The 56,393-nt window shown below is 72.0% G+C and carries 50 protein-coding genes and 1 pseudogene; 17 read left to right on the forward strand and 34 right to left on the reverse strand.

The features are described 5' to 3' along the window. Positions 1-100: 100 nt before the first annotated feature. Complete coding sequence (locus tag ABEA43_RS57910) at positions 101-1,771, reverse strand: purple acid phosphatase family protein (protein ID WP_345576307.1); 1,671 nt, start codon at positions 1,769-1,771, stop codon at positions 101-103. Positions 1,772-1,988: 217 nt separating this feature from the next. Here ABEA43_RS57910 and ABEA43_RS57915 point away from each other — a divergent pair, with 217 nt between their 5' ends. Beyond that, the gene (locus ABEA43_RS57915; protein ID WP_345576309.1) at positions 1,989-2,450 is read left to right on the forward strand and encodes a hypothetical protein; all 462 of its coding nucleotides are present in this window, start codon (positions 1,989-1,991) and stop codon (positions 2,448-2,450) included. A gap of 1 nt (position 2,451) precedes the next feature. Here the strand turns inward: ABEA43_RS57915 and ABEA43_RS57920 are convergent, their stop codons facing one another. The 4 genes from ABEA43_RS57920 to ABEA43_RS57935 form a co-directional block, all read right to left on the reverse strand. Beyond that, positions 2,452-3,279 (reverse strand): TIGR02452 family protein, encoded by an 828-nt coding sequence (locus ABEA43_RS57920; RefSeq protein WP_345576311.1) that lies wholly within the window; start codon positions 3,277-3,279, stop codon positions 2,452-2,454. Between the two features lie 45 nt (positions 3,280-3,324). After that, complete coding sequence (locus ABEA43_RS57925; RefSeq protein WP_345576313.1) at positions 3,325-3,567, reverse strand: hypothetical protein; 243 nt, start codon at positions 3,565-3,567, stop codon at positions 3,325-3,327. A gap of 200 nt (positions 3,568-3,767) precedes the next feature. After that, positions 3,768-4,493, reverse strand: coding sequence for a response regulator (locus ABEA43_RS57930; RefSeq protein ID WP_345576315.1), 726 nt, complete (start codon positions 4,491-4,493; stop codon positions 3,768-3,770). Continuing rightward, positions 4,490-5,596 carry a sensor histidine kinase gene (locus tag ABEA43_RS57935; RefSeq protein WP_345576317.1) on the reverse strand — a complete coding sequence of 369 codons (1,107 nt, stop codon included), beginning with the start codon at positions 5,594-5,596 and terminating at the stop codon, positions 4,490-4,492. The genes ABEA43_RS57930 and ABEA43_RS57935 overlap by 4 nt, the downstream gene beginning before the upstream one ends. A gap of 122 nt (positions 5,597-5,718) precedes the next feature. Here ABEA43_RS57935 and ABEA43_RS57940 point away from each other — a divergent pair, with 122 nt between their 5' ends. The 3 genes from ABEA43_RS57940 (at position 5,719) to ABEA43_RS57950 (ending at position 8,159) form a co-directional block, all read left to right on the forward strand. Further along, on the forward strand, positions 5,719-6,405 hold the full coding sequence (locus tag ABEA43_RS57940; RefSeq protein ID WP_345576319.1) for an ABC transporter ATP-binding protein: 687 nt from the start codon (positions 5,719-5,721) through the stop codon (positions 6,403-6,405). Beyond that, positions 6,402-7,127, forward strand: coding sequence for an ABC transporter permease (locus ABEA43_RS57945; protein ID WP_345576321.1), 726 nt, complete (start codon positions 6,402-6,404; stop codon positions 7,125-7,127). Before ABEA43_RS57940 ends, ABEA43_RS57945 begins: the two co-directional genes overlap by 4 nt. Positions 7,128-7,352: 225 nt before the next feature. Continuing rightward, positions 7,353-8,159 (forward strand): peptidoglycan recognition protein family protein, encoded by an 807-nt coding sequence (locus tag ABEA43_RS57950; protein WP_345576323.1) that lies wholly within the window; start codon positions 7,353-7,355, stop codon positions 8,157-8,159. A gap of 29 nt (positions 8,160-8,188) precedes the next feature. Here ABEA43_RS57950 and ABEA43_RS57955 read toward each other — a convergent pair whose 3' ends face one another. The 6 genes from ABEA43_RS57955 to ABEA43_RS57980 all read right to left on the reverse strand — a co-directional run bounded on the left by ABEA43_RS57955 (position 8,189) and on the right by ABEA43_RS57980 (position 15,743). Next, positions 8,189-10,111, reverse strand: a complete 1,923-nt coding sequence (locus tag ABEA43_RS57955; protein ID WP_345576325.1) for a S41 family peptidase — start codon at positions 10,109-10,111, stop codon at positions 8,189-8,191. Positions 10,112-10,224: 113 nt separating this feature from the next. Further along, entirely contained in the window at positions 10,225-11,136 is a 912-nt protein-coding gene (locus ABEA43_RS57960) for a CHRD domain-containing protein (protein ID WP_345576327.1), read from the reverse strand. Positions 11,137-11,264: 128 nt separating this feature from the next. Beyond that, positions 11,265-12,113: an LLM class flavin-dependent oxidoreductase gene (locus ABEA43_RS57965; RefSeq protein WP_345576330.1), complete on the reverse strand. Its 849-nt coding sequence runs from the start codon at positions 12,111-12,113 to the stop codon at positions 11,265-11,267. A 468-nt stretch (positions 12,114-12,581) separates the two neighbouring features. Beyond that, positions 12,582-12,809, reverse strand: coding sequence for a hypothetical protein (locus ABEA43_RS57970; protein WP_345576332.1), 228 nt, complete (start codon positions 12,807-12,809; stop codon positions 12,582-12,584). 714 nt (positions 12,810-13,523) lie between these two features. Next, on the reverse strand, positions 13,524-14,420 hold the full coding sequence (locus ABEA43_RS57975) for an RNA polymerase sigma-70 factor (protein ID WP_345576334.1): 897 nt from the start codon (positions 14,418-14,420) through the stop codon (positions 13,524-13,526). 129 nt (positions 14,421-14,549) lie between these two features. After that, positions 14,550-15,743 carry an NAD(P)/FAD-dependent oxidoreductase gene (locus tag ABEA43_RS57980; RefSeq protein WP_345576336.1) on the reverse strand — a complete coding sequence of 398 codons (1,194 nt, stop codon included), beginning with the start codon at positions 15,741-15,743 and terminating at the stop codon, positions 14,550-14,552. A 253-nt stretch (positions 15,744-15,996) separates the two neighbouring features. Here ABEA43_RS57980 and ABEA43_RS57985 point away from each other — a divergent pair, with 253 nt between their 5' ends. After that, positions 15,997-16,332, forward strand: a complete 336-nt coding sequence (locus tag ABEA43_RS57985) for an SAM-dependent methyltransferase (protein WP_345576338.1) — start codon at positions 15,997-15,999, stop codon at positions 16,330-16,332. 3 nt (positions 16,333-16,335) lie between these two features. Here ABEA43_RS57985 and ABEA43_RS57990 read toward each other — a convergent pair whose 3' ends face one another. After that, positions 16,336-17,241, reverse strand: coding sequence for a helix-turn-helix domain-containing protein (locus ABEA43_RS57990; RefSeq protein WP_345576340.1), 906 nt, complete (start codon positions 17,239-17,241; stop codon positions 16,336-16,338). 406 nt (positions 17,242-17,647) lie between these two features. Between ABEA43_RS57990 and ABEA43_RS57995 the strand changes: the two genes are divergently transcribed. Further along, positions 17,648-20,095, forward strand: a complete 2,448-nt coding sequence (locus ABEA43_RS57995) for a WD40 repeat domain-containing protein (protein WP_345576342.1) — start codon at positions 17,648-17,650, stop codon at positions 20,093-20,095. Positions 20,096-20,411: 316 nt separating this feature from the next. Here the strand turns inward: ABEA43_RS57995 and ABEA43_RS58000 are convergent, their stop codons facing one another. After that, the gene (locus ABEA43_RS58000) at positions 20,412-20,945 is read right to left on the reverse strand and encodes a MarR family winged helix-turn-helix transcriptional regulator (protein WP_345576344.1); all 534 of its coding nucleotides are present in this window, start codon (positions 20,943-20,945) and stop codon (positions 20,412-20,414) included. Then, positions 20,938-22,200 carry an FAD-dependent oxidoreductase gene (locus ABEA43_RS58005; protein ID WP_345576345.1) on the reverse strand — a complete coding sequence of 421 codons (1,263 nt, stop codon included), beginning with the start codon at positions 22,198-22,200 and terminating at the stop codon, positions 20,938-20,940. Before ABEA43_RS58005 ends, ABEA43_RS58000 begins: the two co-directional genes overlap by 8 nt. Before the next feature lie 158 nt (positions 22,201-22,358). Here ABEA43_RS58005 and ABEA43_RS58010 point away from each other — a divergent pair, with 158 nt between their 5' ends. Next, positions 22,359-22,709, forward strand: a complete 351-nt coding sequence (locus tag ABEA43_RS58010) for a chorismate mutase (protein WP_345576347.1) — start codon at positions 22,359-22,361, stop codon at positions 22,707-22,709. Here the strand turns inward: ABEA43_RS58010 and ABEA43_RS58015 are convergent. The 4 genes from ABEA43_RS58015 to ABEA43_RS58030 all read right to left on the reverse strand — a co-directional run bounded on the left by ABEA43_RS58015 (position 22,706) and on the right by ABEA43_RS58030 (position 27,394). Then, the gene (locus tag ABEA43_RS58015; protein ID WP_345576349.1) at positions 22,706-23,911 is read right to left on the reverse strand and encodes a cytochrome P450 family protein; all 1,206 of its coding nucleotides are present in this window, start codon (positions 23,909-23,911) and stop codon (positions 22,706-22,708) included. The genes ABEA43_RS58010 and ABEA43_RS58015 overlap by 4 nt on opposite strands. A 435-nt stretch (positions 23,912-24,346) precedes the next feature. Then, positions 24,347-25,030: a hypothetical protein gene (locus tag ABEA43_RS58020; protein WP_345576351.1), complete on the reverse strand. Its 684-nt coding sequence runs from the start codon at positions 25,028-25,030 to the stop codon at positions 24,347-24,349. Positions 25,031-25,270: 240 nt separating this feature from the next. Then, positions 25,271-26,752, reverse strand: a complete 1,482-nt coding sequence (locus tag ABEA43_RS58025; RefSeq protein WP_345576353.1) for a DUF2339 domain-containing protein — start codon at positions 26,750-26,752, stop codon at positions 25,271-25,273. A 102-nt stretch (positions 26,753-26,854) separates the two neighbouring features. Then, on the reverse strand, positions 26,855-27,394 hold the full coding sequence (locus ABEA43_RS58030) for a TetR/AcrR family transcriptional regulator (protein WP_345576355.1): 540 nt from the start codon (positions 27,392-27,394) through the stop codon (positions 26,855-26,857). On the opposite strand from ABEA43_RS58030, the gene ABEA43_RS58035 reads away from it, so the two are divergent. Next, positions 27,395-27,955, forward strand: coding sequence for an LLM class flavin-dependent oxidoreductase (locus ABEA43_RS58035; RefSeq protein WP_345576357.1), 561 nt, complete (start codon positions 27,395-27,397; stop codon positions 27,953-27,955). It begins immediately after the preceding gene. A 15-nt stretch (positions 27,956-27,970) separates the two neighbouring features. Here ABEA43_RS58035 and ABEA43_RS58040 read toward each other — a convergent pair whose 3' ends face one another. The 3 genes and pseudogenes from ABEA43_RS58040 to ABEA43_RS58050 form a co-directional block, all read right to left on the reverse strand. Beyond that, positions 27,971-28,444: a YflT domain-containing protein gene (locus tag ABEA43_RS58040; protein WP_345576359.1), complete on the reverse strand. Its 474-nt coding sequence runs from the start codon at positions 28,442-28,444 to the stop codon at positions 27,971-27,973. Positions 28,445-28,563: 119 nt separating this feature from the next. Then, a complete protein-coding gene (locus ABEA43_RS58045; RefSeq protein ID WP_345576494.1) occupies positions 28,564-29,259 on the reverse strand; it encodes a helix-turn-helix transcriptional regulator in 696 nt (231 codons plus the stop codon). A 1,784-nt stretch (positions 29,260-31,043) separates the two neighbouring features. Beyond that, a pseudogene (locus tag ABEA43_RS58050) lies at positions 31,044-31,493 on the reverse strand (ATP-binding protein); the annotation flags it as partial. A gap of 107 nt (positions 31,494-31,600) precedes the next feature. Between ABEA43_RS58050 and ABEA43_RS58055 the strand changes: the two are divergent. Continuing rightward, a complete protein-coding gene (locus ABEA43_RS58055) occupies positions 31,601-32,029 on the forward strand; it encodes a DUF2267 domain-containing protein (protein ID WP_345576361.1) in 429 nt (142 codons plus the stop codon). A gap of 21 nt (positions 32,030-32,050) precedes the next feature. On the opposite strand, the gene ABEA43_RS58060 is transcribed toward ABEA43_RS58055, so the two are convergent. Both ABEA43_RS58060 and ABEA43_RS58065 read right to left on the reverse strand, forming a co-directional pair. Next, entirely contained in the window at positions 32,051-34,828 is a 2,778-nt protein-coding gene (locus ABEA43_RS58060; protein ID WP_345576364.1) for a hypothetical protein, read from the reverse strand. A 91-nt stretch (positions 34,829-34,919) separates the two neighbouring features. Next, on the reverse strand, positions 34,920-35,135 hold the full coding sequence (locus tag ABEA43_RS58065; protein WP_345576366.1) for a hypothetical protein: 216 nt from the start codon (positions 35,133-35,135) through the stop codon (positions 34,920-34,922). A 74-nt stretch (positions 35,136-35,209) separates the two neighbouring features. Between ABEA43_RS58065 and ABEA43_RS58070 the strand changes: the two genes are divergently transcribed. Then, on the forward strand, positions 35,210-36,616 hold the full coding sequence (locus tag ABEA43_RS58070) for a pyridoxal phosphate-dependent decarboxylase family protein (protein WP_345576369.1): 1,407 nt from the start codon (positions 35,210-35,212) through the stop codon (positions 36,614-36,616). Between the two features lie 51 nt (positions 36,617-36,667). On the opposite strand, the gene ABEA43_RS58075 is transcribed toward ABEA43_RS58070, so the two are convergent. Together ABEA43_RS58075 and ABEA43_RS58080 are read right to left on the reverse strand one after the other, a co-directional pair. Next, a complete protein-coding gene (locus ABEA43_RS58075; RefSeq protein ID WP_345576371.1) occupies positions 36,668-37,537 on the reverse strand; it encodes an AraC family ligand binding domain-containing protein in 870 nt (289 codons plus the stop codon). Positions 37,538-37,585: 48 nt separating this feature from the next. Further along, entirely contained in the window at positions 37,586-38,452 is an 867-nt protein-coding gene (locus tag ABEA43_RS58080; protein ID WP_345576373.1) for an alpha/beta fold hydrolase, read from the reverse strand. Positions 38,453-38,602: 150 nt separating this feature from the next. Here ABEA43_RS58080 and ABEA43_RS58085 point away from each other — a divergent pair, with 150 nt between their 5' ends. Beyond that, positions 38,603-39,820, forward strand: coding sequence for a cytochrome P450 (locus ABEA43_RS58085; protein WP_345576375.1), 1,218 nt, complete (start codon positions 38,603-38,605; stop codon positions 39,818-39,820). Between the two features lie 53 nt (positions 39,821-39,873). Continuing rightward, entirely contained in the window at positions 39,874-40,497 is a 624-nt protein-coding gene (locus ABEA43_RS58090; RefSeq protein WP_345576377.1) for a TetR/AcrR family transcriptional regulator, read from the forward strand. Positions 40,498-40,611: 114 nt separating this feature from the next. Here the strand turns inward: ABEA43_RS58090 and ABEA43_RS58095 are convergent, their stop codons facing one another. Further along, entirely contained in the window at positions 40,612-41,166 is a 555-nt protein-coding gene (locus tag ABEA43_RS58095; RefSeq protein WP_345576379.1) for a TetR family transcriptional regulator, read from the reverse strand. 159 nt (positions 41,167-41,325) lie between these two features. Here ABEA43_RS58095 and ABEA43_RS58100 point away from each other — a divergent pair, with 159 nt between their 5' ends. Then, positions 41,326-42,075 carry an SDR family NAD(P)-dependent oxidoreductase gene (locus tag ABEA43_RS58100; protein ID WP_345576381.1) on the forward strand — a complete coding sequence of 250 codons (750 nt, stop codon included), beginning with the start codon at positions 41,326-41,328 and terminating at the stop codon, positions 42,073-42,075. A gap of 205 nt (positions 42,076-42,280) precedes the next feature. Here ABEA43_RS58100 and ABEA43_RS58105 read toward each other — a convergent pair whose 3' ends face one another. After that, a complete protein-coding gene (locus ABEA43_RS58105) occupies positions 42,281-43,732 on the reverse strand; it encodes an MFS transporter (protein ID WP_345576384.1) in 1,452 nt (483 codons plus the stop codon). 101 nt (positions 43,733-43,833) lie between these two features. Here ABEA43_RS58105 and ABEA43_RS58110 point away from each other — a divergent pair, with 101 nt between their 5' ends. After that, on the forward strand, positions 43,834-44,265 hold the full coding sequence (locus ABEA43_RS58110; RefSeq protein WP_345576386.1) for a MarR family winged helix-turn-helix transcriptional regulator: 432 nt from the start codon (positions 43,834-43,836) through the stop codon (positions 44,263-44,265). Between the two features lie 103 nt (positions 44,266-44,368). On the opposite strand, the gene ABEA43_RS58115 is transcribed toward ABEA43_RS58110, so the two are convergent. Further along, the gene (locus tag ABEA43_RS58115; protein WP_345576388.1) at positions 44,369-46,426 is read right to left on the reverse strand and encodes a cellulose binding domain-containing protein; all 2,058 of its coding nucleotides are present in this window, start codon (positions 46,424-46,426) and stop codon (positions 44,369-44,371) included. 218 nt (positions 46,427-46,644) lie between these two features. Here ABEA43_RS58115 and ABEA43_RS58120 point away from each other — a divergent pair, with 218 nt between their 5' ends. Further along, positions 46,645-47,442, forward strand: a complete 798-nt coding sequence (locus ABEA43_RS58120; protein WP_345576390.1) for a S1 family peptidase — start codon at positions 46,645-46,647, stop codon at positions 47,440-47,442. On the opposite strand, the gene ABEA43_RS58125 is transcribed toward ABEA43_RS58120, so the two are convergent. Further along, on the reverse strand, positions 47,429-47,626 hold the full coding sequence (locus tag ABEA43_RS58125) for a hypothetical protein (RefSeq protein ID WP_345576392.1): 198 nt from the start codon (positions 47,624-47,626) through the stop codon (positions 47,429-47,431). The two genes, ABEA43_RS58120 and ABEA43_RS58125, sit on opposite strands and share 14 nt — an antisense overlap. Before the next feature lie 48 nt (positions 47,627-47,674). Continuing rightward, the gene (gene aceE, locus ABEA43_RS58130) at positions 47,675-50,122 is read right to left on the reverse strand and encodes a pyruvate dehydrogenase (acetyl-transferring), homodimeric type (RefSeq protein WP_345576394.1); all 2,448 of its coding nucleotides are present in this window, start codon (positions 50,120-50,122) and stop codon (positions 47,675-47,677) included. Between the two features lie 51 nt (positions 50,123-50,173). On the opposite strand from aceE, the gene ABEA43_RS58135 reads away from it, so the two are divergent. Further along, positions 50,174-50,779, forward strand: coding sequence for a GntR family transcriptional regulator (locus ABEA43_RS58135; RefSeq protein ID WP_345576396.1), 606 nt, complete (start codon positions 50,174-50,176; stop codon positions 50,777-50,779). Positions 50,780-50,982: 203 nt separating this feature from the next. On the opposite strand, the gene ABEA43_RS58140 is transcribed toward ABEA43_RS58135, so the two are convergent. The 4 genes from ABEA43_RS58140 to ABEA43_RS58155 form a co-directional block, all read right to left on the reverse strand. Beyond that, complete coding sequence (locus tag ABEA43_RS58140) at positions 50,983-51,759, reverse strand: hypothetical protein (protein ID WP_345576398.1); 777 nt, start codon at positions 51,757-51,759, stop codon at positions 50,983-50,985. Positions 51,760-52,442: 683 nt separating this feature from the next. Further along, positions 52,443-53,198: a DinB family protein gene (locus tag ABEA43_RS58145; RefSeq protein ID WP_345576400.1), complete on the reverse strand. Its 756-nt coding sequence runs from the start codon at positions 53,196-53,198 to the stop codon at positions 52,443-52,445. Between the two features lie 1,037 nt (positions 53,199-54,235). Further along, positions 54,236-54,430, reverse strand: coding sequence for a hypothetical protein (locus ABEA43_RS58150; RefSeq protein ID WP_345576402.1), 195 nt, complete (start codon positions 54,428-54,430; stop codon positions 54,236-54,238). A gap of 66 nt (positions 54,431-54,496) precedes the next feature. Continuing rightward, positions 54,497-55,195, reverse strand: coding sequence for an SDR family oxidoreductase (locus ABEA43_RS58155; RefSeq protein WP_345576404.1), 699 nt, complete (start codon positions 55,193-55,195; stop codon positions 54,497-54,499). 238 nt (positions 55,196-55,433) lie between these two features. Between ABEA43_RS58155 and ABEA43_RS58160 the strand changes: the two genes are divergently transcribed. Further along, complete coding sequence (locus tag ABEA43_RS58160; RefSeq protein ID WP_345576406.1) at positions 55,434-56,324, forward strand: helix-turn-helix transcriptional regulator; 891 nt, start codon at positions 55,434-55,436, stop codon at positions 56,322-56,324. Positions 56,325-56,393: the final 69 nt, after the last annotated feature.

Here is a 56,393-nt window from a genome sequence, read left to right on the forward strand (position 1 = left end):
GTGGTCGGGGGGCGGGCGGGGAGGGGGAAGGTCACGAGGTGGCTCCTGGACGCGGCCCGGATGAGGCCGCGCGCACAGGCACGACCCCATCCGGGGTAGATCACTTGGTCACGGTGATGGCAGGGCTGGTGATCTTCTGGTGCTGGCTGTCCAGATGGACCACGTAGACGCCGCCCTTCTTCGCGAGGACCGGCACACGGACGGTCTCCTCGACCCGGCCCAGCTCATCGGCCTTCTCGTAGCCGATCAACGTGCCGTTCCCGCCGCCGCCACGCGCCGCGTCGTCCTGCTCGCGCCACCAGACGGCCACCCGCTCGCCCGGATCGTAGCCGTACGCCGAGACCTTGACCTGCTCCAGCCGCCGCACCGACGTCTTGTCGACGGTGACCTGCTCCCCGACCGTGTTCTCGGCGGTGCGGAGCTCGTTCACGGTCCGCTCGCCCTTGTCGTTCTTGCGGATGGTGAACCCGTCGTGGTGCTCGCCGTTGGCGTAGCGGGCCTCGAACGTGACGGTGTCCTTCGCCACGTCGATGAGCTGGTAGAGCTGCGTGTTCTCGCTGGTGCTGCGCACCTCGGCGCCGTTGCCCGTCCAGTTCTCGCCGCCGTTGAGCGCGTACATCTTGCCGCCGGAGACCGACACGACGTACGCGACGCCGTTGTGCACGGTCGCCGACTTGCGGGCCGCGACCTGGTTGCCGCGCCCGTACGAGTGGTCGTGTCCCTGGAGGACCAGGTCCACGCCGTACTTCTCGAAGAGCGGCGCCCACTGGGCCCGGACGTTCGGGTTGTTGCGGGTGCCGGTGGTGGAGTAGACGGGGTGGTGGAAGGTCACCACGGTCCACTTGTTCGGGTTGTCCTTCAGCAGACCTTCCAGCCAGGTGGTCTGCGCGGCCATCAGCGTGGCGTTGCTCTGGTGGTTGGTGTCCAGGCCGATGAACCGTACGCCCTGGTAGTCAAGGGTGTACGCGGTCTGCTTGAGCTCGGCGTTGCCGGGCCCGTTGTCCGGGTACGGGAACTGCGGCCGCCAGAAGGCGGACAGCCCGCCGCTGTACTCGTGGTTGCCCGGGATCGAGACGTTGTTGACCTGGCCGTCGATGAAGCCGCCGGCCTTGAACCACTGACCCCACTGCTCCTCACTGTTGGCGGAGTCGATGAGGTCGCCCGCGTTGACGATCGCCTTGGCCTGGGGCCGGTCGGCGAACGCCTGGCGGAACACGCGCGGCACCGCGGAGTCGAGGTAGTTCTGGGCGTCGCCGTAGTAGACGAACGAGAACGGCTCGAAGCCGGAGGCGGCCGTGGTGAAGTCGGTCCACGCGCTCCAGTTGGTGCCGTCGCCGACACGGTAGGTGTAGCGCGTGTTCGGCTTCAACCCGGTGAACTCGGCGGTGTGGTACGTCGAGGCGTACCCGAGCGTGGTGTTCACGGGGGTGCTCGCGATGGCCTTGACGCCGGTCACCGCGCCCGCGGCCGGGGCGACCTGGCCGAGCGCGCGCGGCGCCTCCAGGATCTCGGCCTGAGCGGTGTCCGCGGTCGCCTCGGCCCGCCACGACACCCGTTGGCTGGTGGCCGGCGTCGTGGTGGGGACGAGGATCACGCGGTCCGGGATGGGAGAGGGCTTGTGCACCTCAGCGGCGGGGTACACGGGCGGCGCCGCCGCGCCGACGGCCGCCGGGCCGAACGCGAAGCCGCCGATCAGCAGCACGCCGGCGCCGGCCACTGCGAGCTTCGCCTGCCGTGACCTGACCGGCCACGGCTTTCTGGGCTCATTCACTTCTGGTTCACTCCAGGAGAAGCGGACTCGTCCACCCGCGAGCGCGGGATGGACGCCAGCGCATTCACCCAGGCATCGCTGACGATCACCTGTCCCGGGGCTGTCCTGCGGATGAATTCATGATCGTCAATCTGGCGGCCACCAGGCGTTGGCCCGGCGTTTCCCCTGCCCCGTCTACGATCGGCCGCGGATCGCAGGTGAACGCGGAGGTGAACGAGTGGCGACGACCAGCCGCTGGGGGCTGCTGCCCGCCGTGGCCGCGCTCGGCACGCTGTTCGTGGTGCCGCCCGCGCAGCCCGTGGTCAAGACGGAGACCTTCATCACCGCCGAGACGACCGGGATCCTGCTGATCGAGGGCGGCGAGTGCTTCAGCGACCCGGAGTACTCGCCGGGGGCGGGCGAGCGGATCGTGCTCTACACGCCGTGCGCCGGCGGCGCGGACAACCAGTCGTACGGCTTCACCCACGCCCCGGACGGCCCGTACGACCGGGCGGCCCTGTCGGCGTTCGCCTGGAAGAGCTGCGGCGAGCGCTTCGCCGGGCTGTGGGGCGGCGGCGGGGACGGCCTGGAGCACTACCCGGTCATGCCGACCGCGGAGACCTGGGCCGACGGCGACCGGGACGTGATGTGCGTCGTCTACCGACCCACCGGCCGCCTCGCCGCCTCGGCCCTGCCCTGAGTCATCCGGCCACAGCACCGAAGCGATCGGCGAACGCGGCCCGGTTGACCGAGTCGGCCGAACGGTCCCAGACCGCGAAGACGACACGCTCGAACGCTCCGGAGAACGACGCGGTGAGATGCGCGTGGAACGCGTCGGCCACCTCACCGGGGTCGTTGCGGAACACCCCGCAGCCCCACGCCCCCAGCACCAGGTGACGGACGCCGTGGTGCGCGGCGACGGCCAGCACGCGTTCCGCGCGCTCGTGGAGCACGCGCCGGATCTCCTCCCGCGCGCCCGGGTCGCGGCGCAGCGCCTGCCCGGCGTTGGGCGCGGGACAGGTCAGGAACGAGACGAGGTACGGCTCCGCCAGCAGCCGGCCGTCGTCGCCGCGGTGGACCGGGACGCCGGGGGCCCAGATGACATAGTGGCTGTAGAGCAGGTCGGAGGAGGCGCGGTGGGCGGCGTAGTAGTCGGGCGCCCGCAGCAGGCAGGGATACAGCAGGGCGCTGCGGCAGAGGTCCTCCTCCTGGGCCTTGGCGCCGCCGGTGTAGCCGCCTCCGGGGTTGCGGGCGGAGGCGAAGTTGAGCACGGCGATTCCCTCGGCCCCCTCCAGGTGCAGCCGCCGTGCGGCCTGCATGCTGCCTTCCGCGGTCACCTCGAAAACGGTCCGGTGACCGGCCGGGGCGGGGACGGCGACGGGCTCGTCCGGCGGATGGCTCCTGGTGCCGGAGATCGCCGCCGCCAGCGCCGGGCCGACGGCGACAAGGGTGCCGTCCTCGGCCGTGTACGCCCCGTCGGCGGCGATCTGCGTGTTGACGTCCGCGATGTGCCGCAATCGTGTGCTCACGTGTCCGCATCGTAGGCCGTCATCGTCACTCCGTACGAACGGGTTTCAGGCCGCCGTGTCGCAGTACGGCCCCGGCGGCAGCCCGTCGCCGTAGAACGTCAGGCAGAACACGTCGCCGGAGACCAGCACCGCGCTCGGCTGGTAGGTGCCCTGCAAGGAGGCGGCCTCGGTGAAGACGGTCATGCTCCCGGAGGTGGGCTCCCCGTTGATCGTGGCGCTCGCCGACAGCGTGGGCGGCGGCGGCTTGATGGTGAAGACGAACTGGCCGTGGTCGAGCCCCCCGCACACCGGGGTCTCCGGGGCGCAGACCGGCACCGCCGCCTGGGCGGGCGGCCCCGCGGCGAGCAGGGCGAGGGGCGCTAACAGCCCGAGGGCGGTCCGGGCGATCGGCTTGACGTCGATGACGCACTCCCGTGGGTTCGCAAGTGACTCACGGGTTGTCCGTGGGTCATGGAGACAGTAACCCGATCAAGAGGCCGCGTCACCTGTCAGCGACCCGCGTTCCGCTCAGAGCCGGGGGCGGAGGCAGGGGTGGAGGCAGGGGTGGAGGCAGGGGTGGAGGCAGGAGCGGACGCGGGGGCCAGGCCGTGGCGGAAGGCGTACGTCACCGCCTGCGCCCGGTCGCGCACCCCCGCCTTGGCGAACAGGTTGTTGATGTGGCTCTTCACCGTCGCCTCCGAGATGTGCAACCGCCCGGCGATCTCGGCGTTCGAGCGGCCGTCGGCGATCAGGCCGAGCACCTCGACCTCACGCCGGGTCAGCCCGTCCGGCGGCCCATCGGTGGATGGGGCGCTCCCGGCCATGGCCTCGGCCAGCCGCCGCTGCACCTGCGGCGCGAAGTCGGCCTGCCCGCCGGCCACCACGCAGACGGCCCTGGCCAGGGATTCGGCGTCGGTGTCCTTCGTGAGATAGCCCCGGGCGCCGGCCCGCAGCGCGGCGAACACCGACTCGTCGTCGGAGTACGTCGACAACACCACGACCTCGGTCTTCGGGTGCCCGGCGCGGATCCGCCTGGTCGCCTCCACGCCGTCCAGCTTCGGCATCCGCAGGTCCATCAGCACCACGTCCGGCTCCAGCGCGGCCACCAGCGCGACCGCCGCCTCCCCGTCGGCCGCCGTGCCCACGACCTGGATGCCGGGCAGCAGTTCGAGCAGGAGCACGAGCCCCTCCCTGACCACCGTCTGGTCGTCCACGACCAGCACGCGCACGCTCACGCCGGCACCCGCAGCACCACGGCGAACCCCTTCGTCCCGGCCCCCGCCTTGAGCGATCCGCCGATGAGCTCGGCCCGCTCCCTCATCCCGACCAGCCCGTAGCCACCGCCGCCTGCCGTCTGGGCGGCGCCCCCGTAGCCGCCGTCGTCCTGCACTTCCAGCTCGCACCACTCCCCCACCCGCCGCAGCGTCAGCGTGACCGACGCGCCGGGCGCGTGCTTGCGTACGTTCGTCAGCGCCTCCTGCGCCGTGCGGGCGAGCGCCAGCCGCGCCTCGGCGGCCGGCGCGCCCAGCTCCGCCGCAACCGACAGGGCGCACCCCGCGCCCGTGGCCGCGCGGAACTCCGACGCCAGCCGCTCCAGCCGCTCGCGCAGCGGCAGGTCCTCGCCGCGCAGGGCGTCGAGCGCCCGGCGCGTCTCCTCCAGGCCCGTCCTGGCCAGCCCGACGGCCCGCTCCACCCGGTCCAGCGCCGCCGCCACGTCACCGGTGCCCTTCAGCAGCATCCGCGCCCCCTCCAGGTAGACGATCTGCGCCGACTGGGAGTGCGCGAGGATGTCGTGGACCTCGCGGGCCAGCCGCGCCCGCTCCGACAGCACCGCCTCGCGCGCCCGCGCCTCGGCGAGCTCCGCCGCCTGCCGCTTCGTCGAGGACAGATACGCGACGAGGAACGCGAACACCGACGTGTAGGCCACCCCCGCCGTCAGCCCGAACGTGGTGCCCAGATCCAGCCCCACCGCGTACGACACGAGTGGCAGCGCCACGACGCAGAGCGTGGTGATCGCCATCGTGACGCGCGGCCGGCACCGGAACGGCGCCGCGTACACCACCACGAAACAGGAGGACAGCCCGGTGTACGGCTCGATGGCGTGCAGGGCGAGCCCGCCGCACAGCCCGAGCAGCAGCAGCCAGGCGGCCCGCCCGGGCCTCCGCTCGGCCAGGCCCCCCAGGCAGCCGCCGAGGGCGGCCACCGCGGCCAGCAGCCCGAGCGCGATCTGCCCGGCCCCCGAACGGGTGACGACGACGATGATCGGCCCGTAGGCGAGATAGGCCACCAGCAAGGCGATCAGCGTGCCGCGAACCGGCCCGCGGCGGAAGAAGGCCACCCGCACACGGTATGCCACCACATGCGAACCACCCATCCCCCCGTGGGTGGAGCACGGGTGGAACTCTGGGCTCAACCCGTGCTCCCATGCGCGGACGGCCGCCGCTCCCGCACGCTCTAGCCATGACAGCAATCAGCGTCAGTCACGTGAGCAAGTCGTTCGGCAGGGTGCGCGCGGTCGACGACCTGTCGTTCGACGTCCCCGCCGGCGCCGTCACCGCCTTCCTCGGCCCGAACGGCGCCGGGAAGACCACGACCCTGCGCATGATCCTCGGGCTGGTCGCGCCCACGTCGGGCGAGACGGCGGTCGCGGGCGTGCCCTACCGCGACCTCGACCGGCCGCTCGAACACGTCGGCGCGGTCCTGGAGGCCACGGCCTTCCATCCGGGGCTCAGCGCGTACCAGCATCTGGAGGCGATGCGCGTCGCCGCGGGCCTGGGCTCCGAGCGCGTCGGGCAGGTGCTGGCGGACGTCGATCTCGGCACGGCCGCGCACCGGCGGATCGGCGGGTTCTCGCTCGGCATGCGCCAGCGGCTCGCCCTGGCCACCGCCCTGCTGGGGCGGCCGCACACGCTCGTCCTGGACGAGCCGGCCAACGGCCTCGATCCGACCGGGATGCGGTGGCTGCGCGGGTTCCTGCGCGGCTACGCCCTCGACGGCAACTCCGTGCTGGTCTCCACCCACGTGCTGACCGAGATCCAGCAGATCGCCGACCACGTCGTCATCATCTCCGGGGGGCGGCTGCGGTGGAGCGGGCCCTTCGACGGCGACCGTGCCCTGGAGGAGCTCTACCTGGAGGTGGCAGGATGAACCGGCTCATCCGCGGCGAGCTGATCAAGGCCCGGTCCAGCCGGGCGACCTGGGCGCTGGCCGCCGTCGCACCGGCGTTCTGCGTGCTGTGGGTGGTGCTGCAGGCGCTGCTGCCGGCCCCTTCCGACGCCCTCCGCCTGGCCGGCGTCTACAACATGGCGCAGCAGGCCTACCTGTTCACGCTGATCATCGGCATCCTGGGGATGACGGGCGAGTACCGCCATCAGACGATCACCTGGGCCTTCCTCCTCACGCCGCGCAGGGGCGCCGTGATGACCGCGAAGCTGGCCGCGTACGGGCTGGTCGGGCTGGCCGTGGCCGCCGTGTCGGCGCTGGTGACGCTCGTCGCCGGAGTCGTGGCGCTGAGCCTGGCCGGGCATGCCGCGCTGAGCCCGGACGTGCCGGTGATCCTCCTGGGCGCCATGCTCAGCACCGCGATCTACGCGCCCATGGGCGTCGCGCTGGCCGTGCTGGTCAGGAACCAGGTGGCGGCCGTCATCCTGGCCGTCCTGCTGTTCACCTACGGTGACTCGGCCCTGGCCTGGCTGATCCCGGACGTCTTCGCCTGGCTGCCCAGCGGCGCCGCCAGAGCGCTCGGAGGCATGCGGGCGGAGGGCGGCGCGCTGCTGCCCGCCTGGGGCGGCGCACTGCTCTTCACCGGGTACGTGGCCGCCATCGCGCTGGTGGCCCGGCTCGTCACCCTGCGGCGGGACGTCACCTGAGATCCGGCCGGTCAATCTGCGGATTCTCGTGATCGCGCACGGGTAGGGCATGCTAAATATCTTCAAGCCCCCGCTCATGCCATCACGATGAATGCCGAAGCCACCGAAATCCGCCTCCGACAAGGGATTCGCGCGCTCGGCCTTGATCGCGCAAAGCAATGGCGTGACTACTTTTCGTCAATCGAAGGTTGTGAGACTAGTCGAAACGCCTATCGGAGGTGCCCGATGCCTTACTTGACCAAGCTCGCCGACGTCGCCCGCCGCACCGGCCACCCCGTGACAGAAGTCGCGGGGTGGCAGTCCCGCGGTCACGGCCCGCAGCCCGAGGTGCAGGGAATCGTCTGTCACCACACGGCGGGGCCGCCGGGCGGCGGCGACTACCCCTCGCTCGCGGTCGTGCGCGACGGCCGGCCGGGGCTCGACGGGCCGCTGTCACAGTTCGGGCTGGGCAGATCGGGCCGGATCTACGTCGTGGCCGCCGGCCGCTGCTGGCACAACGCCCCCTCGACCTCGTCGCTGCACGACAACTCCAGCTCGCTCGGCATCGAGGCCGAGAACAACGGCAGCCAGCCCTGGCCCGAGATCCAGCTCGACGCCTACCGCAAGCTGTGCGCGGAGCTCTGCCGCGAGTTCGGCCTGCCCGCCTCGCGCGTCAAGGCGCACCGCGAGGTCAACACCGCCAAGCCCGACCCCCACTCGATCAACATGAACGACTTCAGGGCGGCCGTCGCCGCCCTGATCACGGGCGGTCCCGGGCCGTCCTGGACGGAGGAGATCGTGAAGGACCTGCCGATGATCCGCCTCGGTGACGACAACTACGACGTCAAGACCGTCAGAGGCTGCCTGTTCGCGCGCGGTCACGTGCCGCCGGCCGCCTACGCGGGCACCACGGCCGGTCTGGAGGAGTGGCTGAAGTCCACGAGCTGCGACCCCGGCCTCATCGAGCTCGTCCGCGGGTTCCAGCGGGCCGAGGGCATCAGTGAGGACGGGGTCGTCGGGCCGGGCACCTGGCCGTCGCTCCTGCGCGTCTAGCCGCGGCGGGCGGCGGCTGGCCCCTGGCCTCAGGGCAGCAGGGTCCTGGCCGCCGCCAGCCGGCCCTCGTGGAAGCCCTCCACGCGGATCACCTGGGCGTCGGCGAGCCCGGGGACGGGCAGCGTGAGATCTTCCCGCGTCAGGTCCGCCGTCAGCCGCGGCCGGCCGTCCAGATAGACGTCGGCCCGGTCGAGGAGGCTCGTGCGCAGCGTCAGCTCCAGCTCGCCGGCCGCGCCGCCGAGTTCCACGTCCAGGCGGCGCACCGGCAGCCCGGAGAGCAGCCGCCCGGCGCGCTGGAGCAGGTCCGCGTTGTCCTGGAGCAGGTCGGCGCGGGTCATGCGGTGGCGGTGGTCCGGCACCACGCCGAGGTCCTCGACGGGCGTGCCCGCGAGGTCCCGCACGCGTACGGTGCGCCGGATCGCCACCCGCATGCTCGCCTCCCCCGGCAGCGGCAGGTAGGGGCTGCCCGCGGCCGGCTCGGGCAGCTCCAGGAGGAGCTTGAGCAGGTCGTGGGTCCACACGTTGGCGCCGCCCGCGCCGGTGTTGTCGTCCACCCCGATGACGGGCCCGATCTTGTGGTCCTGGAACCCGGCGGCGAAGATGTCCGTCGCCGAATAGCAGCGCGCGTCGGTGATGAGCGCGACCGGGCCGTGATAGCGCTGGCCGATGGCGTTGGCCCCGTCGGCCGGGGTGATCGGGAAGCCGCCCGAGTAGACGGCGCCGGTCTCCAGCGCCTGCTGCATCGAGCGGCACCAGGGGCCGAGGTCGATCTGGCCGGTCGGGTTCTGCTCGTGCTGGGCGCAGATCCGGCCGTTCAGCGGCGTCGTGATGAACTGCGCGGGCTCGGGGGTGATGACGTTCGGCGTGAGCGTCTGCAGCAGGAACTCGCTGGCGAAGATGTGCCCGCCGCCGTTGCCGCGCACGTCCAGGATGAGCCCGTTCTGCGGCAGGAGCCCGGCGAGCCGGACGAACTCGGCCACGAACCCGTCGGGGTCGTTGACGTTGAAGGTGAACACGCGCAGGTGGCCGAACGTGCCCGACGCCGTCACCACGCTCCTGGCCCGGAACATGCCCGGCATGGACGTCGGGACCTCCGCGCCCGGCGCGGCGGGCTCGGTCGTCAGGCCCGGCACGTCCGCCGTCTCCTGCGCCGTGATCGCCTGCGGCACGTAGAGCATCTTGATCGCCCGGCCGATCTCGTCCGTGCCCAGGTCGAGCCCCTGCGCCACGGCGGCGATGCTGACCTCGTCGGCGTTGACGAAGGGCGGCAGGTTGCCGGTGATGCGCCACTTCTCGCGCAGCTCCTGCGTGATCCCGTGGGCGTCGGCGTAGGTGAGGACGATCCACTCCTCGTCGGGCGGCACGTGGATGCGCAGCGGCCTGATGGTCAGCGCCTGCAGCCCGCGCGAGTGACTCGCGGCCGGGTTGCTGCCCGCAAAGCGGGCCGCGCTGATGTCCACCGCCCGGTCGATCGGGATCCCGTTCCAGTGGGTCACCTCTGCCCCGGTCCCGAACGGCGGCGCGGAGTAGCCCTCCACGACCTTGGTCACCAGGTAGTGGCGCTCGTCGCCGTCGTAGTACTCCTCGATCTGGAACGGCAGGTAGGCGATCTTTCCGGAGAACGGCAGCGGCAGCAGGTAGTTGGTGTGCAGGTCGCGTACCGAATGGAAGATCGCCGACAGCTCCGCGTGGAAGCGCCATTCCGGGTCCATCGTCGTGTCGGTCTGCCGGGTGAGCCGCAGGCCCAGCAGCCGCAGCCGCTGAACGGGGCTCACCGCGTGCATCGCGACCTTCAGCGGCAGGTGCACGTAGTTCTGCTCGATGAGCACCAGCGCCTGCTGGACCAGTGTCCGCCGGTCCGCGAGCGTCAGCGTGCCCGCCGTACGCAGGAAGTCCTGGAGCTCAACCGCATCGGCGAGTCGTTTCGCCATCCACCCTGATTGCTCGGTCATCTCTGCAACGTGGCACGCCGCGGGCGGGCGCGCGTCCGTGACCGACCTAGGAGTTTCCCTAGGACGCGCGAACCCCCCGCCCGGAACGTTCCGGGCGGGGGGTTCGCCGGCGGTTACCAGGCGCCCTTGTGCAGCTGGCCGCGCACCGCGCCGCCGGGGAACTCACCGGTGTGCAGGTTGGTGTACCAGCCCTTCGGGTTGTTCTTGATGCCCTTGGCGACCTTGGGGGCGGCGGTGCCGGTGCCGGCGACGCCGTTGATCCCGGCGGGCAGCCCGCTCTTGGCGGCGAAGAAGTCCACCACGACCGGGCCGTTCTTGCCCTTCACGCCACGGTGGACGTGGCCGTTGGTCGGCGCGGCGATGCCTCTCCACGCGGTGGCGAAGTGCACGCGGGTGCCCTGCACCCACACGAGCCACGCGGCGCGGCCGTCCTTGTCGCCGACCTTCGTACCCGGCGCGGGGACCTCCTGCCGGCCGTCGGCCACCGCGGTGAGCGTGGTGCCCGCGCCGTGCGCCAGCACCTCCTCCAGCGCCACCGGGCGGATGCGGTGCAGCTGCGCGCGTACGGCTCCGCCGGGGAACTCGCCGGTGTGCAGGTTGGCGTACCAGCCCTTGGGGTTGTTCTTGATCCGGGCGAGCAGCCCGGCGTCCTTGACGGCGACGCTGCCCTTGACGGCGCTGAGCCCCGCGGGCAGTGCCGCCCCGAAGAACGGGATCTTGACGTCGCCGTTCTTGCCGGCCTTGCCCTGGTGGATGTGGAACGCGGTCGGCGCGGCCACCTTCTGCCAGCGGATGGCGTAGTCGACCTGCCGGCCATGGATCCGGAACACCGCGACGGCGCTGCCGTTCCCGTCACCGGCTTTCGCACCGGGGGCGGGCACTTCGTTCTCGCCCAGCAGCGTGGCGGCCAGATAGACGGTGCCGCCGGACTCCGCGGCCGCCTGCGCCCCGGCCGGGGCGAGGGAGGCGGCGATCAGTCCGGCGGCGATCGCGAGGCCGGGGACGGTGAGGATGCGCTTGGTCATGACGGAACCCTTCAGTTGCCTCGAAGGTGAGGCGGACAGCGGTTGGATGCCCGGTTGTACGGGGCGGCCCATCCGCTGGGTTCAATCACTGAGTGTGCACAATTACGTACTCCCCGGCCTTGGGGTGATCAGGCGACGAGGTCGGCGAGGCGGTCCACCTGGCCGGCGTCGCGGCCGTAGCAGTAGAGCATCACCTCGTCCGCGCCCAGGTCGGCGAAGCGGGCGATCGTGTCCTTGATCTCCCCCGCGCCGGTGAGCAGCCCGTCGGCCATGAAACGGGGCTGCCCGGTGAACGCGTAGTAGTCGCCGATGGCGGTCCTGGCCTCGTCGGCGACCTCGTCCGGGCCGAGCGCCACGTTGACCTGGGCGACGATGCGGGGTGAGCCGGCGCGGCCGTGCTCGGCCCAGAGCGTGCGCACGGTGTCGAAGAGCCCGCCGGCCCAGCTCGGCGCGGCGGCGGCCAGGAACCCGTCGCCCCAGCGGGCCACGCGGTCGAGTGCCGGGCGCTTGAAGCCGCCGAACAGCAGCTCGGGGCCGCCGGGGCGGGCGGGGGCGGGGCCGATGGGACCGGCCTCGCCGCTGAGCGGCGCGCCGGACCACAGGCGGCGCAGCACGGGCAGCTGCTCGTCGAGGCGGCGGCCCCGGGTACGCAGGTCCGTGCCGGCGGCGGCGTGGTCGTCGAGCCGCCCGCCGACGCCGACTCCCAGCACCAGGCGGCCGCCGGACATGCGGTCGAGCGTGGCGGTCTGCTTGGCCAGCAGCGCGGTCTCGCGGAGCGGGGCGAGCAGCACCTCGGTCTGGAGGCGTACGCGGGTGGTGGCGCCGGCGAGCACGGCGAGGGCCACGAGCGGTTCGGGGTTGTCGTAGACGAGCCGGTCCAGCAGGCCGAGCGTGCTGAAGGGACCGGCGTCGGCGCGACGGGCCCAGTCGATCAGGACTGCGGGGTCGGCGATGGGCAGGCCGAGGCCAACGTTCATGGGAAACTTCCTCCGGGCAGGGGCGTACAACAGGTGCCGCCCCTCCATCACCTCGTCATCGCGAGGCGGGGACTCCCATGCTGCGGCTTCGGTCCAGGGAGTGCCGGTTCAGAGTGCTCCCACCTTACCGGTCTTGGGTCGATGCCGAGGCCAATGGTCAAGAGATCGGGCCACCGGCGCACCCGGCCGACCGTAGCCGGATCGCGACGGTGACGACACGGTGCCGCCCTTCAGCTGCCCGTACACCGTCGGCAAACATGTGAACGGAATTTCCGCGGGCGCCCGCCGGCGACCGGCCCCAAGTCACCACTCGCCATGACTCAAAGTGCGAGTGGTGACTTGGCAAGGAAGCCATTTCGACTGCGCGCGGTTCCCGCACCGATCAGACTTCAGGGCTCACCGTGATACACGATGAACAATGGTGATGGCTCAGTGCCCAGGACCCTTGCGGTTGAGACTACTGACCGCTCAGGACGCCGCCCAGAAGTACCAGCCCTGGTCATCGAAGCAGGGATGGGTCTGTGTCCCACCTGCCTGCACACCGTTCCTCCAGTATTCGCAAATTCCCTTGGTGGAGTAGGGGCCGTACCAGTGACCCGCCGTTTCCTTGGCCTGTGCGGGACTGACGGAGAGCAGTAGAGCCGCGAGGCCGCCGATCGCGGTAATGGCAATGGTTCCGGTGACGTTTCGCTTCATTTCTCCGCTTTCTTTTCGTCGCCATACGGCCGACCGCCAATTCGGTTTCACGCGATTGCAGGCAGACGTATGTCCGGAGGTGCCGACAATTGTCGGCACCCGTGTGTCATTCACGCTAATGTCCATGAAGGCTCGGCACCAGGTAAATCAGCAGGACATTCACCGGGCATTTCGCCACCGCCTGGTGGTGCGCACCCCCCGCGAGATCCGCACCGCGGCCGGTGCGATCGAGGTCAAAGCTCTGCGGTCAACGACAAGCGCATCGACGGGCGAGCCGGCGGTTCTCCGCGGCGATCCTGCCGGCCTGGGTGCGTGTGGCGGCAGCCCGCGAGCTGTCCGAGGAGCCGGGCGCCGGCGTCCCGGTGCGTTTCATGGTCACGTTCCTGTGCCGGGAGGGGGTCAGCCCTGTCTGGTCCGGGGTGCACGAGGCCATGATCACTGAGCCCGAACTGCGGGAGGTCGTTGATCGATGGCCTTTCGTTCCCGGTGGGCAAGAGGCATTGCGCCGATATCTGGCATTCGGGAACGAGGGCGGGCCGTCTGCGGTCGCTGCCGGATTCGCGAGCGAGGCTGCGGTGGTGTCCAAGCCTGTCCTGACGGCACCGAGGCGTGCGGGTCGGCCGACCGTGGGCGCCTTCCGTTCGGGGGGAAGTCGGCAGGGGTCATTGCGGAGCTCCTCGGTGGGGTGAGTCCACCCTCTCCGCTGGGGAGCGGTCAGCGGGACGTGAGGGCCGTTTCGGACTCGACGCGGGTGAGTTTTTCGGGGTTGCGGACGTAGTAGAGGCCGGTGACGCGGGCGTCTTCCACGCGGAAGGCCAGCACGCCGTCGATCACGCCGTCCAGGCGCAGGATGAGCCCGGGGTTGCCGTTGACCATCGTGGGCTCACTGGTGAAGGTGCCGCCGGCCTTGTCGAGACTGCCGGCCATGTAACGGAGCACCTTGCCGGCGCCGGCGACCGGCCGCGGGGCCGCCAGCTTGAGGCCGCCGCCGTCGCTGACGAAGACGACGTCCGGAGCGAGTACGTCGAGCAGCCCCTGCAGGTCTCCGGTCATGAGCGCGGTCTGGAACGAATGCAGCGCCGCCCGGGCTTCGTCCGGGGAAGCCGGTGTACGCGGCCGGCGGGCGTCGACGTGCCGGCGGGCGCGGTAGGCGAGCTGGCGTGCGGCGGCGGGGCTCCTGCCGATCGCGGCCGCGATGTCGTCGTAGCCGATGTCGAAGACCTCGCGCAGCACGAAGACGGCGCGTTCGGTGGGTGAGAGGGTTTCGAGGATGAACATGAGTGCCAGCGACAGGTTCTCGGACAGTTCGACGTCCTCGGCCACGTCCGGCGCGGTGAGCAGGGGCTCGGGCAGCCAGGGGCCGACGTAAGCCTCCTTGCGCCGTTTGAGGGTGCGCAGCCGGTTGAGTGCCTGCCGGGTCGTGATCCGCACCAGGTAGGCGCGCTGGTCCTGCACCTGCGCCAGGTCGATCTTGACCCACCGCAGCCAGGCCTCCTGGAGGACGTCCTCGGCGTCCGCCGCCGATCCGAGCATCTCGTAGGCGACGGTGAACAGCAGGTCGCGGTGGGCGACGAAGGCCTCGGTCGCGGGGCCGGTGACGCGGTCGTTCATGTCGTACGTTTCACTCTCTCGCGATCGGCCCCACATGCCGGAAGCAGGCCGTGGAGATGTACCCGGTGCGACGGGGTTGCCGACGGCAGCCTGCCTACGGATCAGGCCAAGAAGGAGGGGACCTGGCAGCTAGCGCGTGCTGGGCGGCGTCGTGCGGTGGTGCGGCTGAGGGGGTTCCAGGCGGGCGGTGCCGTCTCCGTGGGATGCGCGGGCACTCGCCTTGCGTGCCCCGGACGCCAGCTGGTCGAGGGGGAACCGGCAGGCGAACTCCTTGACCCTGGCGCCGAGCCGTCCGCTGAGGTGGAGCGCGTTCACCCTGTCGTCCAGGTAGGAGAACTGGGTGACGCCCTCGTTGCGACCGAGACTGACGCACTGCCCGGCGAACAGCAGCCGGACGGGAGCGGGTGTTCTCCCCGCGATCCGGCGCAGGATCGTGGCCGCGGCCCCCGCGCCCAGTTGCACGGCGGCCTGGCAGCTCATCCGAAAGGGCCGGTCCTTCATCGCCGCCGCGTCCCCGGCGGCGACGATGCGCACGTCGTCCACACTGGTCAGCGTCGCGTCGGTGAGCAGGCGGCCTTCGGTGTCGGTGCGCAGCCCGCTACGGGCGGCCAAGTCCGGGACACGAAATCCCGCCGTCCAGATCGTCACCGCGCTGGGCAGCTCGCGGCCGTCGCCGAGCCGTACGGTGTCGCGTGTCACTGCCGTCACCCGCGCGCGGGGACCTTCGAGGACGGTCACACCCAGCTCGGCGAGCCGGCGGGCGACCGGGTGGCGGCCCCGGGCATGCAGGTAGGGGCCGAGCACGCTGCCGCACACCAGGGTGACCTGGCGGCCCAGCTCCGCCAGCTCGGCGGCGGTCTCGATGCCGGTCGGGCCGGCTCCGACCACGGTCACCGCAGCCGTCGCGGGCGTCGCGGCCAGCGCCGACCGCAGCCGTCGCGCCCCCTCGAGGTCCGACACCGAATGAGCGAACTCCGCCGCTCCGGGCACGCCGGGATCGGCGGCGCCACTGCCCACCGCGTAGATGAGGTAGTCGTAGGCGAGCGTGCCGCCGCCCGCCAGCGACACCCGGCGCTCGGCGGCGTCGATCCGGGTCGCGGCGTCGACCACCAGCCGGACGTTCCCGCCCAGAACCTCCCCGAAGCCCTCGACCGCGTCATCGGAGCCGGTCGCGAGCTGGTGCAGGCGAATCCGCTCGACGAAGTCGGGACGTCGATTGACCAGGGTCACCGACACGCCCTCGCGCCGGGCCAGGCGATTGGCCGCCATCACGCCCCCGTACCCGCCGCCGACCACGACCACCTCGACGTTTCCGTGCATCATGTCTCCCTTGTGCTGTGGACTCGGCATTGAGACACCAGCCGCGCATCCGGCGTAACGGGCCGCGGATGAGACGTAGCGCACATCGGACGCGGCGGGAACGCCATCTGCCCGCCGGCCGCACGATCGGTGCTGTCCGCCGGCGTCGCGCTGAGCACCGTGGCGTTCCCCCTGGCCGCCTCGGCTCCGAGGGCGCATTCGACTTCTGCGTGCCAGGGTCGGAATCTTCGCCCAGCCGGACGGCGGCTCCGCGCTCGTGCTGCTGGGCGTGACGGGCACGGTGTTCGACGACGATCAGGCGCACGCGCTGGTGCGGCACCTGATGGACCGGCTGCCGCCGGGAAGCTTCCTGGTGTTCGAGGACGGCACGAACACCGTCAAGCCCGACGCCGCCGATGCCGAGCGGCTCCGGGACGAGGGCGAGGTGTACTCGTGCCGGCTGCGGACGCCGGCGGAGATCACGCGGTTGTTCGACGGGCTGGAGCTGGTGGACCCGGGTGTCGTGCCGGTCTCCCGGTGGCGGCTGGAGTCGGCGGTGTTCGGGGTGCCGGACGAGGTGGACGCGTTCTGCGGGGTCGCGCGCAAGCCGTGACGGTCAGAGCGCGTCGATGGCCTGGCGCAGGATCGCGGGGGTCGCCGCCGCGGGCTCGGCGCAGACGCCGAGCTCGTCCATCAGCTGCTGGTACGGCAGCACGTCCGACGTCTTCGTGACGTAGGCGGCGCCGGTGAGCTGTTCGAGGTAGACGACGTCGGGCAGCTCGGACTGGGCGAAGCGCAGGATCGTGACGGGGCCGGCGCCGCCGATCGTGCTCCCCGACTCGAACGGGACCACCTGCACGGTGATGTGGGCCGCCGCGGCCATCCGGTCGAGGTGCTCCAGCTGGGCGCGCATGATCTCGCGGCTGCCGACGCGGCGGTGGAGCACGGCCTCGTCGAGCACGGCCCAGAGTTTGCGTGAGGCGGGCGGCGCGAGGATCTGCTGGCGGCGCATGCGTACGTCGAGGCGGCGCTCCTGCTGCGCGACCGGATCGCCTTTGCGGCCCTGGGCGATGACGGCGCGGGCGTAGTCCTCGGTCTGGAGCAGGCTGGGAACGAGGTGGATCTCGTGGGTGCGGATGAGGGCCGCGTCCTGCTCAAGGCCTAGATAGGCCTCGAACCAGTCGGGCACGGCGTCGCGGTAGTCCTGCCACCAGGTGGGGGCGTTGGCCTGCGCGGCCAGGGCGAGCACGGCCTGGCGCTCGGCCTCGTCGGCGACGCCGTACAGGGTGAGGAGGTCGGCGACGTCGCGCGGCTTGAAGCTGGTGCGCCCGCCCTCCATCCGGCCGATCTTGGAGTGTGAGCCGCGGATGGCGTATCCGGCGTCTTCGCGGCTGATCCCGCGGGCTTCGCGCAGGCGGCGCAGCTGCGCGCCGACCAGGAGCCGCAGGGCGGTCGGCCCGGACTGAACGGCATCGCTGCCGGAGGTTTCGGCCAGGTCGCCCCTACCGTGAGCAGTCGGCATCTATGTTCCTTGATCGGCAATTTTCGCGGTCCGGCCGTAAAACCATATTGCCACTCCGGCTTACTCCGAGGTCACTTTTTCCGGGGCGAGGCAAAACGCATAGCCATTCACATGGGTGCGATGGATTCACTGGTGCCGCTCTGGTCACATGCGGCCGGGCGTTGCGGGTCGGCATTTATGGGCCATTGTCCGGTTCGCGATCTCTCGTGCAATACGGAGCAGGCTGCACACCGCAACGGAACGTGATCGTCGCCCGGGGGAAACTGGACGACCGTGGCGGAAGCGGCTTGTGAGCACCGTTGTGGCGCGTACCCTGTGACCTTGATCAATCACTCTGAGTGACGAAGTGCGGTGCTTGATGGGCGATGAGTTCGGGGCGGGCCTGCCGCGCCGGAGGTGGCGTGGTGTGCTCCGGCAGTGGTGGGGCGGGCTGCGGCGGCGGGGGCTTGTTGCGGCGTTGTCCGTGCTGGTCGTGATCGCCACGGCGGGGGCCGGCGCGGCGTGGTGGCGGAGCGAGCAGGCGAGCGCCGCCCGCGTGACCGCGCTCGCGCAGCGCGCCGCCGGCGAGGTGGGCGAGCTGCGGGCGACGAACCCGGCGCTGGCCATGCAGGTGGCGGTGGCCGCGCATCGCCTGGCCGACACCCCCCGTACGCGCAGCGCGGTGCTCGGCTCGGCTCCCCCGTACGTCACGTACCTGCGCTCGTCCGGCGACCGGGTGCGCATGATCGCCTACAGCCCGGACGACGCGGTGCTGGCCACCGGCTCCGACGACGGCGTGATCCAGCTCTGGGACGCCACCGATCCCCGCCGCCGAACGCCCCTGAGCGACCTGCCCCGCACCGGCGCCCCGGTCACCGCGCTCGCCTTCCGCCCGCCCGGCGGGGACCGGGTCCTGCTCGCCGCCACGGGGCGCGGGACCGAGCTGTGGAACGTCGTGAACGCCGCCCGCCCCCGCCGCATGGCGGTGCTGCCCGGCGCGGCGACGGCGGCGTTCGCGCCGGACGGCCGCGCCCTGCTCGCGGCCGACGCCGACGGGACCATCCGGCGCTGGAGCATCGCCGGCAAGCCCGTCCAGCTGGGCGCGGTGCCCGCCGCCGCCCCGGTGACCGGCCTCGCCGTCGGCGGCGGCACGGTGGTCACGGGCCACACCGACGGCGCCGTACGCCTATGGGACGCCGACCACCTCACCGGCTCCCCCAGCCACACCACCACCAGCACCACGCACGCCGCCCACACCGGCCACCACACCGGCTCCCCGGGCCGCAGCACCACCGACACTGTCGGCTCCGGCCAACGCGCCGACTCCCCAGGTCGCACCATCACCGATGCTGTCCGCTCCTCCGGCCGTCCCGCCGGCGTCGCCGGGCACCAGGCAGCTCCCGGCCACACAGCCGCCGGTCGGCGGCCCGCATCGCCCGTCCGCTATGCCGGTCCTGCCGGCCATCACGGCAGCTCACCCGGCCGTCGTGGGTCACCCGCCGACCAGCGTGGCGCTCCCGCTGACACCGTCGCGACCGGGCTCGGTGGTGGTCCCGCGGCGGTCGCGGTCAGTCCCGACGGGCGTTCGGTGGCTTATGCGGGTGAGGACGGGGGCGCCTGGCTCTGCCGGGTGGGCGGCTCGCGGCGCTGCGGCACGCCCGGCCGGTACGGGAGGCCGGACGAGGTCGTTCGCGGCCTGGCGTTCAGCCCGGACGGCAGCAGGCTGGCCACCGGCGGGGATGACAGGACGGTCCGGCTGTGGGACGTGGGCACGCGTGCGGAGATCGCCGCGTTCCGGCACCCCGGCGGCATCTTCAGCCTCGCGTTCGCCTCGGACGGTCAGGCGCTGGCGGCCGGGTCCGCGGCCGGCGGCTTCCATCAGTGGCACCGCCCGATCCACGACCGGGACCTGACGGCCGGGCTGGCGCTGAGCCCCGATCGCAGCCTGCTGGCCACTACGGGGGCGCGCGGCGGCCAGCTCTGGGACGTACGCGATCCGTGGCGCAGGCTCCTCCTCGCCCGCTGGACCGCGCCGCCGGCCTCCCGCCTGGCCATGAGCGGCGACGCGCGCCGTCTGGCCACCGTTCAGGACGGGAACGCCGTCACCGTGTGGGACATCGCCGACCGGTCCAGGCCCGCCCTGCACGCCAGGCTGCCGAAGCGCGGCCTGGTCAGCGCCGCGCTCAGCCGCGATGGCGCGACGCTGGCCACCGGCGACAGGAGCGGCGAGCTGCTCCTGTGGGACGTCGCCCAGCCCGGCGTTCCCCGCCGTCTGGCCGGCCGGGGCGGGTTCCGCGACGTCAACGCCGTCGACTTCAGCCCCGACGGCCGGCTGCTGGCCAGCGGTGACACCGAGGGAGGCGTGTGGCTGTGGGACGTGCGCGGCGGCGCGCTCCAGGAGGTCGCCCACCATGAGGAGCACGACGAGGCGGTGGCCACCGTGCGGTTCAGCCCGAAGGGGGATGTGCTCCTCAGTGGCGGCCACGACTGGGCCGCCCGTGTCTGGGACCTCGCCGACCCGCGTCGCGCGCCGCGCCCGGCGATCCTGCCCGGGCACGACGAGACCGTGGGGTACGCCGACTTCAGCCCGGACGGCACGACCGTGGCCACGACGGACGCCGGGCGGACCACCCGCCTCTGGGACCTGCGCGGCAACCGCTGGATCGCCGAGCTGTCCCACGCCGACCTGCGTACCGTCCTGTTCGCCGCCGACAACCGCACCCTCATCTCGGCCGCCGGGCACGACGTCCGCCTGTGGGACACGCGCCCCGGCACGGTGGCGGCGCGGATCTGCCAGGTGGCCGGCGCGCTGATCACCGTGGCCGAGTGGCGGCGGTACTTCGACGATCTCCCCTACCGGCCACCCTGCCGCTGACGCGCCCTGTCCGCGGGTCGCTCCCCGGGGCCGGCCCTCCGCGGGTCTCCCTCCCGAAGCGGCCACAGCGGATTACTCTCCGGGACGGCCCTCAACGGGCTGCCCCGCCGGGTGGCCCTCAGCGGATTGCCCTCCGGGACGCCCCCAACGGGTTGCCCAACGTGACGGCCCCCAACGGGCTGCCTTCTGGAACGTCCCTCGGGCGGGTTGCCCTCCGGGACGGCACTCAGCGGATTACCCTCCGGGGCGGCACTCAGCGGGGTGCTCCCCGGAGGGCGGCACACCGAAAGGGCTTCTCTGGAGGGCGCCGCACGGGTCAGGACAGGGTGGCGCGGACGATGCGGAGCAGCCGGGTCAGTTCGGCGGCCTCGGCCGCGGACAGGCCCATGGCCTCGGGGGCGTTGAACGTCACCACCGCCGGCTGCGCGCGGCTCAGGAGCTCGCGGCCGGTCGCGGTGATGCGCAGGCCCGCGCGGCGTCCCCGCCCGCCGGGGCTGTCGCGCTCCACGAGGCCCCGGTCGAGGAGCGAGGCGACCAGCTCGCCCATGCTCTGAGGCCTGACCATGATCACGCGGGCGAGCTCGGCCTGGCTGAGATCGTCGCCGTCGGCGAGCGTGGCCAGAACGCCGAACTGCGTCGGGGTCAGCCCGACGGAGGCGAAGACCGCGGTGAAGTCACGGGCGACGACGTGGGACGTCTGGATCAACTCCCACAACGGCAGATCCGGCTCACCGTCGGCCCAAGCATCCCGGTCCGGGTCATGCTCCGTCCCAGGGTCCCGCCCCCGTTCGCGCTCGGCCCACCGGTCTCGTTCGCCGGCGGCGTTCCGGAAGAGGCCCTGGTCAGGCAACGCGGGCTCCGGTGATGCCGCGCCCGAGGCGGGTAGCCGCGGCGAGGGCCGGGAGTGTGACCCGGGCGACGCGCGTCCCGACCGGGCCGTTGAGCCGGTTCACCCAGGTCAGCGGCTGGAGCGACGCGCGCACCGCATCGGCCGCGTACGTCGCCATCCGGACCTGGTAGCGGTGCACCGCCATCGGGATCGTGGACTCCCCCGCCCGTACCCTGGCCAGCTCGTCCGCCAGGACGTCGGCGTCGCGGATGGCGGTGGCGGCGGCCATGCCGCCGGTGGGCGGCATCGCGTGCACCGCGTCGCCGAGCGCCGTGACGACCCCCGCCGGCCACGGCGTGAGGTCGGCGGCCGGGTCGGCGGCGTGGAAGCGGAAGTGGGCGACGGTCGCGGGATCGCCGGCGCGTACGAGCGCCCGCACGTGCCCCGACCACCCCTCGGTCAGGGCCTCCGTGACCCGGATCAGCCCCGCGCCGTCGAGGTCGCGCGGCCTGTCCGGGTAGGCCCGGTCCGGCGCCAGCAACCCCCAGATGAACGTCGGCGGCTCCACCACGGCCGGCACCTCCGTGCAGGTGGCGGGATCGACCACGGTCCCGGCGGCCGGATCGTGGACGGCGATGAACATCCCGATCCCGCCCGGCCCGAACGCCAGCGCCGGCCCCTGCGCCAGCAGGGACGGGACGAGGGCGCGCGTGCGCGCGTCCAGCGGCGTGCGGCCGGCGATCCCGCTCACCCCCGCGGGCGCGGACGTCGGGCGCCCGGCCAGCGCCGCCGCGACCCGCGACCCCACGCCGTCCGCGCCGACCAGCAGGTCGCCCCGGTCCGTGCGGCCGTCGGCGAAGTGCGCGGTGACCGTGCCGTCGGGGTGCGTCTCATGTCCGGTGAACTCGGCGCCGAAGCGCAGCGCGTCGCCCAGCCCGTACGCGAGCAGCCGCCGCAGCGGTATCCGCCCGACCATCAGGCTCTCCGTCCCCGGATCCCGCGGCTCGGCGAAGAGCAGCCGCATCCGGTGATCGGCGATCGCGAACCTGCGGAACGCGCCCCTGCCCGCCGAGCTGCCCAGCAGCGCCTGGTAGTGCGCGGGCGCGAGCCGGCGGCGCAGGACCGCGCACGCCCGGTCGTCGAGATGGAGCCGGTAGCCGCCGGTGGCCTCCACGGCCGGGTCGCGGTCGTAGACCGCCACCTCGGCCCCGTCGCGCCGCAGCGCCTGGGCCAGGGTCAGGCCGCCCATGCCCGCTCCGATGATCAGTGCCTTCACGATGGACTCACCCCTTAATCAGGTACCTGCTTCTCAAGAAGAAGGTACCTGATACTCAGCAGGCTGTCGATGATCCAAAGTGGATGTCCGACTTGATATGCGGTGGTAGGGTTTGCCGGTCTAAGACCGTGTCATTTGCACAAGTGGGGAACGTGCTCATGGATCAACCCCTCGCACGGGCCGAACCCCAGGCGGACGCGGAGGAGCACGTCCGCCAGGAGTTGCAGCGGCTTCGCGCCAGCATCGACAATCTTGACGCCGCCCTCGTCCACCTGCTCGCGGAGCGGTTCAAGTGCACGCAGGAGGTCGGTCGGCTGAAGGCGGAATATCAGCTTCCGCCCGCCGATCCCGAGCGCGAGGCCCGGCAGATCAGCCGCCTGCGCAGGCTCGCGGAGGAGTCGAAGCTCGATCCGGTGTTCGCCGAGCGGTTCCTGATCTTCATCATCGCCGAGGTCGTACGGCATCACGAGCTCATCGCCAGCAGCAGGTCCGAGGCGAACGGCGGTTAGCGCAAGGAGCTCCGTACGGGCAGGCTGGTCAGCCCGTGCATGAGCAGGCCGGGACGCCATGCCAGCCGGTCCTCGGGGACGGCGAGCCGCAGATCGGGGAAGCGCCGCAGCAGGTGGCCGAAGGCGATCACGCCCTCGGTCCTGGCCAGCGGCGCGCCGAGGCAGTAATGGACGCCGTGACCGAACGCCACGTGCTGGCCGGGCGCCCTGGTGACGTCGAAACGATCGGGGTCCGCGAACTGCGCCGCGTCCCGGTTGGCGGACAGGAAGGCCACCAGGACCAGCTGGCCCTCGGGGATCTCCGTCCCCCCGATCGTGACGGGCTCCGTGGTGAACCGGAGCGTGGACGTGCTGACGGGCCCGTCGAAACGCAGGAACTCCTCGACCGCCCCGGGCAGCCCTGACGGATCCGCGCGGAGCGCGGCGAGCTGATCGGGGTGGCGCAGCAGCGCGAGCATGCCGTTGCAGATCAGGTGCACGGTCGTCTCGTGCCCGGCGACCACGAGCAGGAACGCGGTGTCGACCAGCTCGCGGCGGCTGAGCACGCCGGTCTCGTCCTGGGCCTGCACCATGGCGCTGAGCAGGTCGTCCTTGGGGTCCGCGCGCCTCGACTCGCACAGCTCGTCCAGATAGCCGGTGAACGCGGTCGCCGCCTCGACGACGTCGCCGGGGTCCAGCGCCGCGCCCTCGATGGTGGTGTTCGACCAGGCGATCAGCCGCGGCCAGTCGCCCTCCGGGATGCCGAGCAGCTCGCCGATCACCATGGCGGGCAGCGGCACCGCGTAGTCGTGCAGGAGGTCGAACTCCGTGCCGGCGCGGTCGAGGAGGCCGGCGCTGATCTGCTCGATGCGCGGGCGCAGCGCCTGGATGCGCCCTGCGGTGAACACCTTGCCCACCAGGCGGCGCAGCCGTACGTGGTCGGGCGGGTCGACGTAGAGCATGTTGTGCGGCACCACGGCCGCGAGGCCGCTGCTGTCGCCGCCCTCCAGCTCGTTCGCCTTGAGCAGGTGGGGGTTGTTCGTGAAGTCCTTGCTGAGGCGGGGGTCGGTGCACGCCGCCCGGACGTCCTCGTAGCGGCTCACCACCCAGGCCTGTACGCCCTGCGGCGTGGCGGTGCGGTATACGGGCTGTTCCGAGCGGAGTCGCGCGAAGACCGCGTGCGGGTCGCGCAGATAGTCCTGATCGAACATCGTCTCGATCATCGTCACGCCTTTCCCGTCATAAATGGCAGGACTTTTACCATATTGACGGGCTGGGCGAAGAGGAACACCTGTCCGGGAAGCGCGCACAGCCCGCAGGCGGTCAAGCTTCAGATCAAATCTGCTTTTCAGGCACTTCGGGATCATTTATGGGGGTATGTCCGGCTTTATGAACCGTCAGCGTCAGATCACAGCCGCGAGGATCTGCCTCTCCCTGCCCCGCCTCAGCAGCCCGATCCCGGGTCCGGGAGACAGCAACAGCTCCGACACAGAACGCAGCAGCCGCCGACGGCGCCGCCGCCGCCGACTCGGGTAGGAGCGGGAGGTTCCGGGGCCGCGGCCGCTCGCGCCACGCGCCCCCGGAACCGGGCGGCGATCCAGCCGCGGATCTCGTCGATCAGGGAGATCGCGGCTGTTCGTCCGCCCGGAGGCCACGCGTCACTTGAAGGACAGCTTGCGGCCCTTGTACGTCGGGTGCCTGCTCTCCCAGTAGTGCCAGCCCTCCACGCGGGCGGGCACGTTGGCGAAGCCGGACGCGATCTTGACGTGCCGGCACGTGCCGAGCACGGACCAGGCCGACCAGCCGATGCGGTAGCCGAAGACGCGGTACCACATGTTGCCGTACATGCCCTTGCTGACCTCCCGCGTGAACTCGTGGCCGGTGAAGACCATGTGACGCTCTTCGAGGTGCGGCAGTCCCAGCTTGCGCAGGCTGCGGACGACCAGGCCCGGGGTGATCGCCGCGTCCCCGGTGGTGGTCGAGTGGATCCGATCCTTCTCGGTCTCGAGGAACGCGAGCACCTCGTGCTCCCGCGTCACCGACACCGTCATGGAGCCGCCGGGCCCGTCGATGTAGTGGGTGCGGGGCAGGAAGAAGTTCCGCGGCGACAGGTGGTCGCGCTTGAAGAAGGTGCGCGGCGTGCACCCGTGATCGTCGTCGTGGTGGTGGTGACGGCTGTGGTGATCGTGGTCGTCCGCGCTCGCGGCCGGAGCCAGGGACGCGGTCAGGGCCAGAGCGAGGCCACCGCTCATGGCCAGCTTCGACACTCTCCTCATCGAGTGCCGCAACGCCGGCCGGGCGTGCGTGGCTGTGGCTTTTGAGCCGGGAATGGGCGTGAACATGTACCGTTCCTTTCGGAATGCGACCCATGGCTGGAACTGAAACAGCAGGTCGGAATGCGGCTCGTGCAATGCCCGCCGAGCGAGTTAACGAGACCGGTACTGATGCTTACAGTTACGGCGAACCACGCCACAACGCCACACCGGACCTGAATTCCCCATACTTGGGAAAGCGACGGTGAAGAATTGTCCATATCGGCCCTGGTATCGGGAAAGACGCCCGGCTCAGCCGGGAAATGAGACTCAGCGAGGGACGTACGCGTGCCACCTGCCCGGCCGGACCTCCGGCAGGGGCGTCCTCCCCCAGGCCGCCAGCGGCGGCGGAGTCGCCCGCCCTTCGACGACGGCGACCACCTGCCTGCCCGCGCTCTGCGCGGCGCGCACCGGGGCGGGCACCACGGGCTCACTCCGCCAGCGCAGGACCGTGTGCGCCGCGCAGCCCGCCCGGTAGGCGATCATCGCGGCGTGCTCCCCGTACACCAGGCAGGGACGGCGCAGGTGGAGGCCGTCCAGCGCCTGGGCGACCTGAACGTCGGCGTCCCGCCTGGACAGCCTGCGGGAGGCGACCTTGTCGAGCGTGAGCCCCTGGAGGGCGACCTGGCCGAGCGCGCCCGCGGCCACGAGGCCCGCGACGGCGCACCGGGGCGCCCGTCCGCGCGGCCGCTCCAGCAGCCCGACGACTCCGGCCGCGATCGGGAAGGCCAGCAGCGCGTACGTCGGCAGCAGGAAGCGCGGCGCGGCGTAGCCGACCAGGAAGACGTACGGCACGGCCATGAGCAGGCCGGCGGCGGCCGCCAGGACGTAGGCGCCCGCGTCGCGCCGCCGCGCCGCGTACAGGCCGAGCAGGACGAGGACGGGGATCGCGCTCCACCACAGCAGCCAGGGCAGCAGGACGGCCCCGCAGTGGGCGGGAGGCCGGCACAGGAGCGGGCCGTTGAGCGCTCGCGCGTGCTCGAACAGCGAGAAGTGCAGGCCCGTCTCGTTCGCCGCGCCGGCGGCCTGCCAGCGCGCGACCGGGCCGCCGAAGCGTACGAACGCCTCGACGATCCAGTCGGCCCACCCTGCCACCAGGCCCGCCACCAGCGCCGCCCCCACCCTGCCGCGCCGCCAGGCCGGTCCGATGAGCGGCGCCGCGAGCGCCAGGACGAGCCAGAGGCTGTCCGGCGGGCGCAGCAGGGCCACCGCGGTCACGCTCGCCGCCAGCCCGATCAGCGGCCCGATCAGCGGCCCGATCAGCGGCCCGCGCCCGCTGCCGGCCTGCCGGCAGCGCAGCAGCCAGCCGGTGGCGGCCACCGCGCCGAACGCGACCCACAGGTTCGGCATCGCCTGGCCGCCGTAGAAGAGCGTCAGCCACAGGGACGCGAACAGCAGGGCGGCGAGCGGCGCCACCGCACCCGGGCGGACCCGCGACCAGGTACGAAAGGACGCGTACAGGACCAGCGCGGACAGCACGCACAGGTAGACCCGCAGCGCCTCCGTCGAGGAGGTGACGAACACCACGGGCGCGACGAGCAGGGTGATCCCCCGGGCCCGCGGCGCGATGAACTCGGCCGCCGGCACGCGCGGATCGACCTGGCTGACGTAGACGGTCTCGTCCCAGCCCAGCCCCATCCCGGGCGTGACCACGGCGAACTGGACGATCCCGTAGCCGGCGGCCACCAGGATGAGCAGCGCCCGCCACGGGTCGGCGCGCAGCCACGAACGAAGCGACTCCCTTGATCCCACCGGCCCTTTCCTAGCGCCCGCGGCACCCGCGAGGCGGGCACGGTACCGATGCTTGCCCGAAGCGATGCCCGCCCATTAACAGCCCGCCGTTTGAGGGGGCGGTCAACCCGCCTTGAGGCCGTCGAGCATCACGGTCGAGAGCGGGTCGTCCGGCCGGGCCCCCGGGCGGCAGACCATGACGTTGAGCAGCCCGACGACCTGCTCGGGCGTGATGTCGCCGCGCAGCGTGCCCTCTTCCTGAGCCTGTAGGGCGAGCCGCGTGAGCAGCCCGTCGACCTCCTGGATCAGCTCCACCGGGGCGGCCGTGCCCGGGGTCGCGCCCGCGCCGAGCGAGGTGATCAGCGCCAGCGGCTGACCCGCGCAGTAACGCACGACCCGCAGCAGCACCTCCCAGCGCGAGACGTCCTCGGCGAGCTGGGCGCGGACGTGGTCGCGCAGGCCGGACAGCGTGGTCGTCGCCAGGTCGGCCACCAGGGCGCGGCGGTCGGGGAAATGGCGGTAGAGCGTGCCCACGCCGAGCCCCGCCGCGCAGGCGATGTCCTCCATCGACACACCGGGACCGTGCTCGGCGAACAGTTCGAGCGCGGTCGCCACGATGCGCTCGCGGTTGCGCGGCTCGACTACGACCGGCCGGCGCGGCACGTGCGCGAATACCTCAGCGCGCTGATGCCGCTGCTGCGCGGCGAGGCCGTCGACTATCGCGGCGCGACCCTCTCCGTCACCGGGCAGGTCACGGTGCCCGGCGCCACCCCGCCCCCGGTGCTGCTGTCGGCGCTCGGTCCCGTGATGCTGCGCATCGCGGGCGAGCTGGCCGACGGGACGGTGACCGTCTGGACGGGCGCCCGGGCGGTCGCCGAGCACATCGTGCCCCGCATCACCGAGGCGGCGCGGGCGGCGGGCCGTCCCGCGCCGCGCGTCGTGGCGAGCGCCATGGTGGCGATCACGAACGACCCCGAGAAGGTACGGCGCCGGATCGCCGAGCAGTTCGGCTTCGCCGGGGACTTCGCCGGCTACCGCGCCATGCTGGACCGCCAGGGCATGTCGGGCATCCACGAGACGGTCATCGCCGGGAGCGAGCGCACGGTCGAGGCCGAGATCGCCCGGTACGCGGCCGCCGGCGCGACCGATCTCCTGGTCAGCCCGGTGGGCGACGAGGAGGAGCAGTCCCGTACCTTCGCCTTCCTGGGACACGCCGCCTTCTGAGCCGCCCGTGCTTCGCTACCCGGCCGGCTTCCTGATCAGTTCGTGGGCCCTGGCGGCGTGTTCGGACTCGACCAGGACCTCGTATCTGTCGGCCACCAGTGAGCTCTCCGAGACGAAGTCCCGCCTGCCTCCGTGGACCGCGTGCGCGATCAGGCCGAAGATGGCTCCGGCCACGGCGCCCCAGAGCAGGCCCCACAGGAGCAGCGTCAGCCAGGCCCCCGGCCGGGCCGCGAAGATCCCGAAGAACAGGCCGATGAGCAGACCGAACCAGGCGCCGCTGAGCGCGCCCCAGCCGGCTGCTCGCAGGTACGTCATGCGGGCGACGACCTGCTCGACCGACCGCAGGCCCACGCCCACGATCAGCGTCCCCTTGACGGGGAAGCCGTGGTCCGACAGGTAGTCGACGGTCTTCTGCGCCTCCTCGTAGGTGTGATAGGTGGCGAGAGGTTCCCTGTTGGTGGTGATGAGACCGGACGACGCGATGGACACGGCTCCTCCTTCATCCGCAACCGGGCACCGTGCTGTGCCGGGGCCTGACGGCCTCGGCCGGTGCCTCTTCTACAGACGTTCGTCCAGGCGTTGCGCGGCCACATCCCCCAGATGTGTAGTCATCGCCCGTGACCGGGTGGATCCGCACCGTCCCGGTCCTCGGCCACCGCGAAGCGGGCGAGCTCGACGCGGGAGCTGATGTTCAGCTTCCGATAGACCTGTCTGAGGTGGAACGTGACTGTATGGACGCTGAGGAACATCTGTTCGGCGATCTGCCGGTTGGTCCAGCCGTCGGCGACGAGCAGGGAGACGGCGTGCTGCGTCTCGGTGAGGCTGTCCCAGCCGGAGACCGGGCGCTCGGCGGAGCTCCAGTGCCGGTGGTGGACGCCCAGGCCGCGCAGGCGCCGCCGGGTGCGGGCCGCGTCCCGGGCCGCGCCCATGTCCTGGTAGCTCGCCAGGGCGTGTTCCAGGCTCTCCGCCGCCTCCGCGCGCCGTCCCGCGGCCTCCAGCGCCCTGCCGAGGTCCTCGGCGGCCGAGGCTCTGGCCCACGGGTCCGCGGCGTGCGCGGCTGCGTGGGCCAGGGCGTCCGGATCGCCGTCGAGCAGGCCGCGGGCGTGCGCGGCGCAGGCGGCGAGTACGGGGAGCTCCGGGTTGGCCCCGCTGAGCGCCTCCGCGCCGGCGACCACGGACTCGGCGGCGGGACGGTCGGCGGCGGCGAGGGCCAGCCTGACCATCCACGCGCTCGCGGCCGGCTCCAGGGCGAGCGCCGGCGTGTGCCGTCCGAACCGGTCCCGCAGGTCGGCGAGCAGCGCCATCGCGCTGCGCGGGCCGTCGCGCGCCTCCGCGACCTGGACCACGAGCAGCGCGTGCCTGATGCCCGCCTCGGCCGAACCCCTTGCCCAGCCGCCCGCCGAGCCCTTTGTCGAACCGCTCGCCGAATCGCCCTCCGAATCCCCAGACGCACCCACAGACGAGCCCGCAAGCAGGCTCTCGGGCGTGCTCTGAGCGGGGGCCTCCGCTGCCAGACCGCCTCGCGCAGGTCGCCGCGCCGCAGCGCGACCGTGGCCAGCACGGCGCGGGCCGTGGCGGCCGACAGCGGCGTGTCGTGGGCATCCGCCAGGTTCAGGGCCCGGCCCGCCTCGGCGGCAGCGCCGTCCAGATGGCCCGCGGCCAGTTCGGTACGGGCCTCCAGCGCGGAGGCGTCCGCCGCCCAGGCCAGCCGGCCGTGCTCGAACATGTCCTTGCGCGCCTGCTGGATCGCCGCCCGCGCCTCGTCCAGCCGGAACATGTCGGTGAGCAGTCCGGCCGTGGCCAGAACCGCCTCGTAGCGGCGCTCTCCCGGCCCGTCCGCGCCGGCCAGCCGCCCGGCGTCCACGGCCAGCTCCAGCGCGCGGGTCAGCCGGCCCCGCTCACGCTCGGCCGACGCGAGGGCCAGCAGCGCGGCGACCATGACCCCGGGCCCGTACCCGGAGCCCGCGCCGACTACCTGGGAACCGTCCCCCGAGTCCGCGCCGAAAGCCCGGGATCCGTGCCCGGGGTGCCGGTCGAGGGCCTCAGCACCATGCCCGGGGTGTGCGGCGATGAGCTCGTGTGCGCAGGTCGCCGCCGCGCCGTCGTTCCGCAGGCGGGTCATGGTGTGCAGGCGCACCAGGGCGGCCCGGTCGCGTACGTGGTGCGGCAGGCCGGGGACGGCCAGCGCGGTCTCGGCCTCCCTGACCGCCTCGTCGCCCCGGCCGGTCAGGTACATGATGTCCGCCAGCAGGCAGCGCAGCTCCGCCATGCCGTACACCGAGCAGTGCTGGGCGAGGCGTTCCCGTACCAGGTGCTCGGCCTCCTGGAGGCGCCCTTCGGCGATCGCGGCCTCGACGGCGGCGGGGCCGGGCAGGAGCGCCACCGGCGGCGGCGCGCTCCTGAGGGCGTCGAACTGGTCCGCGAGCGCGCGCCGCACCGGCGCCGGGATCGACGCGGCGACGACGTCCCCGACCAGCTCGTGACGGAAGGCCAGGCCGTGCGCGGTGACGACCAGGACGCCCGCCGCCGCACACTCCTCCATCGCGGGCAGCAGCGCGGCCGGCGTGGTGCCGAGCAGCGCCGCCGCGTGCTCCAGCGACAGCGACCCGCCGAGCACGGCGGCCGTCTCGACCAGGCTCCTCGCCCCGGCGCTCAGCGGGACCATCCAGCCCCGCACCAGCGTTCGCAACCGGCCGGGCAGGCGCTCCCCCGACACCACGGCGTCCGCCGAAGCCGCAGCGAACGCTGACACGGAGGCGTCCGCGACACCGCCCCGGCCCTCATCACACAGGCCCTCACCACACAGGCCCTCACCACACAGGCCCTCGCCACACAGGCCTTCGTCGCGTAGGCCGGCGAGCAGTTCGGTGATCAGCAGCGGGTTGCCGCCCGCGGCGTTCACCAGCGCTCGCGTCGCCGGGCCGGGCGGCTCCCCCAGCGTGTCCGTGGCCAGCGCCGCGACGGCGTCCGGTGCGAGGGGCGCGAGCGTCATCCGCCCGGCCCCGTGCCGCTCCAGGAGGTCGAACAGGGCCGCCGCCCCGGCCCCGGCCGTCGATCGGCTCAGCAGCCAGCCGACGGGCCGGCCGGCGAGCGATTCGTGCAGGGCGCACAGCGTCTTCAGCGTCGCCGGGTCCGCCCGTTGCAGGTCGTCGAACACGGCCAGCACGGGCGCTCCCGCCCGTACCTCGAAGGCCGCCAGCAGGCGGTCCAGCTGCGCGCCGGGGGCGAGCGCGGGGTCGTCCTCCGGCCGCAGGCCGAGGGCCTCCAGCAGCAGGCCGCACGGTACGAGCTCGCCCAGCTCCGCCACGCCGCACCGGAGGACGCCGAGGCCGCGTCCGGCCGCCGCGCGGGCGGCCTCGCCGAGCAGCCGGCTCTTGCCCGACCCCGGCTCACCGTCCACCAGCAGCGTCCCGCCCTCGCCCGCGCGCAGCCCGCGCAGCAGGTCGTCCACGCGGCGCCATTCCCGTTCGCGTCCCCGCATCTCGCTGCCTCCGGATGATCCGCTATCCGGGACTCGGCTCGGAAACCCCAAGAGCATCGAGATCTTTGTTGCCCCGGGGCCCTGCGGGACTACACGGGTGGGGGATGTGACCGCCGGACGGCCGGAACGAGGCTTGGTGTGATGAGCGAGAAGGGGTGGAGGGGATGGCTGAAACCGGGTATGCGCCGTTCAACCGGACGGTGGACAAGACGAACCGGGTCCTGCGCGAGATCGAGGAAGCCCACGGCTGGTCGTCCGGCCACCGCAACCAGTCCTACGCCGCCTTGCGCGCGGTGCTGCACGCGCTGCGCGACCGGCTGACCATCGAGGAGGGCGCGCAGCTCGCCGCCCAGCTCCCGCTGCTGATGCGCGGCATCTACTACGACGGCTGGCGCCCGAGCGTCGTGCCGATGAAGGTCGGCCGCGACGGTTTCCTGTCCCGCGTGGCCGGCGAGCTGTCCTTCGAGTACGAGGAGAGCCCGGAAGAGCTGGTCAGGACCGTGCTGCACGCGCTCAGGCGGCACATCACCGACGGCGAGTGGGAGGACGTCACCTCCACTATGCCGAAGGACCTGGCAGCCGTCCTGGCCTGAGCCCCTCGTGGAAGCCGCCGGCTAGCTGATGGCCGCCCTGAAGAAGCGCGGGCGGTAGATGCCGGCGTCCCGGAACAGGTCCGCGTCGGCGGCGATGCGGTTGTCCAGGCTGTTGACGTTGTAGGAGATCAGCAGCGAGCTGTCCGAGCTCTGCTCGGCGTGCACGTGAGCGTTGTAGGAGATGATGTCTCCGTCTCCGTAGCTCCCGAACGGGCCGGGCTCGGGCATCCGGTAGACGCTGGTCTGGTTGGTGAAACCGTCGAACGGGTCGCACGAGGTGAAGGCGTTGATCCAGCCGCTGAACGCCTGGCTGCTGTCCTGGCTGACCAGCAGGAACTGGCCCTTCCACGGCGTGACGCTGTACTCGTTGGCGATGCCGGTGAGCGTGTTCGCCGCCTGCTGCTCCTGCTCCGACCAGCCCCATGAGGTGTAGTACTGCCACCTGCCCTGACGCAGGTCGTCGCCCTTCACGCGGGCGATGCGCATCTGCTTGTTCGTCGGGGCGTCCGACACGCCGTACACGTAGGTGAAGCCGTCGCCGCTGCGGCTGGCGGGCAGGATCGCCGACCCCCAGGCCACGCCCGCCGCCGAGGGCAGCTTCGTGACGCTGGCCGGCGTGCTGAGGTTGCTCAGCGAGAACGTGGCCACGACGTTCTCGTCGAACGCGAACGGCATCGCGCCCGTGCCCTCCCGCCGGTACTTCTGGAAGATCACCTGCAGCCGGGTGCCGACGATGAAGCCGTCGCCGCTCCAGTACCAGTGGGTGCCGTCCGGCGGCGGCATGAGCGCCTTGGGCGCGGCCGCGGTGCCACCGTGCACGGTGGTGAGCTGGGAGCCGTTCTGGATGACGAACGAGTTGTTGATCAGCGAGGCGTTCGTGGGCCGGGTGCCGTTCGCGTTGAGCGGCCCGAGGAACGTGTCGGAGAACAGCCACAGGATCCGGCCGTCCGGCATCCGCGCGGAGTAGGTGGAGTCGCCGCCGGTCCAGCCGTTCGCGGTCGTGGCGGCGTAGGAGTTGAACGTGTTCTGGGGCGCGGCGCCGAGCTCCTGGACCGTGATGCTGGGCGCGCGCAGCGTGCAGGAGCGGTGCGTGATCGGGATGTAGTTGGCGACGGTCCAGATCGCGCCCCGGTCGTCGGTCATCGCGACGCTGGAGACGGCGTTCAGGTCGTTGCGGGTGGCGACCAGCGTGGCCACCATCGGGTAGCGGAAGCCGGCGACCTTGATCGTCCCTGTGCCGTCGGGCGGCAGGCTGCCCTTGAGCTGCGGATAGGCCGGTACGTCGGCGGTGCCCTCGCCGGTACGCGCCCAGACCAGGACACTCCACGTGATGCCGGGCGCAGGCACGCCGGGCGCGGGTGAGCCGGGCCCCTTGAACGTGAGCGTGGCCGCCGCCGCGTCCTTCTCCGCCTTGAAGTCGAGGTACGTCGTCCCGCCCGGGTAGAACACGCCGCCCCGGACCTCGTTGTAGCCGACGGGCGCCGTCTCGGAGCCGCGCGCGGGCCGGGCCCCGCCGAGCACGTCGGCCCCCGTGCCGGCGTGGGCCGCGAGGTTGCGCCGCCAGAGGGCGACGTCGGGGTCCTTGTAGCCCATCGTCTCCATCAGCGACTGCTGGCCGGCCAGCCGGTAGTTCGCGATGGCGAACGCGTGCAGCAGCCAGTTGAGGTCCCGGCCGCTGAGCACGGACTTGATCGCCTCGATCGGCAGGGCGCCGGCGCTGCGGATGCGTTCCCACGTGTTGCGCACGAAGTTCGCGCCCACCTGCTCGGTCAGGTAGAGCGGCAGCAGGAAGGCGCCGTACTGGCGGGACGCGCCGAGGCCGTCCCAGGCGTTCAGCGCCAGGTTCGGGTCGGCGAGGAAGGCGCCGACGCTGCGCGCGTACATGTCCCGCTGGGCGGTGTCCGGCACGGTGGAGGGGTTCTTCACGTACGTCTGGTGCGCGGCCCATTCGGCGGTGGCCTCCATCCACCAGTTCATCGACCCGAACCGGTCGGAGGCCACGAACTCCCAGACGACGTCCTCGGTCACCTGGCCGGCGTTCCAGTAGGAGTACTGGAAGACGTGGAACAGCTCGTGCCGCGGGTGGTAGTCGTAGTAGACCGGGTCGGAGGGCATCAGCACGGTCGGCATGAAGTTGTAGCCGACCGGCAGCACGAACGGCGCGTCCACCGGCTGCCCCGCGAGGCTGTCCACGCCGAGGAAGATGCCGTGCGGGACCGAGGGGTTGTTCGTGATGTCGAAGCCCATCGAGCGGTAGGTGCTCGCGGCGACGGCGACGCCGTCGACCATGTTCTGGACGGCTGTGGGACGGCCGCTGGGCTCGGCGGGGGTGGGCGGCACCCCGCCGGTGACGTTGTAGAAGACGACGAAGTTATCAACGTTCGCCCAGCAGTGGTAGTCCTTGTTCAGGTATCTGTACGGCTGGGCGCGTGCGCAGTCCGGGTTGGCGGCGGCCTGGGTCCCCGTCGCGAGCGAGGCCTGTGCGGGTGACAGGACCTGGCGTGCCCGCGTCGACGCCTTCGCCGACATGGCCGACAGGTACACGAGGTAGCGCTGGGGGTTCACGGACAGCGGCCCGGTGGGGCGCAGGCCGGCGGGGACCGACTCGGGCGCGGTGAGGGCCGCGACCCCGTACGTCACCATGTCGTCCACCGACAGGTCGCCGTCGGTGTAGGCCCGCACGATCCGCTCGCCCGCGCCGAAGCCCACGGCGCTCCGGGGTGCGGAGTGAGCGGTGGGCGTCACGAGGACCAGGGGAAGCAGCAAGGCGAGGAGGCCGACCAGGGCCGCGCGCTTCATGCCCGGAGTATCACCCGATCTTGGCCGCTGCGGAAGATCCAATTTCGTGCACGGCCGGTGACTCTGTGATCGGCGCCGGGGTTCGGCGAGGTCAGAGTGCGAGGCCGAGGTCGGCGATGAAGCGGGCCAGTCCGACGCGCTTGCGGAAAAGCTCGTGCAGCTCGGCGGTGACGGGCTCGCCGAGGCGTTCGACGGGGATCGCGGTGAACGCGCTGCGCAGCACCAGCGTGGTGACGTAGCCGGTCGCGACGTTCTGCACGCCCCCCGCGATGCGAGCCCGTCCGAGCCCGTCGCGCAAGAACGTCACGCGAGAACGTCGTGCGAGAACGTCGCGCAAGAACGTCCAATCCCCGGCGGGCGCCGTCTCCCTACCGTGTCGGCATGACCACCCAGCACGAACCCCTCCCCCTGGACCTCGCCCCTGACACGATCGTGGAGCTCGGCCGGCAGGCCGTCGAGCTCGTCGCCCGGCAGGTGGCCGGGCTGCCGGACGCGCCCGCCAGCGACTACCGGGACGTCACGCGCCTGTCCGCGCTCGTCTCGCGCCCGCCGGCCGACGGGCCCGGCGACTTCGCCGCGTTGATCGAGACGTTCCGCCAGGCCGCCGAGCAGGGCGTGAACACGGCGGGACCCGGCTACCTGGCCTACTTCCCCGCGGGCGGTCTCGTCTCCGCAGCCCTGGCCGAGCTGCTGGCGCAGGCCGCCAACCGCTTCACCGGCGTGGCCCAGACCGCCCCCGCGCTGGTCGCGATGGAGGAGGGCGTGCTCGCCTGGCTGGCCGGCCGGTTCGGGCTGCCGTCCGGCGCGGGCGGGCTGGTCACCACCGGCGCCTCGGCGGCCACGCTCTCGGCCGTGGTGGCCGCCCGGCACGACCGGCTCGGCCCCTCCTTCGGGGACGAGCCCGTGAACGGCACCCTGTACGTGACCGAGCACACCCACTACAGCCTGGCCAAGGCGGCCCAGGTCGCCGGGTTCCCGGCCGGGCGTGTCCGGGTCGTGCCCACCACCGCGGACCTGCGGATGGACGCCGGGGCCGCGGCGTCCATGATCGCCGCCGACCGGGCCGCCGGGCTGCGTCCCTTCCTGCTCGCGGGCACCGCCGGGAGCACCAGCACGGGCACGGTCGACCCGCTCGGCGAGCTGGGCCGGCTGGCGCGCGAGCAGGGGCTGTGGTTCCACGTGGACGCGGCCTACGGGGGCGGGTTCCAGCTCACCTCGCGCGGGCGGGCCGCGCTGGCGGGGATCGAGGCGGCCGACTCGATCACGTTCGATCCGCACAAGAGCCTGTTCCTGCCGTACGGGACGGGGGTGCTGCTGGTGCGCGACCCGGCCGTGCTGCGGGCCGCGCACGCGGGCGGCGGCCGGTATCTGCAGGACCTCCACGAGGTGGCCGGGTTGCCCGACTACGGGCACCTGGGCGTGGAGCTCACCAGGGAGTTCCGTGGCCTGCGGCTGTGGCTGCCGCTGCACCTGCACGGCGTGCGGGCCTTCGAGGAGGAGCTGGAGGAGAAGCTCGACCTGGCGGGGCTCGTCCACCGCGAGCTGGCCGGTGATCCGCGCCTGGAGGTGCCGTGGGAGCCGGATCTCACCGTGGTGCTGTTCCGCCTGCGCGGGTCCGGCGACGAGCGCAACCGGCGGCTGCTCGCGGAGATCAACGCGACGCGGCGGATCTACCTGTCGAGCACCACCATCGGCGGGGCCTTCTACCTCCGGCTGTGCGTGCTGAGCTGCCGCACCGGCGCGGACCGGGTCAAGGAGGCCCTGCGCATCATCCGCGCCGCCTGCTGACCTCACCCGGAAAAGCGCGCGGGCTGTCAGGGCGGGAAGACGGGCCGGTCGTCAGGTGGAGGCGGGCGGGGATGCCGGTGCGAAGACCGACGGGGATGCGGGCGAGGGGGCCGGGCGCACGCCGCGCTGGTAGGCGCCCGGTGTCGCCCCCACGATGCGGCGGAAGTGCCGCGACAGGTGCGACTGGTCGCAGAACCCGGCGGTCACCGCCGCCTCCGCCGCCGGCACCCCCCGTTCGAGCAGCTCCCTGGCCCGCCGCACCCGCAACTGGACCACGTAGGCGTGCGGCGGGAGCCCGTAGGCGCGGCGGAAGGACCGCAGCAGCGCGAACGGCGTGCTCCCCGCCGCCGCGGCCAGCTCTTCCAGGTCCGGCGGATCGGCCAGCGAGGCGTGCAGCAGCTCGCGTGCCCGAGCCGCGCCGCCCCGGCCGCCCGCGCCGGGCCGGGTCCGGAGCCGCCCGGTGCCGTACGCGCCGATCAGCCGGGCCAGCAGCACCCGCAGCAGCGAGTCGGCGGCCAGGCGCTGCCCCTGCTCGGCGGCGCGGTGGGCGGACAGCAGCAGCCCGGCGGCCCGCGCGTCGGCGACCGCCCGGACGGGGAACGACGGCAGGCCGCCCCGGGCGCCGGCGTCCGCGGCGATGGCCTCGATCTGGGCCGGTCGCGGGTAGAGGACGCGGTAGGACCACCCGTCCGGCGTACGCGCCCGGCCCGTGTGCACGACGCCCGGATCGATCATGACGATCTCGCCCGCTCCGGTGCACCGCGCCCCTTCCGGGAAGGCGATCTCCTCCACGCCGTCCTCGACCACGCCGATGGCGTACGTGTCGTGGGAGTGCCGCCCGAACCGGTCACCGGTGAACCGGGCCCGCATCAGGTCCACGCCGCCCCACAACGGGTCGCGCCAGTACCGCACCGCGCTCATGCCCCACACGCTACCCAGCCGCCCCTGTCGCGGACTCGGGCACGCAGGTCAGGAGCCGTGGGGGAAGAATCCGCGGAGCTCCGCGGCGACGCGTCCCGGCGCGCCGCGGCCGTTCAGCGGCGCCTCGTGCCCGACGCCGTCCAGCGTGACCCGCTCGGCCCGGGGCAACGTCGCCTGCAGCGCGTCGATGGCCCGGTGGATCGGCGGCGGCGTACGGATCCCGTCCATCAGCAGGACCTCGGCCCGCAGCTCGGCGAAGCCCTCGCTGCCGGCCATCTCGGCGAAGAGCCGCACGTCGTAACGCTGCAGCGGGATGAGCTCCGGTATGGACTCCTCGCCCGGCTTGTGCACTTTGCGCTGCCGCCGGAAGTACCACCTGAGGGCGAGCTCGAACAGCCGGCGCGGCAGCGCGACGGACATGCGCTCGGCCTGCACCCCCTGGACGAAGGTGACCATCGCCGCGGCGATGTCGCCCTGGTCCATCTCGCGCTCGAACCGCGGGATCCAGGTCAGGTCGAAGGCGCCGTACATGGACAGTGCGGGCTCGTAGACCGCGACGTGGCTGACGGCGGGCAGGGTCAGGGCCGCCTGCAGCGCGATGAGCCCGCCGGAGCTGTGCCCGAACAGCAGCCGTGCGCCGGTCTCGGAGAGCAGCGCGTCGATGTCCTCGCACTCGCGGGCCATGCGGTACTTCTCCCCCGGCGGCCCGCTGCGGCCCCGCCCGCGCCGGTCGAGGACGTACACGGAGAAAGTGCCGCACAACGCCTGCGCGAGCGCCATGTAGTGCTGGGCGGCGAGGTAGCCCCCGCTCACCAGGACGAGCCCGGGGCCGTCACCGAGCCGCCGGTAGCCGATCGTGGTGCCGTCCGCCGAGCTGACCACACCGGTCGCGTACGCCACTGCCGTGTCCGCCATGACCCCACCTCCTTAGCATCGCTAAATCGTCTCGTCCCCAGAGTGACTTAGCAGTGCTAAGGAGTCAAGAGCCACCTGACTTAAGGCGATTGCCTTATTAAGGACATCGCCTTAATGTGTTGGGCGACCGGAGACGACGAAGGGGACGCCATGACCAGCCCGACACCTGGCACCACACCGGACTACCCGTTCGACCGGGACACCGCCCTGGAGCCGCCGCGCGAGTGGGCGGAGCTGCAGGAGCGCTGCCCGGTGGCGCACGTACGGCTGCCCAGCGGCGACACGGCCCAGCTCGTGACCCGCTACGACGACGTACGAACGGTGCTCTCGGACGGGCGCTTCCGCCGCGGCGGGGCCGACGCCGCGCGGGTGTCGACCACGAAGGACGGCGGCCTGTTCGCCCGCAGCGGCGGCTCGGGCGCGGCCGAGGGCGAGGGCCATCTGCGCTGGCGGCGGCTGCTCACCCCGTCCTTCACCATCCGCAAGATGGAGACCTGGCGGTCGCGGATCCAGGAGATGACCGACGACCTGATCGACGACCTGGTGAAGTCGGGCACTCCCGGCAACCTGTCGGCCCGGCTCGGCCTGCCCCTGCCGGTACGCGTCATCTGCGCCCTGGTCGGCGCGCCGGCGGAGGACCAGGACAAGTTCGCGCACTGGTCGCAGGTCATGCTGACCCTGACCCGTTACAGCCAGGAGGAGGTGGAGCGGGCGTACCTGGAGTTCAACGCCTACGTCTCCGACCTGGTCGACGCCAAGCGCGCCACGCCGGGAGACGACCTGCTCAGCGAGCTGACGCAGATCTCCGACAGCCAGGACGGCCGGCTCGGCCACGACGAGCTGATCGCCACCGTACGTGCGCTGCTGCTGGCCGGGCACGAGACCACCTCCAACATGATCGCCATCATGGCGGCGATGCTGCTGGCCGAGCCCGACCGCTACCAGGCGGTGGTCGACGACCCGGAGCTGATCAGGGGCACGGTCGAGGAGGTGCTGCGGCTGGACAGCACGCTCAGCGTGATCGGCTTCCCCCGGGTGGCCACCGAGGACGTCGATCTGGACGGCCGGCACGTGCCCGCGGGCAGCACGATCATCCCGGCCCGGCTCGCGGCCAACCGGGATCCGCGCAAGTTCGACGACCCGGCCCGCTTCGACCCGCGCAGGGAGAACGCCGCCCAGCACCTGGCCTTCGGCATCGGCGCCCACTACTGCCTCGGTCAGCCGCTGGCCCGCATGGAGCTGCAGGTGGTGCTCGGCACGCTCACCCGCCGCCTGCCGTCCCTGCGCCTGCGCGACCGGCCCGAGGACCTGCGCCTGCGCACCGGTCTGCTGTCCGGCGGGCTCCAGGACGTCTGGGTCACCTGGTGAGCCACCCGGGCGCGGCGGTGTCCGCGCGGTCCGCGGGCGCCAGGAGCCTGATCATGCGCACCGCCGAACGCCTCTACGCCTCCCGTGGCTTCGCCGACGTGTCGATCCGGCAGATCGGCGAGGCCGCGGGGCAGCGCAACAAGTCCGCGGTGCAGTATCACTTCACCGGGCGTGACGAGCTCATCAAGGCCATCCTCGCCGAGCACGCCGCGGCCACGGAGCGCCACAGGTTCGCGATGATGAGCCCGCTGGGCGACCTCGCCGAGCTCTCGCTGCCCGACCAGATCCGCTGCATCGTGCTGCCCAGGATCGAGCACCACATCGAGCTGGGCTCCCCGTCCTGGTACGGGCGGTTCCTGGCCCAGGTGGTGGTCGAGCCGGCCCTGCGCGAGTACGCGCTGGAGGCGCACCTGAACACGCCGTCCCTGCGCCGCCTGTACGACGCCATCCACGCGCGGCAGGGGCGCGGGCGCGATCCCGTGCGCGGCGCGCGCCGCGAGGCCATGATCCGCCAGCTCGTGGTGCACATGACCGCCGAGCTGGAGTCGGAGCTGGCCAGGGAGCAACCGGCCGCCGGAGTCGCGGCCGGCGCCTGGCGCCGGTTGGGCGCCGACCTCATCACCGCCACGTGCGGCCTCATCGGCGCCATGGACGCCGAGGAGGCCGCCTCGGGCTGATCAGGCGTCGGACCCGACGCGGCCGCCTCGGGCTGATATCGGGCATCGGACCCGAGGAGGCCGCCTCGGGCTGATGTCAGGCGTCAGACCCGAGGAGGCCGCCTCGGGCTGATGTCAGGCGTCGATCCCGGCGCGGAGCAGCGCCCACACCCGGGCGGCGGCGACGCGCCTGGCGGGCCCCGGCCGCTTGGACAGGGCCCCGGCGAGCATGCCGACGATGAGCACCAGGTCGTCGGCGGTGACCTCCGGGCGCACCCGCCCGGCCCGCTGCGCCTCGGCGAGCGGCCCCGCCAGCAGGGCGGCCACGCGGTCGCGCAACGCGAGCAGCCGCGGGTCGGCGGGGAGCTTGCCGACCATGTCGATGAACGCGGTCGAGGCGATGGTCTGCTCGGTGATCAGCGCCAGCACGTCGTCGAGGGTGGCGCCCGCCTCGGCGGCCAGCGCCTCCAGCTCGGCGACACCGTCCTCGAAGGCGGCGAGCGCGAGGCTGGCGCGGTCGGGGAAATGCCGGTAGAGGCTGCCCTGGCCGACCCCGGCGGCGCGGGCGACGGCGCTGAGCGGCGCGTCGTAACCGTCGGCCGCGAACACCTCGCGGGCCGCCGCGATCAGCGCCGCCCGGTTCGCCGCCGCCGCACCCGGTCCTCTGTTCGTACGGCGCACATCAGGCATACCAGCCACGATATCAACCGGACACCATCCTCCGAATCGGCGATATCCGATTCCGCCAGCCGTCGACACTACTGAGCAGCACCGGCTACGGTGAGGACCGGACAAACCTGTCCGGTACCTGCCGGGCACCCTGCGACCGCCCGATCGAGAGGATCCCCCTTGACCACTTTCGAGAACAAGGTCTGCCTGGTCACCGGAGCGGGCTCCGGGATCGGCAGGGCGATGGCGGTCGCCTTCGCCAAGGCCGGCGCCCGCGTCGTGGTCTGCGACGTGAACGCCGAGTCCGCCCAGCGAACCGCCGCCGACCTCGGCGACGCGGCCGTGAGCGTGGCGGCCGACATCTCCGACGAAACCTCGGTGTCGGCGCTCGCCGAGGCGGCCATCAGCGCGTACGGCCGGATCGACGTGCTGTGCAACAACGCCGGGATCATGGACACGATGGCGTTGCCCGCGGACGTCACGCCGGAGCTGTGGGAGCGGGTGCTGCGGGTGAACCTGACCGGCACGTTCCTCGTCACCCACGCGGTGCTGCCGCACATGCTGCACCAGGGCGGCGGCGCGATCGTCAACACCGCCTCGGAGGCCGGCATCCGGGGCGGCGCGGCGGGCGTCGCCTACACCGCCTCCAAGCACGGCGTGGTCGGTCTGACCAAGAGCGTGGCCTGGGCGTACGCCAAGGACGGCATCCGGTGCAACGCCATCCTGCCCGGCCCCACCATGACCAACATCGCCACCGGCGCCACCTTCGACCCGGTCGGCGCCGCCCGGCTCGGCCCCGTGCTCGCCCTCGGCGAGCGCCTCGCCCAGCCGGAGCAGATGGCCGACGCCGCGGTGTTCCTGGCCTCGGACGCCGCCTCGTTCATCAACGGCGCGATCGTGCCGGTGGACGGCGGCTGGTCGGCGGCCTGACCGCTCGTCGGCGGCCTGACCGGTCCCGGCGCGGTAGTGACCGCTCGCCGTCGGCGGTCTGCGGCGGGTCCCGGCGCGGTAGTGACCGCTCGCCGTCGGCGGTCTGCGGCAGGTCCCGGCGCGGTGGTGACCGCTCGACCGGCTGATCGTGCGGAACGCCGCAGGTCAGCCGGACTGCTGGGCGGCTCCGCGCCCGGTCGGCAGGTCAGCCGGGCTGCTGTGCCGGGGCCGGGCGGTCGGCCGGCTCCGCGCCGGATCGGTGCGCGCCGGGGCGGCGGCCCGGGATCGTCAGGACGATGAGGGCCGCGACCAGCGCGACGCCCCCGCCGATGAGGAACCCGGCGCGGAAGCCGGCCTCCGACGGCAGCGCCACCGCCCCCATCTTGACCGTCATGTTGGCCAGCACCGCGCCGAGGACCGCGCTGGCGGTGGAGGTGCCGATCGACCGCATGAGGCTGTTCAGCCCGTTGGCCGCCGCCGTCTCGGTGCGCGGCACGGCGCTCATGATGATGGACGGCATGGCCGCGTACGCGAACCCGATCCCGGCGCTGACCACGCCGGAGAAGACCAGGACGCCCCACGCGTGGCCCATGAGGACGAGGGCCATCAGATAGCCGCAGGCGATGATGATCGTGCCGAGCAGCAGGGAGACCTTGGGCCCGCGGGCCGCGGACAGGCGGGCCGCCACCGGGGAGATCGCCATCATGACCAGCCCGGCCGGCGCCATCCACAGACCGGCCGCGACCATCGACTGGCCCAGGCCGTACCCGGTGGTGGTCGGGAGCTGCAGGAGCTGCGGCGTGAGCAGCGACATCGCGTACATGGCGAAGCCGATGACGATCGAGGCGAGGTTCGTCATCAGCACCTGGCGCCGCGCGGTGGTGCGCAGGTCGACCAGGGGCGCGGGCGTGCGCAGCTCCCACCAGCCCCACACCAGCAGGACCACCACGGCGGCGGCGAGCATGCCGAGCGTGGTGCCGCTCGTCCAGCCCCAGTCACTGCCCTTGGAGATCGGCAGCAGGAGCAGGAGCAGCCCCGCCGCCAGCCCGGCCGCCCCGACGAAGTCGAACCGTCCCGGGGACTTGACCGGGGACTCCGGCACGATCAGCAGCACCAGGACGAACATCACCAGGCCCAGCCCGGCCGCGCCCCAGAACAGGGCGTGCCAGCTCACGTACTGGGCGACGAGCGCGGCGGCGGGCAGGCCGAGCGCTCCGCCCACGCCGAGCGAGGAGCTCATCAGGCCGATCGCCGAGCCGAGCCGCTGCGGCGGCAGGACGTCCCGCATGATGGCGATGCCCAGCGGGATCACCCCCATGCCGAGCCCCTGCAGCGTGCGGCCGATCACCATGGGGAGCAGCGAGTTGGCCGGGGCGCACACCAAGGAGCCGACGGCCAGCAGCAGGGTGCTGACCATCATGACGCGGCGCTTGCCGTACAGGTCGCCGAGCCGTCCGGACACGGGCATGGCCACCGCGCCGGCCAGCAGGGTCGCGGTGATGGCCCAGAAGGCGTTGGCGGTGGAGGTGTGCAGCAGGGCCGGCAGGGTGGCGATCAGGGGAACGATCAACGTCTGCATCAGCGAGACCGTGATGCCCGCCGCCGCCAGCACGCTGATGATCGCCCCGCTGCGCGGCGCGGCGTGCGTCGAGCTCATGGATCTTCTCCGTATCCCTCACCATATGCACCATGCATACAGCGTGTAGCCTACACATCGCTGTCAGGAGGGATATCCTGGCCTCCGACCGGGAGGGATTCGTGCGCGAGGAGATCGCCGGCATCGAGCGCGAGCTCATGCTCATCGGCCGCTACAAGGAGCTCGCGGCGGCCTCCGCCGCCCCCGCCGAGCGGCGGCTTGAGCGTAGCAGCAGCTACATCCTGCTCAGCAGGCTGGAGGCGGAGGGGCCGATGTCGATCGGCCAGCTCGCGCAGGCGTTCAACCTCGACGCCTCCACGGTCAACCGGCAGACCGCCGTCCTGCTCCGCGAAGGGCTGGCCGAGCGCATCCCCGATCCTGAGGGCGGCATGGCGCGCAAGCTCCGCATCACCGCCGAGGGCCTGCGCCGGGTGGACGGGGAGCGCGCTTACCGGCGCGACGGGCTGGCCACCGTACTGAAGGACTGGACCCCCGAGGAGCTGGCCTCCTTCGCCGAGGGGCTGGCGCACTTCAACGCCAGCATCGAGCACTAGCCACCGGCAGCATGGAGCCGCCCGGTGGCCTCGGCCACCGGGCGGCTCTCCAGCGGGTGGTGCGGACGGTCTCGGTCAAGCGGGTGGTACGGACGGTGCCGGTTCAGCGGGTGGTGCAGACGGTTCCGTTGAGGGTGAAGACGGCGGGCAGCACGTTCGGGCCGCTGTAGTTGCCGACGAAGCCGATCGTGGCCGAGCCGCCTGTGGGCAGCGCGCCGCCGGTGGGCTCGTTGACGACCTTGACGTGCGAGCCTTCCTGCGTCCAGACGGCGCTCCAGCCGGAGCCCAGGCTCTGCCACGGGCGCGGCCAGTCGAAGTCCAGCGTCCAGCCGCTGACCGGCGCGCCGTTGTTGGTGATGTCGATGGCGCCGACGTAGCCGCTGCCCCAGTCGGTCTGGTTGGTCAGGCGAACCGAGCAGGAGCTGGTGGCGGGCGTGCCGGTGGTGAACGTCAGCGGCGGTGAGGCCCACGAGACGCCGCCGCCGCTGTCACGCGCGATCACGTTCACCGTGTAGCGGGTGCCGGGCTTGAGGTTGCCGACGGCCAGCGAGGTGCCGCGGCTCTCGCCGAGCTGCTCGCTGACGCCCGAGTCGTTGCGGTACACCTCGTACTTCGCGATCGGGCGGGTCCCGGCGGAGGCGGCCGGCCAGGAGACGGTGGCGGTCTTGTCGGTGACGTTCGAGGCGACCGGCTGCCCGGGCGCGCCCGGCAGGCCGGCCTGGGAGCCGGCGGGACGCACGACGATCGTGGTCATCGACAGCGGCGGGAGCGTCTGGCTGGTGGCGCTGCCCGCGGTGGAGCTCGTGATGGCGGCCGCGCCGTTGGTGTGCGTCAGCACGGAGGGCGCCCCCGCGGCCGGCGTGAGCCCCGTGTAGCCGATGGCGACCGGGTAGGAGGTGTCGGACGAGGTGTTGATCAGCAGCACCGCGAGGTCGCCGTTGGGCCGGCGGGCGGCGTGCGCGGCAACCTTGGGCTGGTCGGTGGCGACGCGGACGAACTGGTCGCCGGGCCGGGCGAACCTGCTCATCATCTGCAACGCGTAGTAGGGCGCGAAGGGCGTGTTCAGGGCCGGTTCGCAGACGTCGCCGGCCGACGTGCACGTCCCGCTCGACAGCAGCCCGAAGTCGCCGTAGTCGGTGTGCCCCTCGACCTGGCTGACGGTGCCGATGCCGTTGTGGACGTTCCACCAGTCCACGCTGAACACCCCGTTGGCCAGCAGTGTGGCGTAGGCGTCCGCGGCGGCCAGCGCACCGGGCTGGGTGGTGGTGCCGCCGCTGCTGGTACCGGTGTTGAACTCGGTCATCGCGATGCCGATCCGCTCCGAGCCGGGCCCGGCGCCGGCCGCGATCTGCTGGCGGGTGAGCTGGATCATGTCGGTGACCTGCGCGGCCTTGTCGAAGGCGCCCGGATACCAGTGCAGGATGACGAAGTCGATCTTCGGTCCGGCGATCGACAGGACGACCTTGTTCCAGGTCCCGGCGTCGCCGCCGGCGACGATCCCGTCGGGCCAGTTGGCCGGGGTGGTCAGCACCGCGCCGATCTTGATGGACGGGTCGGCCGCCTTCATCGCGTCGGCGTAGGCCACGACGTGGCGGGCGTACTCGGCCGGGCTCTTGTCGGCGTGGTTGTCGGCCTCCCAGGCGCTGCCGTAGTGGCCGTTGCCGTAGTTCTCGTTGCCGATCTCCCAGTACTTGACGCCGTAGCCCTTGGTCACGTTGGCGTGGCGGACCCAGGCCGCGGCCTCCTCGGCGGTGCCGGTGCCGTAGTTGGCGGTCACCATCGCCTGCGCCCCGGTACGCCGTACGCCGCGCATGAAGGTGTCGAAGTCCGTGTTCGGCGCGACATAACCGCCGGGCGCGGTGTGGTCGGCCCAGTGGTAGATGTCGGAGTAGGAGCCGCCCGGGTAGCGCAGCAGCTTCACGCCCGCATCCTTGAGCCGGTCGGCGGTGTCGTCGGCGCCCAGGGTGGTGTCCCAGATGGCGTGGTTGGAGCCGATGCCCGTCTGGGGGACGGCGGCGAGCCCGGCGCGGGCGTTGACGCTGACGGCCACGGGGGCGGCATCGGGGGCGGCGTCGTCGGCCTGCGCGGCTGGAGTGGGGGCGGACAGCGCGGTCAGCGCCAGCAGGGCGGCGGACGCTGCGCGTAAACGGGCCTTGTGCATGAGGACACCTCGCCAGGAGCGGACAGTGGTTCGACGTTCCTCCCGACCGGGGGGCACGCTGATCCTGCGGCCTGACGCCGTAACCGGTCAAACATGGCTGAAAGTTTCACTCCGCCCGGCCGTTGCCCGGGCGCTCGCCGCAGCGGCGAAACAGGTGCCTACGTAGATCTTTTTCCGTGTTTTACCATGTCAGCGCCATCAGCGAATACACTCTCGGAATGCGGTATGTCCCTTTTGTCCTGGTTGTTGCTGCGTCGGTCGCCTTCCACGCGACCCCCGCGGCAGCCATCACCAACGGCTCTGTCGACGGTGACGCCCACCCAGAGGTCGGGGCTCTCATCGCCGACAAGCAGAACTCCGACGGCACGTGGAGCTACTGCACCGGGACGCTGGTCTCGCCGACCGTCTTCCTGACCGCCGCGCACTGCGGTGAGAAGAAGCAGAAGACCGCCAAGGTCTCCTTCTCCGGCCGTTACGAGCCCGGCGCCACCCTCTACTCCGGCCGCTACATCGCGGACCCGCGTTACAACGAGAAGTCCGAGCTGCACGACATGGCCGTCGTCGTCTTCAGCGAGCCTGTGACGGGCATCACGCCCGCCCAGCTGCCGAGCGCGGGCCTGCTCGACCGCTTGGAGGCCGACGGCAAGCTGAAGTCCTCCCGGTTCACCCCGGTCGGATACGGCTCGCTGGAGCCCACCGCCGCCCCGGTCAAGGGCTCGGCCAAGAAGGCGCACGGTAGCCGGTATCACTACACCGACACCCGCTACCAGGCGTCCATCTCCTTCAAGGACCTGTCCCGCAAGTGGCTCGACCTCTCCCTGCGCGCCAAGGGCGACGGGAGCACCTGCTTCGGCGACTCGGGCGGCCCGAACTTCCTCGGCGACGCCGACTCCCACCTGCTGGTGGCGACGTCCATCAGCGGGGCCGACGACGCCTGCAAGGCGACCAACTTCGACTACCGCCTGGACTCCCCCTCCGCCAGGACGTTCCTCGGCAAGTACGTCACCCTTCCCTGAACGGCTGCGCGGGCGGCCGGGGCGGCTCCGCGCCGTCCTGGCCCGCGCTGACGAAGGGTCGGGGCGTCTGGTCGGGCCTCGGCGGCGCCTGGTCGACGAGCGCTTGGATCGCCGTCCTGCGCCGCTCGATGCCCGCCCCGTCAATGCTGATCCGCGGCCTGTTTCGGCTCTTGTCATCGGTCACGGTCACGGAGCGTACTGACCCGGGCACCAAGAGCGGGTCACGGGCAGGTTAGTCCTCGACCGCCTTGAGCACCGCGTCCGCGATCGAGCGCGGATCCACCCCGAAGTGCTCGCGTACGGCCTCCCGCGTCCCGGACAACCCGAACCCGTCGGTGCCGAGCGAGGTCCACGGCCGGTCGATCCACGGCCGGATCTGGTCGGGCACCGCCCGCATCCAGTCGCTGACCGCGATCACCGGCCCTTCGGTCCCCGCCAGCGCCTGGCGCAGGTACGGGACGCCCGTCGCGGTCATGGCCTCCCTGCGCAGCTCGCTCCACGAGGTGACCGACCAGACGTCCACGCCGAGGCCGTACTCGTCCTGGAGCAGCCGCTGCGCCTCCAGCGCCCAGTGGATCGCGGTGCCGCTGGCCAGCAGGTGCGCGGCGCCGCCGCCGGCGGAGTAGCGGTAGATGCCCTTGACGATGCCCTCCTCGACCCCGTCGGGCATCGCGGGCTGCGGCATCGGCTCGTTGTAGAGGGTCAGGTAGTAGAACACGTCCTCGGCGGCCGGTCCGTACATCCTGGCCAGCCCGTCGCGCACGATCACGCCGACCTCGTACGCGAAGGCCGGGTCGTAGGCCAGGCAGGCCGGGTTGGCGGAGGCCAGGAGCTGCGAGTGCCCGTCCGCGTGCTGCAGCCCCTCCCCCGTCATCGTGGTGCGGCCGGCGGTCGCGCCGATGAGGAACCCGCGGCCGAGCTGGTCGGCCAGGGCCCACATCTGGTCGCCCGTCCGCTGCCAGCCGAACATCGAGTAGAAGATGTAGAAGGGGATCATCGGCTCGCCGTGGGTGGCGTAGCTGGAGGCCGCGGCGGTGAAGGACGCCATCGAGCCCGCCTCGGTGATGCCCTCGATGAGGATCTGCCCGTCCACCGCCTCCTTGTACGACAGCAGCAGCTCCCGGTCGACGGCTTCGTAGCGCTGGCCGAGCGGTGAGTAGATCTTCGCCGTGGGGAACAGCGACTCCATGCCGAACGTCCTGGCCTCGTCGGGCACGATCGGCACCCAGCGCCGGCCGGACTCCGGCTCCTTCATCAGGTCCTTGACCAGCCGCACGAACGCCATCGTGGTGGCGATCGGCTGCGCCGACCCCTTGGCGAGCGCGGTGAAGGGCCGCTCGCCGGGCTGCGGCAGCACGTGGTGGGAGACCGTCCTGGCGGGGATCGGGCCGCCCAGGGCGCGCCGCCGCTCAGCGGCGTAGCGTGCCTCGGGCGAGCCGGGGCCCGGGTGCAGGTAGGGGGGCAGGTCGCCGCTGAGCGCCCGGTCGGATACCGGCAGGCCGAGCCGGTCGCGCATGACCTTGAACTCGTCCTGGGTGAGCTTCTTCATCTGGTGGTTGGCGTTGCGCGCCTCGACGCCCGCGCCCAGCGTCCAGCCCTTGACCGTCTGCACCAGGACCACCGTCGGCGCGTCGGTGTGCTCCAGCGCCCTGCGGTAGGCGGCGTACACCTTGCGCGGCTCGTGGCCGGCCCGCGATCCGCCGACGATCCTGCGCAGGTCCTCGTCGGAGTGCGGCACCGCCAGCCCGCCGAACAGCCGCTCCCTGATGTAGCCGCCGGTCGAGGCGGCGAACGTCTGGAACTGCCCGTCGGGGATCTCCCCCAGCCTGGCCACCAGCTCGTCGGAACCGAGCAGGCCGTCCCACTCCTGCCCCCACAGCGCCTTGACGACGTGCCAGCCCGCGCCCTTGAAGACGCTCTCCAGCTCCTGCACGATGCGGGTGTTGCCGCGGACGGGCCCGTCGAGCCGCTGGAGGTTACAGTTGATCACGAATGTCAGGTTGCCGAGCCCTTCCCTGGCCGCCAGCGTCAGCGCCGCCGTGGACTCGGGCTCGTCCATCTCGCCGTCGCCGAGGAAGGCCCAGACGTGGCTGCGCGAGGTGTCCTTGATGCCGCGGTTGTGCAGGTAGCGGTTGAAGCGGGCCTGGTAGACCGCGTTCAGCGGGCCGAGCCCCATCGACACGGTCGGGAACTGCCAGAAGCCGGGCATGGCCCTCGGGTGCGGGTAGGACGGAAGCCCGCCCTCGGTCTCGCGCCTGAACAGGTCGAGCTGCGCCTCGCTCAGCCTGCCCTCCAGGAAGGCCCGCGCGTAGACGCCCGGCGAGGCGTGGCCCTGGAAATAGACCTGATCGGCGGAGCCGTGGAAGAAGTGGTTGAACCCCACCTCGTAGAGCCACGCGGCCGAGGCGTAGGTCGCCAGGTGGCCGCCGAGCCCGAGCTTGCTGCCCCGGCTGACCATGACCGCGGCGTTCCACCGGTCGTAGGCCGCGATGCGCTCCTCCAGCTCGATGTCGCCCGGATAGGCAGGCTCCTCGGCCGTGGGCACCGTGTTGACGTAGCGCGTGCTCGTGGCCAGCCTGCGCAACAGGTATTCGGCCCGATCGGGACCGGCAGCCCTGCGGACCGCCTCGAGGGATTCGAGCCACTCGGCGGTCTCTTGAGGATCCAGATCTCTCTGCATGCGTACCATTAAACACCCTATGATCGATCATCCTATGAGAGGACATACTCGGTGGAACCTGTAGGGCGGCGGCCGCTGCGTGAGGAGATCCGCAAGGTGCTGGTCGACGGCCTGATCAGCGGCCGATGGGAGCCCGGCGACCGGATCGTGGAGCGCCGCCTGGCCACCGAGCTGGCGGTCAGCCAGGCCCCGGTGCGCGAGGCGCTGCGCGAGCTCGAAACGCTCAGGCTGATCGAGTCGTCGCCCAACAGAGGCGCGCGGGTCCGCGGCTTCTCGCCGTCGGACCTGCGCGAGGTCTACCAGGTGCGGGCGGGCCTGGAGGAGACGGCCACCCGGCTGGGCCGGCCGCCGGTCGAGGCGCTGCGCGCCCACGTGACCCGCCTGCACGCGGCCGCCGCCGCAGACTCACTGGACGACCAGGTACGCCACGGCGTCGCCTTCCACCGGGAGATCGTGGCGGCGGCCGGCAACGCGCTGCTGCTGTCGGTCTGGGAGTCTTTGGGCATCGAGGTGTGGACGCACATGTCGATCCGGCTGTTCAGGATGCGCCCGCACGAGAACGCGGCCGGCCACGAGCCCCTGGTCGAGGCGTTCGACAGGGACGACCCGCAGGTCGGCCGCCTGCTGCACGACCACGTCCTCGGCTACGCACCCTGAGCCCCACCTGTGGCGATGCCCCTCCTGGCCGGCGGGCGGCGGGGTTGCGATCGAAGAACCCGGTAGCCGTACCGGGCGCGCTCTCGGTTGATCTGGTCGGCGATTGAGCCGCACCGGGCGAGCCTCGCCGATCGCCAGGCAGGCGAGCCCTGCGACCGGGAGTACCCGATGGCCCTGCTCACCCGCGCTGACTTATGGGGCCTTCATCCTGGAGCCGCTGTCACGGCGACGCCGTACGGGTGCGTACCGCACCGCAGAAGGGTGCCTTGAGAGGTCACCTGGCAGGGGCGGGAGTCCTTTGAGAAGGGCCAGATGCTCTGCAGGGGCATGCCGTCGCGCGCCTGGATCTGACCTGCCTGGGCGAGCCGGACGGGATCGTTCAGGGGCCTGCTCCGATCCCCGAGGACGCGTCCGAAGGGGACGTGGGTGTAGAAATACGGAGCTCCGGAGCTGCAACTCCCCCAGTTGCGCCGGGCGTACGCGAGCTGGTTCAGGTAGTCCAGCCGTCCTGGATCCAAGATCGGGGACGGCGGCCCCGAGAACCGGGAGCGTCGCACCTCGCTGCCAGGAACGCTGACCCCGGCCTTGGCCGCCTCAACGTGGGCCTGGCGGAGGTTCTCAGGGACGTCGTGGTTGGAGTCGAGCAGATACCAGACGATCGCCAGGTTGAAGTGGGCCAGGGATCTGTTCATGGGGCGTGTTTCCTGGCCGAGGGCGTCCATGAAGCTGTTGCGCGCCTCTTTGAGCAGCCGCTTGCGCTCCTTGGGCGGGCGGTGGGCTGCCATGGCGGCTTCCAGCTTGATCAGCCCGCTGTTGAGCGGACCGGCTATCAGGCTGTCCACGCTCTCCTGGATGGAGGTAAGCAGCCTGACCTCGGCGGTCTGGAGCTCCAGCACCTCCCGCGCGACCATCTCGGCCATGCGCGTGCCAGCGGACTCGGCGAGCTTTGCCAGGATGAACAGCACTACCGCTTCAGCCATGGCGACCTTCCGCTCGACTACGCAGCACTGCCAGTCTCCAGCTCGCCCGGTTGTGATGAAAGACCCGTGCCCCACCTTCTCCACGCCCCGGTCACTGCGGAGGGCGCGAGCTGGTGCGCGGGTGATGCATGGCGAGATCCCCGACCCGTTCCGCCCGTGATGCTGAACCAATGACGGCGTGACCGACCTGCCACGGCCCCTTAACCGCATCTTCCCCGAAGGCCTTGACCATCGCGTCATCGTGTCGGCCACTCTGCGGTTGACACAGCAGAACGGCTCGACCCGCTGGGGCCGGACGACCCCACCAGCGCGAGCGCGTTCGTGGGGTCCGGGGCGGCCGACTCTCAACCCGAGGTCATTCTCGGCGACTCGTTTCTTCCCGAAGACTGAACCGCGGGGCCGGCTCGCCGTCAGCTGCGACAGCGGCGGGCGGCGGTGTCAGGGCTGACATCCAGAACTGCGGCGACCTCGTCCCAGGTGGCTCCAGCCGTTCGGTCGGCGGTGACGGTCGCGGCAGGTGTGCGCGCGAGGGTTACGGCTCGGCCATCGAGGGACAAGTCCGGCGCGATAACGATCATTGGGCCGATTCCGCGGGTCGGAACTGGCAGGGACGGGAGTTGACGAGCCGGCGTAGCGGCACGCAATGCGGCTGGAGGTCATTTCCGGCCGGGTTCCGCGCCAGTTCAGGCACCGGCCTCGAGTACGGCGAGGTCGCGCACCGCATACCGGTGATGCTCGGCCTCTTCCTTCAGCACCACCTTGAGGCAGCGGCGCACGACGTACTCCTGGTCGGGATACGGGTCCGCCGGCTTGCGACCGCACACCCGATCGAGCTCGGCCTCGGTGAGCCCGTCAACGACACGGCGCATCGTGGCCATGCGGGCGAGCCGCGGCGCGAGCACCTCGTCGAGCGTCGGGGTGGCTTCGAGCGTAAGACCGAGCTTCGCCGTCGCGTCGGGCGGCATCCCGCCGTGAGGGAAGCCCAGCGGGTGGTACGGCGCTTGCTCCTCCAGCACGGCATTGCCGAGCCAGGCATCGCCGGCCAACAGCAGGTGCCGTTGGGTCTCGACCAACGACCACTCGCCGTTGACCTGCTCGTGCAGCTTGGCCTCGGGCAACAGCCGGGCGCGGTCGAGCGTCGCCGCCCACAGCGTCTCGATGGCATACCAAGCAGCCCGGTAGTCGTCGGGGGACGCGGCGTCACGCGCCAGCACCCGCGTGGGGTGCCGCCGGTCGAGCTCGGCCTCGACGTAGGCGGTCACATCGACGTCGTTGACGACGAGACGCTCGAAGGCGCCACCGAGGTAGACGTCGCTCCCATAGCAGTCGACGATCTTCAGACCGCTGACCTCGCAATCGCGGACCTCAAGACCGACAAGGTCGCACAGGTGGATGCGGGCACCACGGAACTGGTCACTCTGGGCGTACTCAGCAGTCATCGAAGCAGTCTCCCGCACCCGTCCCGCCCGCGCCATGTTTGGCAACTAAGTTTCGGAGCCAGCCGTGTGGAACGAGGGTCAGCACGCGGGTCGCCGAGTGGGATCTGGGGCAGCGGCACGGCGTGCTCCTCAGGGGGTCGGGGCTGGTCAGTGGGGTTGCAAGCCCCTGACCCTCCACGCCGACTGTGTGCAGGGAGTCGTACCAGGCTCGTGCCTCATTCTCCTCGGTCGTGTGCATGCCCAGGGCGAGGACACCAGCGGCCGGGACCGAGGCGAAAAGCGCCTCCGGCAGGGCGCGCCGCCCGGACAGCGGCAGGCCCGTCACGTCTTGGCCGCGCGCAGGAGGTCGAACACCGCGAAATGGACCAGCTCGTCGCGTGCCAGGGCGGCGCGGTTTCCAGACCAGCCGGCTGAAGCGACGGGAATGTGGCTGCGCGATCTGAGCGCGTGCGACGTCGGCCCGCTCACACTGCGCAGTGACGCCTTCGACCTGCTGCGATGGCTACGGTTCCTGCACATGCTGCGGGTGGAGTGGCAGCGGGCCGAGCGCGGCCACGTGCGGGGGCTGGTGGAGCACCTGCGCCACGCACCCAATCCGCAGCGATTACGCCGTCCGCCTGAAGCTCCCCCTGCGGGGTCAGTGAACACTCTCACCGGTAAGCCGTATCCCGGGCCGGGCTACGCTCCGCGGACCATCAACCACCAGTTATCGGTGTTGTCGGCCTTCTACGCGTTCGACGAGGATCTCGGGCCGCTGGTCAACCCGGTGCCGCAGCGACGTGGCCACTCAGGCGGCGCGGTCCGCGCGCACCATGACCCGATGTTGCCGTCCGAGCGGTCGCGTCGCCCTGCAGATCACCGGCTCCGTGACGAAGGTCCGATCCAAGGGCGGCTTGTCACACCCGCACCCAGTCGTGCCGCTCGAGGTCAGGGCTTGATGAGTACCTTGAGGCTCTTGCGGCCGGCCATGTCCTGATGGCCGGTCGTGGCGTCGAACACCTTCCCCGGCTCGACGGTCCCGTCCAGGATGTCGGGCATCAGCTCCTTGATGTAGGCCCGGACTGACGCGGGCAGGCGGGCATGGTGCCGACGGCCTCCAGGACCACGTGCATGCCGTGCCCGCCGGTCGGCTCGCGGACCTGGGCAACCCCTTTCTCGCCGCGGGCGGAGACGACGTCGGTGGCGCCGAACTCGCGGCCGGGGTCGGTGCGGGCATGGTGGCGTCCCAGCATGATGATCTGCTCGGTGTCCGCACAAGCTCACGACCGGCTGCGGAACCCCAGGGTGTCAGATCTGCCTCAGACGGGCTGGCCGACCGGCCGGATGGTCAACGTGTTGAGGTCGACGCCGGCCGGCTGGCCGAGGGCGAAGCAGATGACCTCGGCGACGGGCTCGGGGGACAGGGCGAAGGGCGGGACGCCGCCTTGCCAGAAGGCGGTGTCGGTCATGCCGGGGCTGACGAGGGTGACGCCGATGCCGCGGCTGGTGGCGTACATCCGCAGGTTCTCGGCCATGCCGGTGACGGCCCACTTGGTGGCGGAGTAGAGGTTGGCGGGGCTGTTCTTCAGGCCGGCGACGCTGCCGATGAGCACCAGCCGCCCGCCCGTGCTCTCGAGATGGGGCAGGGCGGCGTTGGCCAGCAGGGCGGGACCGAGGACGTTGGTGAGGACCATGGGCGCCCACAGTTCCGGGTCGCCGTCGGCGATGGTGCGCGGGTGGTCGGCGGGGATGAAACCGGCGTTGGCCACCGCGGCGTGCAGGGCGCCGAAGTGTGCCACGGTGCGGGTCACGGCGGCTTGGGTGGCCGGCCAGTCGGCGGCGTCGGCGATGATGCCGAGCAGCCGGTCGGGGTGGCCGGTCTCGTCGAGGAAGGACTTGAGCTTGGTCTCGTCGCGGCCGGTGACGGCCACGCGGTAGCCGCGATCGAGGAGCAATCGTGCGGTGTGGGCGCCGATGCCGCTGGTCGCGCCGGTGATCAGTACAGTCTTGCCGGTCATGGTCATACTCCCGGGTGTTGGAGGTCCTGTCGGTGCATCAAAGGAGGGCTTCGACGGTGATGGGCGGGCCGATCACCACTACAAGAGCTGGTCGGACAGGGTCCATCTCCGTATCGCAGGTCGCGTTCAACCTGCTGATCCCAGGAAACCCGCCTGGCCGCGCGCGAGGCAGAGCGCGTTTATAGGGGGGACAAGCTCAACCCCTCTACCGCCGTCACCTGCGGTTATCGTGGAGGGCATGGAGCAGCGACCCGACCACCGCGCCCAGATCCGGGACTTCCTCGCCACCCGGCGTGCGAAGCTGACCCCGGAGCAGGTCGGGCTGCCCACCAGCGGCCGGCGCCGGGTCCCCGGGCTGCGCCGCGAGGAGGTCGCGGTGCTGGCCGGTGTGAGCACCGAGTGGTACACGCGGCTGGAGAAGGGCCACATCAGCGGCGTATCGGAAGAGGTGCTCGACGCGGTGGCCCAGGCCCTGCGCCTGGACCAGGACGAACGCACCTATCTGTTCGATCTGGCCCACGCCGCCCGCCGCGCACCTTCGCGCCGCAAAGACGTACAGGTCCCGCCGCCGGTCCAGTGGCTGCTGGACTCCATGACGATGTCGGCGGCGTTCGTGCGCAACGGCCGTTCGGACCTCGTCGCCGTCAATGCGCTGGCCCGGAGCGTGCTCGCCCCGGTCTTCGACAGCCTCACCACCGCCCAGCACGGCCGCGCCAACCTCGCCCGCTATATCTTCCTCGACCCGAGCTCCCGGCAGTTCTTCGTCGACTGGGACGCGGCCGCCGTCGTCGCCGCCGCGCTGCTGCGCGCCGAAGCCGGACGCGAGCCCCACGACCGCGCCCTGCGCGAACTCATCGGCGAACTGTCCACCCTCAGCACCGAGTTCCGCGGCCAGTGGGCCGCCCACGACGTCCGCATCCGCCACGACGGCACCAAGCGGCTATGGCACCCCCAGGTCGGCGACCTGGAGCTGACCTACCAGTCCCTCGACCTGCCCATGTCCAACCGGACGCTGTACGACCTCACCGTCTACACCGCCGAACCGGGCAGCACCTCCGAAGAGCGGCTCAAGCTCCTGGCCAGCCTGGCCGCCACCCAGCCGGCACGCCCCATCAGCCGGCCGCGTTGAAGCGCGCCAACCTGCTCACCGGCGCAATCAGACGGGCACTACGTCGGAGATCCTTGACCGGAATGTCTT

The sequence above is a fragment of the Nonomuraea rosea genome (assembly GCF_039539705.1).
In the GTDB taxonomy this organism is placed as follows: Bacteria; Actinomycetota; Actinomycetes; order Streptosporangiales; family Streptosporangiaceae; genus Nonomuraea; species Nonomuraea rosea.

Excerpts from the sequence above, each read along its gene's own strand:
- ABEA43_RS57940 (WP_345576319.1), top strand. The coding sequence starts at position 5,719 with ATGACAGCAATCAGCGTCAGTCACGTGAGCAAGTCGTTCGGCAGGGTG.
- ABEA43_RS57945 (WP_345576321.1), top strand. The coding sequence starts at position 6,402 with ATGAACCGGCTCATCCGCGGCGAGCTGATCAAGGCCCGGTCCAGCCGG.
- ABEA43_RS57950 (WP_345576323.1), top strand. The coding sequence starts at position 7,353 with ATGCCTTACTTGACCAAGCTCGCCGACGTCGCCCGCCGCACCGGCCAC.
- ABEA43_RS57955 (WP_345576325.1), bottom strand. The coding sequence starts at position 10,111 with ATGACCGAGCAATCAGGGTGGATGGCGAAACGACTCGCCGATGCGGTT.
- ABEA43_RS57960 (WP_345576327.1), bottom strand. The coding sequence starts at position 11,136 with ATGACCAAGCGCATCCTCACCGTCCCCGGCCTCGCGATCGCCGCCGGA.
- ABEA43_RS57965 (WP_345576330.1), bottom strand. The coding sequence starts at position 12,113 with ATGAACGTTGGCCTCGGCCTGCCCATCGCCGACCCCGCAGTCCTGATC.
- ABEA43_RS57970 (WP_345576332.1), bottom strand. The coding sequence starts at position 12,809 with ATGAAGCGAAACGTCACCGGAACCATTGCCATTACCGCGATCGGCGGC.
- ABEA43_RS57975 (WP_345576334.1), bottom strand. The coding sequence starts at position 14,420 with ATGAACGACCGCGTCACCGGCCCCGCGACCGAGGCCTTCGTCGCCCAC.
- ABEA43_RS57980 (WP_345576336.1), bottom strand. The coding sequence starts at position 15,743 with ATGATGCACGGAAACGTCGAGGTGGTCGTGGTCGGCGGCGGGTACGGG.
- ABEA43_RS57990 (WP_345576340.1), bottom strand. The coding sequence starts at position 17,241 with ATGCCGACTGCTCACGGTAGGGGCGACCTGGCCGAAACCTCCGGCAGC.
- ABEA43_RS58010 (WP_345576347.1), top strand. The coding sequence starts at position 22,359 with ATGGATCAACCCCTCGCACGGGCCGAACCCCAGGCGGACGCGGAGGAG.
- ABEA43_RS58015 (WP_345576349.1), bottom strand. The coding sequence starts at position 23,911 with ATGATCGAGACGATGTTCGATCAGGACTATCTGCGCGACCCGCACGCG.
- ABEA43_RS58020 (WP_345576351.1), bottom strand. The coding sequence starts at position 25,030 with ATGTTCACGCCCATTCCCGGCTCAAAAGCCACAGCCACGCACGCCCGG.
- ABEA43_RS58045 (WP_345576494.1), bottom strand. The coding sequence starts at position 29,259 with ATGGCGCTGCTCGCCGACCTGCGGGACCGGTTCGGACGGCACACGCCG.
- ABEA43_RS58055 (WP_345576361.1), top strand. The coding sequence starts at position 31,601 with ATGGCTGAAACCGGGTATGCGCCGTTCAACCGGACGGTGGACAAGACG.
- ABEA43_RS58060 (WP_345576364.1), bottom strand. The coding sequence starts at position 34,828 with ATGAAGCGCGCGGCCCTGGTCGGCCTCCTCGCCTTGCTGCTTCCCCTG.
- ABEA43_RS58070 (WP_345576369.1), top strand. The coding sequence starts at position 35,210 with ATGACCACCCAGCACGAACCCCTCCCCCTGGACCTCGCCCCTGACACG.
- ABEA43_RS58075 (WP_345576371.1), bottom strand. The coding sequence starts at position 37,537 with ATGAGCGCGGTGCGGTACTGGCGCGACCCGTTGTGGGGCGGCGTGGAC.
- ABEA43_RS58080 (WP_345576373.1), bottom strand. The coding sequence starts at position 38,452 with ATGGCGGACACGGCAGTGGCGTACGCGACCGGTGTGGTCAGCTCGGCG.
- ABEA43_RS58085 (WP_345576375.1), top strand. The coding sequence starts at position 38,603 with ATGACCAGCCCGACACCTGGCACCACACCGGACTACCCGTTCGACCGG.
- ABEA43_RS58090 (WP_345576377.1), top strand. The coding sequence starts at position 39,874 with ATGCGCACCGCCGAACGCCTCTACGCCTCCCGTGGCTTCGCCGACGTG.
- ABEA43_RS58095 (WP_345576379.1), bottom strand. The coding sequence starts at position 41,166 with ATGCCTGATGTGCGCCGTACGAACAGAGGACCGGGTGCGGCGGCGGCG.
- ABEA43_RS58105 (WP_345576384.1), bottom strand. The coding sequence starts at position 43,732 with ATGAGCTCGACGCACGCCGCGCCGCGCAGCGGGGCGATCATCAGCGTG.
- ABEA43_RS58115 (WP_345576388.1), bottom strand. The coding sequence starts at position 46,426 with ATGCACAAGGCCCGTTTACGCGCAGCGTCCGCCGCCCTGCTGGCGCTG.
- ABEA43_RS58120 (WP_345576390.1), top strand. The coding sequence starts at position 46,645 with ATGCGGTATGTCCCTTTTGTCCTGGTTGTTGCTGCGTCGGTCGCCTTC.
- aceE (WP_345576394.1), bottom strand. The coding sequence starts at position 50,122 with ATGCAGAGAGATCTGGATCCTCAAGAGACCGCCGAGTGGCTCGAATCC.
- ABEA43_RS58140 (WP_345576398.1), bottom strand. The coding sequence starts at position 51,759 with ATGGCTGAAGCGGTAGTGCTGTTCATCCTGGCAAAGCTCGCCGAGTCC.
- ABEA43_RS58145 (WP_345576400.1), bottom strand. The coding sequence starts at position 53,198 with ATGACTGCTGAGTACGCCCAGAGTGACCAGTTCCGTGGTGCCCGCATC.
- ABEA43_RS58150 (WP_345576402.1), bottom strand. The coding sequence starts at position 54,430 with ATGCTGGGACGCCACCATGCCCGCACCGACCCCGGCCGCGAGTTCGGC.
- ABEA43_RS58155 (WP_345576404.1), bottom strand. The coding sequence starts at position 55,195 with ATGACCGGCAAGACTGTACTGATCACCGGCGCGACCAGCGGCATCGGC.
- ABEA43_RS58160 (WP_345576406.1), top strand. The coding sequence starts at position 55,434 with ATGGAGCAGCGACCCGACCACCGCGCCCAGATCCGGGACTTCCTCGCC.